51 protein-coding genes and 1 pseudogene are annotated in these 56346 nt (G+C 72.3%); 22 read left to right on the top strand and 30 right to left on the bottom strand.

All coding sequences use genetic code 11. The features are described 5' to 3' along the window. Nucleotides 1–909 precede the first annotated feature (909 nt). Nucleotides 910–3837 carry a SpoIIE family protein phosphatase gene (locus ACFYX0_RS21565; RefSeq protein WP_388972312.1) on the top strand — a complete coding sequence of 976 codons (2928 nt, stop codon included), beginning with the start codon at nucleotides 910–912 and terminating at the stop codon, nucleotides 3835–3837. Between the two features lie 453 nt (nucleotides 3838–4290). Here the strand turns inward: ACFYX0_RS21565 and ACFYX0_RS21560 are convergent, their stop codons facing one another. Next, complete coding sequence (locus ACFYX0_RS21560; protein ID WP_388972309.1) at nucleotides 4291–4698, bottom strand: CoA-binding protein; 408 nt, start codon at nucleotides 4696–4698, stop codon at nucleotides 4291–4293. Between the two features lie 185 nt (nucleotides 4699–4883). Here ACFYX0_RS21560 and ACFYX0_RS21555 point away from each other — a divergent pair, with 185 nt between their 5' ends. Continuing rightward, a complete protein-coding gene (locus tag ACFYX0_RS21555) occupies nucleotides 4884–5567 on the top strand; it encodes a hypothetical protein (RefSeq protein ID WP_388972306.1) in 684 nt (227 codons plus the stop codon). Further along, nucleotides 5564–6106: a SixA phosphatase family protein gene (locus tag ACFYX0_RS21550; RefSeq protein WP_388972303.1), complete on the top strand. Its 543-nt coding sequence runs from the start codon at nucleotides 5564–5566 to the stop codon at nucleotides 6104–6106. The genes ACFYX0_RS21555 and ACFYX0_RS21550 overlap by 4 nt, the downstream gene beginning before the upstream one ends. A gap of 32 nt (nucleotides 6107–6138) precedes the next feature. Here ACFYX0_RS21550 and ACFYX0_RS21545 read toward each other — a convergent pair whose 3' ends face one another. Next, nucleotides 6139–8130 carry an amino acid transporter gene (locus ACFYX0_RS21545; protein ID WP_388972300.1) on the bottom strand — a complete coding sequence of 664 codons (1992 nt, stop codon included), beginning with the start codon at nucleotides 8128–8130 and terminating at the stop codon, nucleotides 6139–6141. 251 nt (nucleotides 8131–8381) lie between these two features. Here ACFYX0_RS21545 and ACFYX0_RS21540 point away from each other — a divergent pair, with 251 nt between their 5' ends. Beyond that, nucleotides 8382–9020: a YigZ family protein gene (locus tag ACFYX0_RS21540; protein WP_388972297.1), complete on the top strand. Its 639-nt coding sequence runs from the start codon at nucleotides 8382–8384 to the stop codon at nucleotides 9018–9020. Nucleotides 9021–9043: 23 nt separating this feature from the next. Here ACFYX0_RS21540 and ACFYX0_RS21535 read toward each other — a convergent pair whose 3' ends face one another. Then, complete coding sequence (locus ACFYX0_RS21535; protein ID WP_388972292.1) at nucleotides 9044–9304, bottom strand: hypothetical protein; 261 nt, start codon at nucleotides 9302–9304, stop codon at nucleotides 9044–9046. Here ACFYX0_RS21535 and ACFYX0_RS21530 point away from each other — a divergent pair. The 6 genes from ACFYX0_RS21530 to ACFYX0_RS21505 all read left to right on the top strand — a co-directional run bounded on the left by ACFYX0_RS21530 (nucleotide 9297) and on the right by ACFYX0_RS21505 (nucleotide 15709). Continuing rightward, the gene (locus tag ACFYX0_RS21530) at nucleotides 9297–10367 is read left to right on the top strand and encodes an Ldh family oxidoreductase (RefSeq protein ID WP_388972289.1); all 1071 of its coding nucleotides are present in this window, start codon (nucleotides 9297–9299) and stop codon (nucleotides 10365–10367) included. The two genes, ACFYX0_RS21535 and ACFYX0_RS21530, sit on opposite strands and share 8 nt — an antisense overlap. Further along, the gene (locus ACFYX0_RS21525) at nucleotides 10367–10789 is read left to right on the top strand and encodes a DUF6917 domain-containing protein (RefSeq protein WP_388972288.1); all 423 of its coding nucleotides are present in this window, start codon (nucleotides 10367–10369) and stop codon (nucleotides 10787–10789) included. Before ACFYX0_RS21530 ends, ACFYX0_RS21525 begins: the two co-directional genes overlap by 1 nt. Beyond that, a complete protein-coding gene (locus tag ACFYX0_RS21520) occupies nucleotides 10786–10986 on the top strand; it encodes a hypothetical protein (RefSeq protein WP_388972286.1) in 201 nt (66 codons plus the stop codon). The genes ACFYX0_RS21525 and ACFYX0_RS21520 overlap by 4 nt, the downstream gene beginning before the upstream one ends. Continuing rightward, entirely contained in the window at nucleotides 10958–11254 is a 297-nt protein-coding gene (locus ACFYX0_RS21515) for a carboxymuconolactone decarboxylase family protein (RefSeq protein WP_388972283.1), read from the top strand. The genes ACFYX0_RS21520 and ACFYX0_RS21515 overlap by 29 nt, the downstream gene beginning before the upstream one ends. A gap of 275 nt (nucleotides 11255–11529) precedes the next feature. Further along, nucleotides 11530–12687 carry an exonuclease SbcCD subunit D gene (locus tag ACFYX0_RS21510; RefSeq protein ID WP_388972280.1) on the top strand — a complete coding sequence of 386 codons (1158 nt, stop codon included), beginning with the start codon at nucleotides 11530–11532 and terminating at the stop codon, nucleotides 12685–12687. A 28-nt stretch (nucleotides 12688–12715) separates the two neighbouring features. Continuing rightward, the gene (locus ACFYX0_RS21505; protein WP_388972276.1) at nucleotides 12716–15709 is read left to right on the top strand and encodes an AAA family ATPase; all 2994 of its coding nucleotides are present in this window, start codon (nucleotides 12716–12718) and stop codon (nucleotides 15707–15709) included. 21 nt (nucleotides 15710–15730) lie between these two features. Here the strand turns inward: ACFYX0_RS21505 and ACFYX0_RS21500 are convergent, their stop codons facing one another. Next, nucleotides 15731–16177 carry an Lrp/AsnC family transcriptional regulator gene (locus tag ACFYX0_RS21500; RefSeq protein ID WP_355908245.1) on the bottom strand — a complete coding sequence of 149 codons (447 nt, stop codon included), beginning with the start codon at nucleotides 16175–16177 and terminating at the stop codon, nucleotides 15731–15733. 124 nt (nucleotides 16178–16301) lie between these two features. On the opposite strand from ACFYX0_RS21500, the gene ACFYX0_RS21495 reads away from it, so the two are divergent. Then, the gene (locus ACFYX0_RS21495) at nucleotides 16302–16763 is read left to right on the top strand and encodes a rhodanese-like domain-containing protein (protein WP_388972273.1); all 462 of its coding nucleotides are present in this window, start codon (nucleotides 16302–16304) and stop codon (nucleotides 16761–16763) included. A gap of 52 nt (nucleotides 16764–16815) precedes the next feature. Here the strand turns inward: ACFYX0_RS21495 and ACFYX0_RS21490 are convergent, their stop codons facing one another. Continuing rightward, on the bottom strand, nucleotides 16816–18510 hold the full coding sequence (locus ACFYX0_RS21490) for a DUF885 domain-containing protein (RefSeq protein ID WP_388972269.1): 1695 nt from the start codon (nucleotides 18508–18510) through the stop codon (nucleotides 16816–16818). Nucleotides 18511–18564: 54 nt separating this feature from the next. Continuing rightward, entirely contained in the window at nucleotides 18565–19068 is a 504-nt protein-coding gene (locus ACFYX0_RS21485; RefSeq protein ID WP_311691339.1) for an Lrp/AsnC family transcriptional regulator, read from the bottom strand. Between the two features lie 61 nt (nucleotides 19069–19129). Here ACFYX0_RS21485 and ACFYX0_RS21480 point away from each other — a divergent pair, with 61 nt between their 5' ends. Next, nucleotides 19130–20347, top strand: a complete 1218-nt coding sequence (locus ACFYX0_RS21480) for a trans-sulfuration enzyme family protein (RefSeq protein ID WP_388972266.1) — start codon at nucleotides 19130–19132, stop codon at nucleotides 20345–20347. 93 nt (nucleotides 20348–20440) lie between these two features. Here ACFYX0_RS21480 and ACFYX0_RS21475 read toward each other — a convergent pair whose 3' ends face one another. From ACFYX0_RS21475 to ACFYX0_RS21465, 3 genes are all read right to left on the bottom strand, one after another. Next, nucleotides 20441–21862 (bottom strand): GNAT family N-acetyltransferase, encoded by a 1422-nt coding sequence (locus tag ACFYX0_RS21475; protein WP_388972261.1) that lies wholly within the window; start codon nucleotides 21860–21862, stop codon nucleotides 20441–20443. Nucleotides 21863–22146: 284 nt separating this feature from the next. After that, the gene (locus ACFYX0_RS21470; RefSeq protein ID WP_388972258.1) at nucleotides 22147–23733 is read right to left on the bottom strand and encodes an alkaline phosphatase D family protein; all 1587 of its coding nucleotides are present in this window, start codon (nucleotides 23731–23733) and stop codon (nucleotides 22147–22149) included. Between the two features lie 135 nt (nucleotides 23734–23868). After that, a complete protein-coding gene (locus ACFYX0_RS21465) occupies nucleotides 23869–24699 on the bottom strand; it encodes an alpha/beta fold hydrolase (RefSeq protein WP_388972255.1) in 831 nt (276 codons plus the stop codon). A 342-nt stretch (nucleotides 24700–25041) separates the two neighbouring features. On the opposite strand from ACFYX0_RS21465, the gene ACFYX0_RS21460 reads away from it, so the two are divergent. Beyond that, entirely contained in the window at nucleotides 25042–25803 is a 762-nt protein-coding gene (locus tag ACFYX0_RS21460; protein ID WP_355908226.1) for a GntR family transcriptional regulator, read from the top strand. A 139-nt stretch (nucleotides 25804–25942) separates the two neighbouring features. Here the strand turns inward: ACFYX0_RS21460 and ACFYX0_RS21455 are convergent, their stop codons facing one another. Both ACFYX0_RS21455 and ACFYX0_RS21450 read right to left on the bottom strand, forming a co-directional pair. Beyond that, nucleotides 25943–27100: an ROK family transcriptional regulator gene (locus ACFYX0_RS21455; RefSeq protein WP_355908218.1), complete on the bottom strand. Its 1158-nt coding sequence runs from the start codon at nucleotides 27098–27100 to the stop codon at nucleotides 25943–25945. Between the two features lie 109 nt (nucleotides 27101–27209). Next, on the bottom strand, nucleotides 27210–27824 hold the full coding sequence (locus tag ACFYX0_RS21450) for a TetR/AcrR family transcriptional regulator C-terminal ligand-binding domain-containing protein (protein ID WP_388972252.1): 615 nt from the start codon (nucleotides 27822–27824) through the stop codon (nucleotides 27210–27212). Nucleotides 27825–27947: 123 nt separating this feature from the next. Here ACFYX0_RS21450 and ACFYX0_RS21445 point away from each other — a divergent pair, with 123 nt between their 5' ends. Together ACFYX0_RS21445 and ACFYX0_RS21440 are read left to right on the top strand one after the other, a co-directional pair. Beyond that, entirely contained in the window at nucleotides 27948–28682 is a 735-nt protein-coding gene (locus ACFYX0_RS21445) for an SDR family oxidoreductase (RefSeq protein ID WP_388972248.1), read from the top strand. Between the two features lie 82 nt (nucleotides 28683–28764). Continuing rightward, nucleotides 28765–29208 (top strand): hypothetical protein, encoded by a 444-nt coding sequence (locus ACFYX0_RS21440; protein WP_388972247.1) that lies wholly within the window; start codon nucleotides 28765–28767, stop codon nucleotides 29206–29208. Here the strand turns inward: ACFYX0_RS21440 and mug are convergent. From mug to ACFYX0_RS21385, 11 genes and pseudogenes are all read right to left on the bottom strand, one after another. Further along, complete coding sequence (gene mug, locus ACFYX0_RS21435; protein ID WP_388972458.1) at nucleotides 29186–29767, bottom strand: G/U mismatch-specific DNA glycosylase; 582 nt, start codon at nucleotides 29765–29767, stop codon at nucleotides 29186–29188. The genes ACFYX0_RS21440 and mug overlap by 23 nt on opposite strands. Then, a complete protein-coding gene (gene purB / locus ACFYX0_RS21430) occupies nucleotides 29764–31206 on the bottom strand; it encodes an adenylosuccinate lyase (RefSeq protein ID WP_388972245.1) in 1443 nt (480 codons plus the stop codon). The genes mug and purB overlap by 4 nt, the downstream gene beginning before the upstream one ends. Nucleotides 31207–31350: 144 nt before the next feature. Further along, nucleotides 31351–31689, bottom strand: a complete 339-nt coding sequence (locus ACFYX0_RS21425; RefSeq protein WP_388972243.1) for a DUF4326 domain-containing protein — start codon at nucleotides 31687–31689, stop codon at nucleotides 31351–31353. A 1067-nt stretch (nucleotides 31690–32756) separates the two neighbouring features. Next, complete coding sequence (locus tag ACFYX0_RS21420; protein WP_388972241.1) at nucleotides 32757–34871, bottom strand: hypothetical protein; 2115 nt, start codon at nucleotides 34869–34871, stop codon at nucleotides 32757–32759. Beyond that, complete coding sequence (locus ACFYX0_RS21415) at nucleotides 34868–36610, bottom strand: DEAD/DEAH box helicase (RefSeq protein ID WP_388972239.1); 1743 nt, start codon at nucleotides 36608–36610, stop codon at nucleotides 34868–34870. The genes ACFYX0_RS21420 and ACFYX0_RS21415 overlap by 4 nt, the downstream gene beginning before the upstream one ends. A 412-nt stretch (nucleotides 36611–37022) precedes the next feature. Beyond that, a complete protein-coding gene (locus tag ACFYX0_RS21410; RefSeq protein WP_388972237.1) occupies nucleotides 37023–37862 on the bottom strand; it encodes an SGNH/GDSL hydrolase family protein in 840 nt (279 codons plus the stop codon). Between the two features lie 95 nt (nucleotides 37863–37957). Further along, nucleotides 37958–38971, bottom strand: a complete 1014-nt coding sequence (locus ACFYX0_RS21405; RefSeq protein ID WP_388972235.1) for a hemolysin family protein — start codon at nucleotides 38969–38971, stop codon at nucleotides 37958–37960. Beyond that, nucleotides 38968–40293: a hemolysin family protein gene (locus ACFYX0_RS21400; RefSeq protein ID WP_388972233.1), complete on the bottom strand. Its 1326-nt coding sequence runs from the start codon at nucleotides 40291–40293 to the stop codon at nucleotides 38968–38970. The genes ACFYX0_RS21405 and ACFYX0_RS21400 overlap by 4 nt, the downstream gene beginning before the upstream one ends. Before the next feature lie 168 nt (nucleotides 40294–40461). Further along, nucleotides 40462–40884: pseudogene (locus ACFYX0_RS21395) on the bottom strand (GNAT family N-acetyltransferase); the annotation flags it as partial. A gap of 162 nt (nucleotides 40885–41046) precedes the next feature. Beyond that, entirely contained in the window at nucleotides 41047–43617 is a 2571-nt protein-coding gene (locus ACFYX0_RS21390; RefSeq protein WP_388972231.1) for an ABC transporter permease, read from the bottom strand. Between the two features lie 7 nt (nucleotides 43618–43624). Continuing rightward, nucleotides 43625–44464 carry an ABC transporter ATP-binding protein gene (locus tag ACFYX0_RS21385; protein WP_388972229.1) on the bottom strand — a complete coding sequence of 280 codons (840 nt, stop codon included), beginning with the start codon at nucleotides 44462–44464 and terminating at the stop codon, nucleotides 43625–43627. Between the two features lie 238 nt (nucleotides 44465–44702). Between ACFYX0_RS21385 and ACFYX0_RS21380 the strand changes: the two genes are divergently transcribed. Together ACFYX0_RS21380 and ACFYX0_RS21375 are read left to right on the top strand one after the other, a co-directional pair. Next, on the top strand, nucleotides 44703–44975 hold the full coding sequence (locus ACFYX0_RS21380; RefSeq protein ID WP_388972227.1) for a toxin-antitoxin system HicB family antitoxin: 273 nt from the start codon (nucleotides 44703–44705) through the stop codon (nucleotides 44973–44975). Further along, complete coding sequence (locus tag ACFYX0_RS21375; protein ID WP_355908183.1) at nucleotides 44972–45346, top strand: fic family toxin-antitoxin system, toxin component; 375 nt, start codon at nucleotides 44972–44974, stop codon at nucleotides 45344–45346. The genes ACFYX0_RS21380 and ACFYX0_RS21375 overlap by 4 nt, the downstream gene beginning before the upstream one ends. A gap of 5 nt (nucleotides 45347–45351) precedes the next feature. Here ACFYX0_RS21375 and ACFYX0_RS21370 read toward each other — a convergent pair whose 3' ends face one another. After that, entirely contained in the window at nucleotides 45352–46038 is a 687-nt protein-coding gene (locus ACFYX0_RS21370; protein WP_388972225.1) for a class I SAM-dependent methyltransferase, read from the bottom strand. 384 nt (nucleotides 46039–46422) lie between these two features. Between ACFYX0_RS21370 and ACFYX0_RS21365 the strand changes: the two genes are divergently transcribed. Together ACFYX0_RS21365 and ACFYX0_RS21360 are read left to right on the top strand one after the other, a co-directional pair. Next, nucleotides 46423–46797 (top strand): RNA polymerase sigma factor, encoded by a 375-nt coding sequence (locus ACFYX0_RS21365; protein WP_388972221.1) that lies wholly within the window; start codon nucleotides 46423–46425, stop codon nucleotides 46795–46797. A 90-nt stretch (nucleotides 46798–46887) separates the two neighbouring features. After that, on the top strand, nucleotides 46888–47289 hold the full coding sequence (locus ACFYX0_RS21360) for a L,D-transpeptidase family protein (protein ID WP_388972456.1): 402 nt from the start codon (nucleotides 46888–46890) through the stop codon (nucleotides 47287–47289). Between the two features lie 85 nt (nucleotides 47290–47374). Here the strand turns inward: ACFYX0_RS21360 and bioD are convergent, their stop codons facing one another. The 3 genes from bioD to bioB are packed head-to-tail and all read right to left on the bottom strand — an operon-like array spanning nucleotide 47375 to nucleotide 50577. Further along, a complete protein-coding gene (gene bioD / locus ACFYX0_RS21355; protein WP_388972217.1) occupies nucleotides 47375–48091 on the bottom strand; it encodes a dethiobiotin synthase in 717 nt (238 codons plus the stop codon). A gap of 1 nt (nucleotide 48092) precedes the next feature. Further along, nucleotides 48093–49373, bottom strand: coding sequence for an adenosylmethionine--8-amino-7-oxononanoate transaminase (locus ACFYX0_RS21350; RefSeq protein ID WP_355908171.1), 1281 nt, complete (start codon nucleotides 49371–49373; stop codon nucleotides 48093–48095). Continuing rightward, nucleotides 49366–50577, bottom strand: a complete 1212-nt coding sequence (gene bioB, locus ACFYX0_RS21345) for a biotin synthase BioB (RefSeq protein WP_388972214.1) — start codon at nucleotides 50575–50577, stop codon at nucleotides 49366–49368. Before bioB ends, ACFYX0_RS21350 begins: the two co-directional genes overlap by 8 nt. Before the next feature lie 147 nt (nucleotides 50578–50724). Here bioB and ACFYX0_RS21340 point away from each other — a divergent pair, with 147 nt between their 5' ends. Continuing rightward, nucleotides 50725–51852, top strand: a complete 1128-nt coding sequence (locus tag ACFYX0_RS21340) for an 8-amino-7-oxononanoate synthase (protein WP_388972212.1) — start codon at nucleotides 50725–50727, stop codon at nucleotides 51850–51852. A gap of 160 nt (nucleotides 51853–52012) precedes the next feature. Here ACFYX0_RS21340 and ACFYX0_RS21335 read toward each other — a convergent pair whose 3' ends face one another. Further along, nucleotides 52013–52237: a DUF397 domain-containing protein gene (locus ACFYX0_RS21335; RefSeq protein WP_355908162.1), complete on the bottom strand. Its 225-nt coding sequence runs from the start codon at nucleotides 52235–52237 to the stop codon at nucleotides 52013–52015. Between the two features lie 9 nt (nucleotides 52238–52246). Further along, on the bottom strand, nucleotides 52247–53107 hold the full coding sequence (locus ACFYX0_RS21330; protein WP_355908159.1) for a helix-turn-helix transcriptional regulator: 861 nt from the start codon (nucleotides 53105–53107) through the stop codon (nucleotides 52247–52249). 259 nt (nucleotides 53108–53366) lie between these two features. On the opposite strand from ACFYX0_RS21330, the gene ACFYX0_RS21325 reads away from it, so the two are divergent. Continuing rightward, nucleotides 53367–53825, top strand: coding sequence for an ATP-binding protein (locus ACFYX0_RS21325; protein ID WP_311691386.1), 459 nt, complete (start codon nucleotides 53367–53369; stop codon nucleotides 53823–53825). A gap of 176 nt (nucleotides 53826–54001) precedes the next feature. Here the strand turns inward: ACFYX0_RS21325 and ACFYX0_RS21320 are convergent, their stop codons facing one another. Next, the gene (locus ACFYX0_RS21320) at nucleotides 54002–54958 is read right to left on the bottom strand and encodes a LysR family transcriptional regulator (protein WP_388972454.1); all 957 of its coding nucleotides are present in this window, start codon (nucleotides 54956–54958) and stop codon (nucleotides 54002–54004) included. Nucleotides 54959–55023: 65 nt separating this feature from the next. Here ACFYX0_RS21320 and ACFYX0_RS21315 point away from each other — a divergent pair, with 65 nt between their 5' ends. Beyond that, the gene (locus ACFYX0_RS21315) at nucleotides 55024–55683 is read left to right on the top strand and encodes a LysE family translocator (RefSeq protein ID WP_388972209.1); all 660 of its coding nucleotides are present in this window, start codon (nucleotides 55024–55026) and stop codon (nucleotides 55681–55683) included. Here the strand turns inward: ACFYX0_RS21315 and ACFYX0_RS21310 are convergent. After that, nucleotides 55622–56158 (bottom strand): DUF6328 family protein, encoded by a 537-nt coding sequence (locus tag ACFYX0_RS21310; RefSeq protein ID WP_388972205.1) that lies wholly within the window; start codon nucleotides 56156–56158, stop codon nucleotides 55622–55624. The genes ACFYX0_RS21315 and ACFYX0_RS21310 overlap by 62 nt on opposite strands. Nucleotides 56159–56346: the final 188 nt, after the last annotated feature.

Here is a 56346-nt window from a genome sequence, read left to right as displayed (position 1 = left end):
CTCCCGGACGGTCCCGGCCGCTGCCTGAGGGGAGACTTCGCCGGGGTGCGAGGACCTCCACGAAGGCAGGCGGACACCTGTCATCACACAGCGCCCGCCGGCTGCGCACCTCGGCCGCGTGGTACCAGGAGGGGAAGGCGGATCCGCTCGGGGGGAAGCCTTCCGCTGTCTGGTCGGCACGATGTGGCGCCCGTGTGTCGAGGGGCTCGACGCCACTGCCGTGTTGTGCTGCTCCGCGAGTTCGGCGGGGACGGCGTCATCGAGTCCGGCGAGTTCGGTGCCTGGTGCGGCTCCGTCTCGTCGACGTCGGCGGTGGCGGGGGAGTCTCCTCGTCGCCGCCTGACCAGTTACTTGTCGGTATCAACCGTATCCGCGAGGCACGCTCGAACACGGCTGACTCGCGCATGCGTTCACCCGTTGGGTCTCCTGCGGGCCGTCCATGGAACGGATCTCCCGATCCGCGGGGCGGATGCCGCCCTGTCGCGGGGGAGCGCCCCTGTGACCGTCGTCGCCCGGATGCCGTAGGAGTCGAGGAGTCGTCGTTCGGTTACGAACGGTTCGCCCACAGGGAGCTCCCGTGAACCACGGGTGACGCCGCCGTGCTGATCCGGCGGACAAGGCCTCAGCGGCAACGGTGAGTGAGCTGACGCACCATAGGGTCAATCGGAATGCAAGAGGGTTCCCGGCAGAGCTGAAATCGCCGAAATCATTCGGATTAGGATGGATTCGACGGATGTAGATCGTTGCAGGTCCACATCCGATCGTATGTGGCTCAGCGGGTACCCGAGCGGTGAGCGGAGGCGACAGTCGGCCGTGGTGAATGCCAGAAGCGATGCGAACAACACCGGCCCGTCCGTCCTGCCTGCCCATCCGCTGCACCAGCGTCAGGGCCTGCGTACGATACCGACCGTGCGGCCTTCGGAGCGACACCTGCGGATGCGGCTGCTCGACGCCGTGGACGAGGACCGGCGAGATGTCGACGTACTGCTGACCGCGCTTCAGCAGGCGGTGACCGAGGTGCACGGCCTGGGTGGCATGGTGCATCTCCCCGGCGCCGGCATGAGCGGCATCCTCTACCTGGTCGCCGACAGCGGCCTGCCGGAGTCGATGACCCGGCCCTGGCTGATCATCCCGGTACGGGGCACGGCGCCCCCCGGCAAGGCCGCCCGCGACAACACCGTCATCTGGCAACCCGACCTGGCCCCGCCCGACCCGTTGCCGGGCCGTGGCCCCGCCGCCCCCTGGCCTTCCCAGCTCTCCGCCGGCGTCGGGCATCTGGCCGTACCCATTCCGAGCGGTGGCCGGCGACGCGGCGCGCTCTCCGTCCTCTTCGCCCCGGGCGCCGAGCCCGGCGCCGCGGAGCGCGAGTTCCTGAACGAGGTGGCGGCGTGGATGTCCGATAGGCTCAGGTCGTCCGGAATCCTCGATCCGTCCCCCACCCTGCTGCGCGCCCTCGAGAACGGACCGGGACCGCGGGGGAGCGCCGCCCCGCGGGACGCGGAACGGGTGCCCTCCTTCACGTACACGTGGGACCTGTACACGGGCGAGCTGACCTCCGACCTGCCCGTCGAGGAGGTGCTGGCCGGCATCGATCCGGAGGTGATGCGCGGCGGCATCGAGGCGTGGGCGGAGCTGATCCACCCGGATGACCTGCCAGGGGCGGTAGCCGGCTTCGACACGGGCATCCAGATGCGCGGCGGCTTCCAGGGCGAGTACCGGATCCGGCGCCAGGACGGCACCTACCTCTGGATCGAGGCCCGTGCCCGGACGATAACCGACGAACAAGGGACGCCGGTGAAGGTCATCGGCACCATCCGGGACAGCAGTGAGACACACGCCGCCGCCGAGTCGGTGGGGCGGGCGCTGCGGCACATGAGCGACGGCTTCGTCTCCCTGGACACGGACTGGCGCATCGGATTCCTGAATCACGCCGCCGAGCGGCTTCTCGGCGGCGCGGGAGACGTGGTCGGAGCCCTGCTCTGGGACATTCCCGCGGTACGTGCCGTGCCGGAGCTGGAGCAGCGGTGCCGGGCCACGGCGGCCGAGGGCCGGCCGGCCGGATTCGACGTACCGGGGCCGGACGGGAGGTCCTGGTACCACCTGCGGCTGGTGCCGGTGCCGGAAGGCCTCACGCTCTACATCACCGACACCACCGAGCGGCATCTGCGGGAGGTCGAGCGGGTCGCCGCGGAGCGGGCCGCCGCGGAGCGGGCGGCCCTGGTGCAGCGGATCACACGGGAGCTGGCCGAGGCCGTCACGGTCCAGGACGTGATGGCGGCGGTGGCCGACGGCGTGATGGCACCCCTGGGGGCCACCGGGTTCATCATGCTCGGCGTGGCCGGCGACCGGCTGACCGTGGTCGGCTCCCGCGGATATCCGGAGCGCTTCACCCGGCTGCTGGACGGGCGGTGGACGGTGCGGGGCACCACCAACCCGGCGGGTGACGCCCTGAGCACCCGCACCCTCCTCTACATATCCTCCCCGGAGGAGTTCCTGAAGCATTACCCGGAGACCGAGATCCTGATCCGGAACAGCGGCAAGCAGGCGTGGGCCTTTCTGCCGCTGGCGGTGTCGGGGCGCGGGATCGGCGCGGCGGTGATCAGCTTCGGCCGACCGCGGGTGCTGGACGATGACGAACGAACGCTGCTGACCGCGCTCAGCGGACTGATCGCGCAGGCCCTGGAGCGGGCCGGGCTCTACGACGAGGCGACGACCCGCGCCCGCACCCTCCAGCGCAGCCTGCTGCCGCAGGCCCTCCCCGAGCTGCCCCAGGTGACCGCTGCGGCGCGCTACCAGCCGGCCAAGCAGGGAGCCGACGTCGGCGGCGACTGGTACGACGTGATCCCGCTCTCCGCGGCCCGGGTGGCGCTCGTGATCGGGGACGTCATGGGCCACGGCATGGCCGAGGCCGCCACCATGGGCGCGCTCCGCACGGCCGTCCGCACCCTCTCGGAGCTGGAACTGCCGCCCGACGAGATCCTCAGCCGCCTCAACGACATCGTCGGCGAGCTGGGCACCGATGCCTTCGCGACCTGCCTGTACGGCATCTACGACCCGGTGACCCGGCGCCTGTCGTACGCCAGCGCCGGTCAGCCGCCCCCGGCGGTGGCCCACCCCGACGGCACCGTCACCTTCCTGGCCATGGCGCCGGACCCGCCCCTGGGGGTGGCCGCTCCGCCCTTCGAGACCCTCGAGACCCTGCTGCCAGCCGACAGTCTGCTCGCCCTCTACAGCGACGGCCTGGTCGAGAGCAAGGACAGGGATGTCACCAGCGGCATGAGCCGCCTCGCCGAGCTTCTCACTCAGTCGGTGAACGCCCTGCCGGCCGCACCGGCGGACGCGTCCGACCTGGACGCCCTCTGCGCCACCCTCACCTCCGCCCTACTCCCCGCCCATGGCGCGCTGGTGGACGACGCCGCCCTGCTGCTGGCCCGCACCCACCCGCTGGACGCGGATGACGTGGCCGAGTGGCCGTTGCCGGAGGACCCGGTGGCGGCGGGCCAGGCCCGCGACCTGGTCCGCGCCCAGCTCGCTCACTGGGGCATAGCCGACGAGGACCTGATCATGACCACCGAGCTCCTGGTCAGCGAGCTGGTCGGGAACGTCATCCGGCACGCCTGCGGACCCATCCGGCTGCGCATGCTCCGCAGCCGCGCACTGATCTGCGAGGTCTCCGACGCCAGCCTGACCACGCCGCACATCCGCCACACCTCCGCCACCGACGAGGGCGGCCGCGGCCTGCAGCTCATCTCCGCACTCTGCCAGCGCTGGGGCACCCGCCACACCCGCACCGGCAAGTCCATCTGGACCGAACAGCCCCTGCCCACCACGCCCTAGTACTGCAACCGCACTCATGGAATCAGCGCAGGTCAGTTTAGGCGTCTGGACACTTCGAAGCTGACGGGCCATCAGATATAGAGAGCCGTTGACCTGCCAGTTCGCGATCGGCCCGGCGCGGCGACTATCACCGTGCGCCGTCGGATCGCCACCGCCCAAAAACCGCCGCACTGCGCCTGACCTGCGGTGACGCGACAGGTGCGGTTGCAGTACTAGGGCCTGTCGTCAAACTGCCGTCGGCCGCCCGGAGGGCGGGCTCTGCGGCGTCAGGTCTGTGCTCTGGGGGTACCCCCTGCTCGAAGAGCTTGGGGGAGTGCCGGGCGGAAGCCCTCGTACTGGATGTACGTGGGATTTCGCCCGGTGCGGCGGTGGGGGCACCGCCCGCGCGAGCGAAGTCGAACGTGGGGGAGCGTGCATGGCGTAGCGGGGCAGGCGGGAGTTTGACGACAGGGCCTAGTCCAGCAGCGGGATCTCGATGGCCGGGCAGTGGTCCATCACCATGTCCAGACCGGCCGCGCGCGTGCGTTCGTACGCGCCCTCGTCGATCACGTCCAGCTGGAACCAGACGGCCTTGGCACCGATCGCGGCGGCCTCGTCGGCGACCGGGCCCGCCAGGCCGCTGTTGACGAACACGTCGACGACGTCGACCGGGAACGGGATCGCGTCCAGCGACGGGTATCCCTGCTCGCCGTGGACCGTCTCCGCCTTGGGGTGGACCGGCACGATCCGCTTGCCGAAGCTCTGGAGTACCGCGGCGACCCGGTAGGCGGCACGGCGCTGGTTCCCGGACAGGCCCACGATCGCCCAGGTGTCGCCCGTCGCGGTGAGGATCTTGCGGATCGTTGCTGAGTCGCCGTACACGGCCGGTCTCCTTCGACGTCCCGCGACGCGGCGGACCCGCGCCGTCTGCTGTGGGGCAACCGCGGGCGGCACAGAGGGATTCCCCGCGCGGCGACGCCCACCGACGACCGTACGGTGGACCGCCCCTTGCCCGGAACGGGCCCCTCCTCCCTGCGCCGGAGCCCTTGTGCGCCTACGCTCGCTCCGTGCTCCGTATCATCGACGCTCGCAACGGCGAGCCCACCGGCGTCCTCCCCGGCCTGGTCCGTGTTCACGCCCATGTCACCGGGGCCGACACCGCTGCGTTGAGGGTGCTGCTGATGGCCGATGTACTGGCCCGGGCCCTGGAACTCGGCGGAACGCCCGTGGTCACGGTCGCAGCCCCGTCCGATGCCCTCCGGGAACGCGCCGACGCCCTCGGCATCCGCCCGGGGGAGCCGGACGCCCCGGGTCTCGGCCGCGCCCTGCACGTGGTCGGGGCGGAGCACACCGCACCCGACGGGGTGTGCGTCGAGGTCGCTCCGGCCACCGGACCCGCCGACACCGCCGCCTCGCCGTCGGCCGTACGCTTCGCCCTGCTCGCCCGCCCCCGCCGGGACCCCGTCGACCTGGACGCGGCCGCCCTGACCGCGGCGCACGACACGCTCGGGCGCTGGCGCGGGGCGGTCGCCGACTGGGCGGTCCACCCCTCGCGGCCCATCCCGGAGCAGGTGCGGCAGGATCTGCGCGCCGCCTGGGAGAACGATCTCGACGTCCCGGCGGTCCTGGAGGTGCTGGAGCGTGTGGAGGGCGACGAAGACCTGCCGGCGGGCGCACGCTTCGAGACCTACGCCTACGCCGACCGCCTGCTCGGCCTGGACCTGGCCCGCGAGATCGGGGCCCGGGCATGACCACCCGCGCCGGGGACGGCCCGCTGCGTCGGCTCGTGGTCCTGCGGCACGCCAAGTCCGCCTGGCCCGACGGCGTCGCCGACCACGAACGGCCTCTCGCGCCCCGCGGCCGCCGGGACGCCCCGGCCGCCGGACGTGCCCTCGCCGAGGCCGACTGCCTGCCCGACCTCGCGCTGTGCTCCACCGCCGTGCGCGCCCGCCAGACCTGGCAGCTGGCCTCGGCCCAGTGGGGCACCCCGCCGCCCGTACGGTTCGACCCGCGGCTGTACGCCGCCGACGTGTCCGATCTGCTGACGGCAGTACACGAGACGCCCCCCGAGGTGGAGACCCTGCTGCTGATCGGGCACAACCCGGAGCTCACGGACCTGGTGCTCGCCCTCGCCGGGCAGGGCCTCGACGACACGCTGGAGCGCGTCCGCACCAAGTTCCCCACCGCGGCGATCGCCGTCCTCGCCGCCCACGGCCCCAGCTGGGCGGCCCTCGCCCCCGGCAGGGCCCTCCTGACGGAGATGACCGTGCCGAGGGGCGAGAAGGAGTAGCCACGGGACGAGCCGCCCACGGGACGGAGCGGCTATCCGACGTGGATGCGGGGGCGGCGCGCCGGGTCCGGCTCGGCGCGGCGCAGCACTTCGCGGGTGACCGGTGCGACCTCGCCGTCGCCGAACACCAGGAAGCGCAGCAGATGGCTGAACGGGGCGCCCTCGGTCCAGTTGAAGTAGGCGTGCGGCACCTGGCCGGTGCGGTCGCGCAGCTCCATCAGGACGGCCGCGATGGTGTTGGGGACGGTCGCCCCGGACACCCGCAGCCTGCGCACCCCGTACTTCTCGTCGCCGTGCACCGTCAGATCGGCGCTGAAGTCCGAGGAGTCGGTGACGAAGACCTCCAGGAACAGCACCGGCCGCCCGTCCGGGATATGGGTCTGCTCGCGCTGGCTGTACTCCTTGGCGCGGTACTCCCGCCTGCTGTGCTCCTGGGGCTCGTTGGCGATCAGCCGCAGCGGCCCGTGCGCGGCCGCCTCCTCGACGAACCTCGTCGCCGGCTCGTCGAAGGTGACGGTCGCGGCGCGCAGTTCGAAGGCGCGGTGCACCCGGGAGGCGAACGACGTGATGAGGATCGCGAGGATGAAGATCAGCGCGATCTTGAGGCCGTCGGGTCGCTCGATCACATTCGTGACCAGGGTGTAGATCAAGACGGCGGTGATCGCTCCGAAGCCGAGCGCGGCGACCCGGTGACCGCGCCGGTGCGCGGCGACCGTCGAGGCGAACGCCGCGGAGAGCATCAGCACGAGCACGCCCGTGGCGTACGCGCCGCTCTGGGCGTCGACATCGGCATGGAACCACAGCGTGATGATGACCGCGGCCACCATGAAGACCAGGACCAGGGGCCGCACGGCACGGGTCCACTCTGGCGCCATACCGTAGCGCGGCAGATAGCGCGGCACCAGGTTGAGCAGGCCGGCCATCGCGGAGGCGCCCGCGAACCAGAGGATCGCGATGGTGGCGACGTCGTAGACTGTGCCGAACGCCCCGCCCAGCTGCTCGTGCGCGAGATAGGCCAGCGCGCGTCCGTTGGCGGGGCCGCCGCTCTTGAAGGCGTCCTGCGGAATCAGGATCGTCGTCGCGAGGCTGGACAGCAGCAGGAGAAAGCTCATGATCACGGCAGCCGTGGTGAGCAGCTTGCGCGTGTCCCGCACTCGTCCGGCCGGACGGTCGTAGGTGTCCGACGGATCACCCTTGATCTGAGGCATCACCGTCACGCCCGTCTCGAAGCCGGACATGCCGAGCGCCAGCTTCGGGAAGACGAGCAGCGCCACACCGATCATCGCGAGCGGCGAGGAGTGCTCGGTGGCCATCGCGTCCGTCCAGTCGCCGATCTTCACCGGGTGGCTCAGCACCTCGAAGACGGCGACCGCGAGCACGATCACGTTGAGGCTCAGATAGGTCGCGACCAGGGCCACCGCGATGCCGATGGCCTCCTTGAACCCCTTCAGGAAGACGGCGCCGAGCGCGGCGAGCAGAAACAGGGTGATCCAGGCATTGGCGCCGTGCGCCCAGTGCGGGGCGTACGGGTTCTCCACGACGTGCGCGGCGGCGTCCGCGGCCGACAGAGTCATCGTGATCATGAAGTCGGTGGCCGCGAAGCCCAGCAGCACCAGGACGAGGATCTTCCCCGCCCACCACGGCAACAGCCGCTCCAGCATGGCGATCGAGCCCTCGCCGTGCGGACTCTCCCGGGCCACGCGGCGGTACACCGGCAGGGCGCCGAAGAGGGTCAGCGCGATCAGCACGAGTGTCGCGAGCGGCGACAGCAGACCGGCCGCGAGGGCGGCGATACCGGGCTGGTAGCCGAGGGTGGAGAAATAGTCCACACCCGTCAGGCACATGACGCGCCACCAGGGATGCCCCTCGTGCGCGGCGTCCGGAGTGGCGTGCGGGCCCGGATGCCGGGCCGCCCGCTCGCTCAGGCCTTCCAACAGCCAGGCCCGCCAGCGGGCCTTGGCGGGGGCGGGCGGCAAGTGGCCGGGTTCGTCGGTGTCCGGACTCTCCACCTGGGTGCCGGTCATGCTGTCGCTCTCTCCTGTGCTCGCTCGGGCGGCCTCGCGGGGCCGCGGCTGCGGCCCGGGCCTTGGACGCCCCGGAACCCGGCAACGACGAGCGAGTATCCATCACGGGGCAGTGTGCCCGGGCGTTCGGGGGCGGACGCGCCGGGGGAAGACCAACCGGTGAGATGTGGGGCACACCTGGTGGGAGGCACCGGGCGGGCGCGGAGTCGCCCTCGTGCCGTGGTTCCGGGAGCGCCGCATAGGCTGGCGTGATGCAGGACGAGTACCGCACAGTCGCCCGCGCGGGCGTGCACGAGACCGAGATCAACCGCTCCCGCTTCCTGTGCGCCCTCGCCCCGGCCGCCACCGAACAGGAGGCGCAGGACTTCATCGCCGAGGTCCGCAAGGAGCACGCCGACGCCACCCACAACTGCTACGCGTACGTCATCGGCGCCGACGCCGCGATCCAGAAGGCGAGCGACGACGGCGAACCGGGCGGCACCGCGGGCGTCCCCATGCTCCAGATGCTGCTGCGCCGCGACATGCGGTACGTCGTCGCCGTCGTCACCCGCTACTACGGCGGGGTGAAGCTCGGCGCGGGCGGGCTCATCAGGGCCTACGGCGGTGCCGTCGGCGAGGCTCTGGACACGCTCGGCACCCTGACCCGCCGCCGGTTCCGGCTCGCCACGGTGACGGTGGACCACCAGCGCGCGGGCAAGGTGCAGAACGATCTGCGGGCGACCGGCCGCGAGGTGCGCGACGTGCGCTACGGCGAGGCCGTCACCATCGAGATCGGGCTGCCCGACGCCGACGTCGAGGCCTTCCGGGCCTGGCTCGCGGACGCCACCGCGGGCACCGCCGCGTTCGAACTGGGCGGGGAGGCCTACGGGGACGCGGACTCGGGACGGTGAGGGATCCGGGGCACGCGCCCCCCTCATCCCCCGTCGGCCATGAGGACGCGGTCAGCGGCGATCCCGGCCGAGCGGATCGCGGCCTCGCTGTTGGGCCGGAGCATCACCCAGTCACCGGCGTAGTCGACCCGGCGCACAGGCCGCTCCAGGAACGCCTGCCGCAAACGCAGCGCGGCCGGTGTCGCCTCCGGCAGGCCCAGCGGCCAGCGGACCACGAAGGCCGTACGCGTCGCCTCGGTCAGCCCCGGAAGGTACCTCTCGGCCTGCGCGCCGACCGTGGACACGATCTCGTCGTCGGACCGCTCCAGCAGGTTCGGGGACGCGTACGGCGAGGCGAAGGCGATCGGGCAGAAGCAGCCGGCCGGAACGGGTGGCGACGCCGAGGTCCCCGGTGGCGAACCAGCCGCCGGTCGACTTGGCCCGCAGCCGCTCCGGTTCGCCGACGTAGTCGGCGCACATCGCCCTGGTACGGGCCATGACCAGGCCGGGCCGACCGCGCCGGACCGGCTGGAGGGTCCCTGGCAGGCGAGCGAGGCCATGGACCTGGCGATCGAGCGGGCGGCCCGGTTCGGGGTCGGCCTGGTCTCGGTGCGCAGGGGCACGCACTTCGGCTGTGCCGGCTACCACGCCAGGCGCGCCGCCGAGCGCGGCATGGTCGGCCTGGTGTCGTCCAACTGCGGCCGGCAGCGCATTGCGCGCCCTCCGGGCGGCCGGGTGGCGCTGCTCGGCACCAACCCGCTGAGCGTGGCCGCCCCGGCCGGCGCGCACCCGCCGTTCGTACTCGACATGAGCACCACCGCGGTGCCGACCGGGCGGGTGCGGGCGGCGGCCCGTATCGGGCAGCAGATCCCGCCCGGGTGGCTCGCCGACGAGAGCGGCCGGGACGTGACCGATCCGGCGGCCTTCGACCGGGGCGAGGCACACCTGCTCTGGCTGGGCGCGGCGAACAGCGCGTTCAAAGGATTCGGACTCGGGCTGATGGTGGAGGTCCTCTCCGCCCTGGTCGCCGGGTCCGGATTCGGCCCTGCGGACGAGGCGCTGCCCGCCGACGGCCGCCCGTCCGGCCGTGACGACGACATCGGCATGCTGATGGTGGCGATCGCGCCCGCACTGCTGCGCGGGCCGGAGGCCGTCGCCCGTGACGCCGAGCAGCTGTTCGGCACCGTGCTGGCCTGTCCGCCCGCCGACGGCGACCACCCGGTGCGCTATCCCGGCTGGCCGGAGGCGGAGCGGGCCCTTCGCCGCCGTGAGCACGGCGTACTGCTGGAGGCGCCGGTCCACAGCGAGCTGGCCGGACTCGCCGACGCGCTCGGCCTGCCCTCCCCGGCGGGCACGGGAGAGCGGTGATGCGGGCGCGGCGGATCGCGGTCGTCGGACTCGGCGCCATCTCCCGGTTCTACCTGCGCGACGGCGAGGTCCACGAGCTGGTGACCACCGACCGGCGCGAGACCGCGCCCGGAACCCGGGTGGACCGGGTCGGCTTCCTCGGCTTCGCGGAGATCGGCTGCGCCGGCGTCCTCGACCGGGGCGACCAGGTCTGGATCGGCGACCGGCTGGTCGGCACCCTCCTCGGTTTCGACTCCTGTCACTTCCCCAATCACTACAACATCCTGATTTCCGCTCCCGAACCGGTGACCGGCATCGACCTCGCCCTGCGCCCGGAGGCAGAGGTGCGGTTCGTCCCCGCCGGCGTGATCGCGCAGTCCGGGCCACGCGAGCCGGGTGGCGCCGCTCCCCTCCACGCCCACGACCTCAAGGAGACCCGATGACCCCTGCTCTCACCGACACCCCGGCAGTCGACCGGGTCGACGCGGTGGCCACCGCACCGGACGTCTTCCACGCCATGGCATCCTTCCAGCAGGCGGCCGCGGCGCACCTCGACGCTCGCCGACCTGGTCCGGGTCCGGGTGTCACAGATCAACGGCTGCGCGTACTGCGTGGACCTGCACGCCCGCGCGGCGCGTGAGGCCGGTGAGACCGAACGGCGACTGTACGCGCTGCCCACCTGGCGAGAGTCGGCGCTGTTCACCCGGGCCGAGCGGGCCGCGCTCGTGCTCTGCGAGGCCCTGACCCTGCTGCCCGAGGCAGGCGTATCCGATGCCGTCTACGCGGAGGCGGCAGCATGGTTCGACGACACCGCCCTCACCCACCTTCTGTGGACCGCCGCGGCGACCAACGTCTGGAACCGGATGGCCGTCGCCACGGGCATGGGCAGGCGAACGGCATCCTCCTGACGCGGTATCGGCCCGGCGGGAGACCCGGGCTGTCGGTGCCCTCCGCCACGGCATCACACGCTGAGCGGCCGTCTGCTGAGCAGACGGCCCTCGGTGCGGCCGGAAAATCATGGACATTTCCGACGATTTAGGGATGAATAAGGGTGAGTAGTCGGGGTCGTGGTGGCTCAGGGGGCGGCAGGCGTTAGCGTGGTGGGTGCTGACCGTGAGCCCATGCTGGTCGGTGCTGGTTCTTGAGGCTTTCCAGGGGGAGACGTGCGGGTCGGAGCGGTTTCTTGAGATTGCTGCACACGTCCGACTGGCATCTGGGCCGGGCCTTCCACCGCGTGAACATGCTCGACGCCCAAGCCGCGTTCATCGACCACCTCGTCGCGACCGTGCGCGAGCGCGGCGTGGACGCCGTGGTCGTGTCGGGGGACGTGTACGACCGGGCGGTGCCGCCCCTGGCCGCGGTCGAGCTGTTCGACGGGGCCCTGCACCGGCTCGCCGACCTGGGCGTGCCCACGGTGATGATCTCCGGGAACCACGACTCGGCGCGCCGCCTCGGCGTCGGCGCCGGTCTCCTCGGCCGCGCGGGCGTCCATCTGCGCACCGAGCCCGCCGCCTGCGGCACCCCCGTCATGCTCGCCGACACCTACGGGGCCGTCGCCTTCTACGGCCTGCCGTATTTGGAACCTGCCCTGGTCAAGGACGAGTTCAGCACCAAGGCGGGCCACGAGGCGGTGCTCGCGGCCGCCATGAACCGGGTCCGCGCCGACCTCGCCATGCGTCCGCCCGGCACCCGCTCCGTCGTCCTCGCGCACGCCTTCGTCACCGGCGGCGAGCCCAGCGACAGCGAGCGGGACATCACGGTCGGCGGGGTCGCCGCGGTGCCCGCGGGCGTCTTCGCCGGGGTGGACTACGCGGCCCTGGGCCATCTGCACGGCAGCCAGACCATCACCGAGCGCGTGCGCTACTCCGGCTCCCCGCTGCCGTACTCCTTCTCGGAGGCAGGCCACCGCAAGAGCATGTGGCTCGTCGACCTCGGAGCCGACGGCTCCCTCACGGCGGACCGTGTCGACTGCCCGGTGCCGCGCCCCCTCGCCCGGATCCGGGGGAGACTCGAGGACCTCCTCGTGGATCCGGAGCTGGAGCGCCACGAGGAGGCCTGGCTGGAGGCCACGCTCACCGACCCGGTACGGCCCGCCGAGCCGATGGCCCGGCTGGCCGGGCGCTTCCCGCACACGCTCAGCCTCGTCTTCGACCCCGAGCGCCCCCCCGAGGACCCCGCCGCGTCATACGCGCGGCGGCTGGCGGGCCGCTCCGACCAGCAGATCGCGGAGGACTTCGTGGCCCATGTGCGCGGAGCGCGACCCGACGCACACGAACGGGCCGTGCTCCAGGACGCGTTCGACGCGGTCCGCGCCGACGACACCGTCCGGGAGATCGCGTGACGCACGCCCGGGACACGGAGGGCGCCCTGTGAGGCTGCACCGGCTCGACATCACCGCGTTCGGCCCCTTCGGCGGCACCCAGCGTGTCGACTTCGACGCGCTGTCCGCCGCCGGGCTGTTCCTCCTTCACGGACCCACGGGCGCGGGCAAGACCTCGGTCCTGGACGCCGTGTGCTACGCGCTGTACGGGGCCGTGCCCGGCGCCCGGCAGAGCGGCCAGGGCCTCACGCTGCGCAGCGACCACGCGGCGCCGGGCACCCGCACGGAGGTCCGGCTCGAACTCACCGTCGCCGGACGCCGGTTGGAGATCACCCGGCAGCCCCCGTGGGAGCGCCCCAAGAAGCGCGGCACCGGCACGACGACCGACAAGGCACAGACCTGGCTGCGCGAGTACGACGCCACCCATGGCGCCTGGAAGGACCTCAGCCGCTCCCACCAGGAGATCGGCGAGGAGATCACCCAGCTGCTCGGCATGAGCCGTGAACAGTTCTGCCAGGTCGTGCTGTTGCCGCAGGGCGACTTCGCCCGTTTTCTGCGCGCCGACGCCGAGGCCCGCGGCAAACTGCTGGGCCGCCTCTTCGACACCCGCCGCTTCGCCGAGGTCGAAAAACGCCTCGCCGAGCGGCGCCGGGCCACCGAGGCCGAGGTGCGCGAGGGGGACGCGGCACTGCTCGCCGACGCGCACCGGATGCAGCAGGCCGCGGGCGACCCCCTGCCCCTGCCGGACCTGCAACCGGGCGACCCGGGACTCGCCACCGCCGTCCTCGGCTGGGCCGCCGTCGCGCGGAGCACCGCCCGGGAGCGGCTCACGATCGCGCAGAGCACGCGGACGGCCGCGGAGTCGGCGCGTTCCGCCACCGAGCGCGTTCTCGACGACGTACGCGAACGGGCGCGGCTCCAGCGCCGGTTCGCCGAGGCCCGGGAGCGCGCGGCCCTGCTCGAACAGCGGGCCGACGCCCACCGGGAGGCGCAGGGACGCATGGAGCGCTCCCGGAAGGCCGAGGCCGTCGGGCCCGCCCTCGATCTGCGGGAGTCCGCCGAGACCGAGCACCGCGGGGCCGCCGCCGAGGAGGCACGCACGCGTGCCGTGCTCCCGGAGACGTTCGCGGACGCCGGAGCGGCCGGTCTCGCCGCCGCCGCCCGCCGTGCCGCCGAGGAGCTGGGCGGCCTGGAGTCGGCCCGCCGTGCCGAGCGGCGGCTGGCCGCCATCACCGCGGAGCGGGCGGATCTGGACCGCGAGGAGCGAGCCGACGAGGCCGTCCTCCAGGACGCCGGGGACTGGCTCGCCGAATGGGAGGAGACCCGCACGGGCTTGCAGGCCCGGATCGACTCCGCCCAGGAGGACGCGGCCCGGGCCGAGCAGCTCGCCGTGCAGCGCGAGCCCGCGCGCAAGCGGCTGGCGGCGGCTCGCGAGCGGGACCGGCTGACCCGGGACGCCGACGCCGCCCAGGCCCGTGCCCTGGCTGCCCGGGAACGCGCGCTCACGGCCCATGAGCACTGGCTCGACCTCAAGGAGCAGCGCCTCAAGGGCATCGCCGCCGAACTCGCCGCCGGACTCCTGGACGGCGAACCCTGCGCCGTGTGCGGAGCGACCGACCACCCCGCGCCCGCGCGGAAGGTCGCCGGACACGTCGACCGGGAGGCGGAGGAGCAAGCCCTCGCCGCGCATCGCCACGCCGAGGAGCAGCGCGCCGAGGACGAGCGGCGGCTCGGCGCCGTACGCGAGGCGCTGGCCGCCGCCACCGCCGAGGCCGGTGAGGAGCCGACCGCCGAACTGGCCGCCCGGGCGCAGGACGTGGAGCGGCTCTACGGCATGGCCCGCGACGGCGCCACCCGGCTGCATGCGGCGCAGGAGGACCTGCGCCGGGCCGAGCACGAGCGGGAGCGACGGACCGCGGCCCGCCAGGAAGCCGATGTGCGCGGGGCGGCCCGGACATCCCGCAGGGAGGCTCTGGAGAGGGAACGCCTCGCGCTGGAGGAGGAGTTGGCCCAGGCTCGGGGCGACGCCGTGAGTGTGGCCGCGCGTTCGGCGCAGCTGGAACGCCGGGCCGCCCTGCTCACCGACGCGGCCGACGCCGCCCGCGCCGCTCAGGACGCCGCACAACGGCTCAAGGAGGCCGACGCGCGCCTGGCCGACGCGGCCTTCCGCGCCGGGTTCGACACCCCGCAGGCCGCGGCCGCCGCACTCCTGGACGACACGGCCCACCGCGATCTGCAGCGACGGCTGGACGCCTGGCAGCAGGAACAGGCCGCCGTGCGCGCGGTGCTGGCCGAGGCCGACACCACGGCCGCCGCGCAGCAGCCGCCCGCCGATCTCGCCGCCGCCGAACGGGCCGGCGATGCCGCGGCCCGGCGCCTCCAGGAGGCGGTCTCCGCACTGGACGCGGCGATGAGCCGCTGCGCCGAACTCGACCGGCTGTCGACGCGCGCCACCGCGTCCGTACGGCGGCTCGCGCCGCTGCGCGAGGAGTACGACCGGGTGGCCCGGCTGGCGTCCCTGACGGCCGGCACCTCCGCCGACAACGAACGCAGGATGCGGCTGGAGTCGTATGTGCTCGCCGCCCGTCTCGAACAGGTGGCGGCCGCCGCGACCGCGCGGTTGCAGCGCATGTCCTCCGGCCGCTACACCCTCGTCCACTCCGACGACCGCTCCGGACGCGGCCGCAGCGGTCTCGGACTGCATGTCGTCGACGCGTGGACGGGGCGGGAGCGGGACACCGCGACGCTCTCCGGCGGGGAGACGTTCTTCGCCTCCCTCGCCCTCGCCCTGGGCCTCGCGGACGTCGTCACCGACGAGGCCGGCGGGGTCCGGCTCGACACCCTCTTCATCGACGAGGGCTTCGGCAGTCTCGACGACCAGACCCTCGACGAGGTCCTCGACGTGCTGGACTCCCTGCGGGAGCGGGACCGCAGCGTGGGCATCGTGAGCCATGTCGGGGATCTGCGGCGGCGCATCCACGCGCAGCTGGAGATAGTCAAGGGCAGAACGGGCTCGGCCGTACGGCAGCGGGGAGCCGGCTGAGGCGGGTTCGGAGGGAGCCGGTCAGTTGCCGAGGGGACGCTGGGGGAGAGGTGAGGAGTAGACGACACTCGTCGTCACCGAACCCAGCGCGCCGATCCGGCCCGACACCTCCTCGAGGTGGCGCATCGAGCGTGCCGCGACCTTGATGACGAAACAGTCGTCCCCGGTGACGTGGTGCGCCTCCAGGATCTCCGGGGTCGTGGCCACGAGATCGTGGAACGGACGGTAGTTGCCGTTCGGGTAGCGCAGGCGGACGAACGCGAGGATCGACAGGCCCAGGCGCTCGGGGTCGACCACCGCCGCATACCCCTTGATGACGCCCGCCTCCTCAAGCCGGCGCACCCGTTCGGTGACCGCGCTCGCGGACATGGAGACGGCACGGGCCAGTTCGGCATAGCTGGCCCGGCCCTCGCGCTGCAGGACGTCGAGGATGCGCCAGTCGGTGGCGTCCGGGGAATACGCGGTCATCACGGAGAGATAGCAGGGGAATCCCCGGCAGATCAAGGGGTGTGCCGGGGATCGCTCCTTCAGACCGCCGGTCGACGGCCATAGATTCATGACGCGCCGAGATCCGCGAGAGAAGGGCACACCCATGACCACCAGCCCCGCAGCCGTCAACCCCGTCCTGGGCGTCGCCCCGGCCGACCCGGCCACCGCCGCCGCCCACTTCCGGGCGAGTCTCGCCTTCCACACCGATGTGGCCGACGTCGCCGCTGCGCTGTCTGCGGGCGGCGACCCCGGTTTCGTCGTCCTCGACTCGCGCTCGACGCAGGCGTGGGACCAGGGCCATGTCCCCGGCGCGGTCCATCTGCCGACCGCGCTCGTCCCCGAGCGGGCCGGGCAGCTGCTGGACAGGTCCGTGCCGGTCGTCACGTACTGCTGGGGCCCGAGCTGCAACGGCGCGGCACGGGCGGCCCTCGCCCTCGCCGAACTGGGCTTCCAGGTCAAGGAGATGCTCGGCGGGTTCGAGTACTGGGTGCGCGAGGGTCTCGCCTACGACACCGGTCAGGGAGCAGCCGGACCCGCGGCCGCCGCGGACGACTGCGGCTGCTGACCCGACCGCCGGGCCCCCGCCGGTGGCGTGGGCCCGGCCGCGCGCGAGTGGGTCAGAGCCGGGACAGCTCGTCCACCAGATCGTCCAGGCCCAGGGAGCCCTGCGAGAGCGCCGCCATGTGCCAGGCCTTGGCGTCGAACGCCTCGCCGTGGCGCTTCCTGGCGTTCTCGCGGCCCAGCAGCCAGGCGCGCTCGCCGAGCTTGTAGCCGGTCGCCTGGCCGGGCATGCAGAGGTAGCGGATCAGCTCGCTCTCCACGAAGTCGGCCGGCCGGCTGCTGTGCGCGCCGAAGAACTCCTGCGCCAGCTCCGGCGTCCAGCGCTCGCCCGGATGGAACGGCGAATCCGCCGGGATCTCCAGCTCCAGATGCATGCCGATGTCGATGATCACGCGGACCGCCCGCATCATCTGCGCGTCCAGATACCCGAGCCGCTGCTCCGGATCCGTGAGGAAGCCCAGCTCGTCCATGAGGCGCTCGGCGTACAGGGCCCAGCCCTCCATGTTGGCGCTCACCCCGCCCACCGTCGCCTGGTAGCGGGAGAGGTCCTCCGCCACGTGCGCCCACTGGGCGAGCTGGAGGTGGTGGCCGGGCACGCCCTCGTGGTACCAGGTCGAGACCAGGTCGTACACCGGGAACCGGGTCTGCCCCATCGTCGGCAGCCAGGTCCGGCCCGGGCGGGAGAAGTCGGCGGACGGCGCCGTGTAGTACGGCGCCGCGGCGCTGCCGGGCGGCGCGATGCACGACTCCACCTTCCGCACCCGCTCCGCGAGTTCGAAGTGCGTGCCGTCCAGCGCCTCGATCGCCTCGTCCATCAGACCCTGGAGCCAGGTGCGGGTCTCGTCGACACCATCGACATGGGCGCCGTGCTCGTCGAGGTGGGCGAGCGCCACCCACGGCGTCTCGGCGCCGGGCAGGATCTTCTCGGCCTCCTTCTTCATCTCGCCGAGAATGCGGTGGTACTCGGACCAGCCGTACGCGTAGGCCTCGTCGAGGTCCAGGTCGGTGCCGTTGAAGTAGCGGGACCAGCGGGCGTAGCGCTCACGGCCGACCGTCTCCGGGGCGCCCTCGACCGCGGGCGCGTACACATCGCGCATCCAGTCCCGCAGTTCGACGACGGCCGCGCCGGCCGCGCGCGCGGCCTCGTCCAGCTCCGTACGCAGCGAGGCCGGCCCGGACGAGGCGAAGTCCTCGAACCAGCCGTGGCCCTCGCCGTCCACGTCCGACCACTGGGTGAGCTGCTCGACGAACGTGGCGGTCGCGCGCGGGCCGGCGTGCAGCTTGCGCTCCAGACCGAGGGCGAGGGACTCGCGGTAGCCGCGCAGGGCGGCCGGTACGGCCCGCAGCCGCTCGGTCACCGCGGCCCAGTCCTCCTCGGTCGCGGTGGGGGTGATCGTGAAGACATCACGCACGGAGTGCACCGGGGTGTGCAGATTGCCCACCGTCCTGAGGCCCTCGTCCGCCTCGTGAACCGCGAGCTCCGCGGTCAGCCGCTCGCGCAGCAGCCGCGCACACCGGCGCTCGATGTCACTGTCCGCGCCGGGTAGGCGCTCCGCCTCGTCGAGCCGGGCGAGGGTCGCCCGTGCCAGCCCGGCGAGCGCTTCCTGTCCCGCGGGCGAGGTGTCGGGCAGCCTGCTCGCGCTTTCCTTCACACCGAGGTAGGTGCCGGTGACCGGGTCGAGGGCGACGAGGTCGTCGACATAGGCGTCGGCGACCTCCCGGGGCAGAAGTCTCCTGGTGGTGTCTGACATGCGGACCATCCTCTACGGTGACGTGGTCCACGTCACGGGGTTTCCGCGCTCGGCTTACGCCTGCTCAGCGGGTTTCGGCGCGGTCTGGCCGGGTGGCAGCAGCGGACCGCAGTCCCACTGCTGGAAGATCAGCCGGGTCTCCACCCGCGCCACTTCGCGCCGGGCCGTGAACTCGTCCAGAACCAGGCGCTGGAGATCGGCCATGTCCGCCACCGCGACATGCACCAGATAGTCGTCGGGTCCGGTGAGATGGAAGACCGTACGGGACTCGGGCAACGCCCGGATCCGCTCCACGAAGGGTCCCACCAGTTCCCGTCGGTGCGGTCTGACCTGCACCGACAACAGCGCTTCGAGTCCGCGGCCCAGCTTCGCCGGGTCCAGCCGCAGCTGATGGCCGAGAATCACACCCGAACGGCGTAGCCGGGTCACCCGGTCCAGACAGGTCGAGGGAGCCACGCCCACCTGGGCCGCCAGATCGCGGTAGGTCGTCCGGGCGTCGTTCTGCAACAGGCGCAGAAGGTGGAGATCCACCGGGTCCAGTACGACAGATTCGGCCATGTGCCGAACGTAACACGGGTTTCGCCGCCACGACCCCGTGCGGTGTTCAGGCTGCGGGCCCATGGATGCCCGTTCTCAGGACACGCAGAATCGATTCCCCGTCGGCGACCTGCCAGGCCTCCGGGCACTGGCCACCGAGGCCGTGCACGCCGGGCGCGAGGACCTCGTCGGTCAGGGGCTGCACGCCGCGCCCATCGACCTCTCCACCACCTACCCCTCCTACGACAGCCGTGGGGAGGCGGCCCGGATCGACGCCTTCGCGGCCGACGGCGGGGAGCTGACCGGCCCGCCCGTCTACGCGCGGCTCGGCAACCCGACCGTCGCCCGCTTCGAGACCGCGCTCGCCCGGCTGGAGGGCACCGAGAGCGCGGTCGCGTTCGCCAGCGGGATGGCCGCGCTGAGCGCCGTGCTGCTGGCGCGGAACGCCCTCGGGCTGCGCCATGTGGTGGCCGTACGACCGCTGTACGGATGCAGCGACCATCTGCTGAACGCCGGACTGCTGGGCTCGGAGGTGACCTGGACCGACCCGGCGGGCATCGCGGCGGCGTTGCGCCCCGACACCGGTCTCGTCATGGTCGAGTCGCCGGCCAACCCGACGCTCGCCGAGGTCGACCTGCGCGCGATCGCCCACGCCTGCGGCTCGGTCCCGCTGCTGGTGGACAACACCTTCGCGACGCCCGTGCTGCAGCGCCCCGCCGAGCACGGCGCCCGGCTGGTGCTGCACAGCGCCACCAAGTACCTCGGCGGCCACGGCGATGTGATGGGCGGCGTGGTGGCCTGCGACGAGGAACTGGCGCGCCGGCTGCGCCAGGTGCGCTTCGCGACGGGCGCGGTGCTGCATCCGCTCGCCGGCTATCTGCTGCTGCGGGGTCTGTCGACGCTGCCGATACGGGTCCGGGCCGCGTCCGCCACCGCCGCCGAACTCGCCGGCCGGCTCGCCGCCGATCCCCGCGTCGCCCGAGTGCACTACCCGCGCATCGGCGGCGCGATGATCGCCTTCGAGGTGCACGGCGATCCGCACGCGGTGATCGGCGGGGTCCGGCTGATCACCCCCGCGGTGAGCCTCGGCAGCGTCGACACCCTCATCCAGCACCCGGCGTCGATCAGCCACCGCGTCGTCGACGAGCCCGACCGCCAGGGCGCCGGGGTGAGCGACCGGCTGCTGCGGCTGTCGGTGGGCCTGGAGGACGTCGAGGACCTGTGGACCGATCTCGACGGGGCGCTCGGGGCCGTGTCGACCGCCGGCGAGCGGCGGACGGAAGAGGTCGCGGGGCGGTAGCGGGCCCGCCCTTCGCCCGGGGTCCCGGGGAAGCCGAACGGCCCGGCGGACTGCGCCGGGCCGTTCCCTGTGCCGTACGCCGTGCGCGCGACCTCAGTCCTGGGCGCCCTTCGCGCCGTGCTGCTCGTAGGCGTGGTCGTAGGGCAGCCTCGACGCCACCGGAGTCGCCTCCAGGCGGGCCGTGATGACGAGGACGCCCTCCTCGATCCGGTAGTCGAGGGGCAGCCCGAGGCCGCGCATAGCGGCGACCATGCCCGTGTTCGACGCCTGCGTGACCGCGTAGACGCTCTCGCAGCCCGCCTCCACCGCCATCGTCACCAGACGGCCGAGGAGTTCGCTGCCGATGCCGCGCCGCTGCCACTCGTCCTCGACGAGCAGGGCCACCTCCGTCTCGTCGCCGTCCCACAGCAGATGCCCGAGGCCGACGATGCGCCCAGCCGGCGTCTGCACCGCGAGCGTGCGGCCGAAGCGGGGGCTGAGCAGGTGGTTGAGATAGCGGTCCGCGTCGCTGACGGGGCCGTGATACCGCATGCTCAGGGTGCGCGGCGAGCAACGGTCGTGCATGTCCTTCGCCGCTTCGACGTCGGAGGTGTCGGCCCGCCGCACGGTGATCGCGCTGCCCTTCGGCAGGGTCAGTACGTCCTGGCTGCGGGGGATGCGCGGACCGAGCCGGGCATCCAGCTCGACCAGCGCCCGCGCCCGCGCGAACTCCGTCGGCGTGAACGGCAGATAAGGCCGCTCCACCATGATCACCCCGCCCTCCGGCGCCCGCAGCCGCATCACCGTGTCCTCCAGGGCCCCCTCGACGGGAGCGTCCGCCTCCGGACGCCCTGAGCCGGGGGAGCGGGCGGGCAGCGAGCGGATGGTGCAGCGGCCGAGCAACTTCCGGAGCGCTAGCGGGAGTTCGGCCGCGTCCAGCGCGGTGCGCGTGGCCAGGCTCAGTACCCGGGTGGGAGCGTCCACGAGGTCGTGCGCGTCGGCCCGCTCGATCCAGGTCTCGAAGCCTCCGGAGAGCGACACGGCCCGTGTGATCTCGCTCGCCTCCAGCTCGGCCGGGGCCCGCACCAGGAACTCGTCCACCGTGCCCTCGGCCAGGGGATGCGTCTGCAGGCTCAGGATGTCGATCCGTTGCCCGGCCAGCGCCGTGCACAGCGCGGCCAGGGTGCCCGGCTCGTCCTTCACCGTGGTCCGCATCCGCCACAGCGCGGTCGTCCCGGCGGCCGCGTCGCGCTCGGACGGCCCGGCCTGCCGCTCGTCGCCGGGCGGCCGGGCGCCGGTATCACTCGTCGGGGGTGCGTGACCGTGGCGGCGTGACCACCAGATGTGGAAACCGGCCGTCGCGACCAGGGCCACGGCCGAGAGTCCCAGCAGGGCGGGGCCGTCGGGGCCGTGCCCGATCAGATCGGCGGTCACGTCCGCGACCGCCACCGCCGTGAACAGGGCGGCCAGCTCGATCAGGTCCCGTCGCCAGTGGTGGACCGGGCGACCGTGCTTAGCACGCGTCACATCAGACATGTCAGGAGTCATGCAACCACTGTGGAGGAAGGGTGTTGCGTGATCACAAACGCTTTGTGTCTGACGGGTAAAGTGTGCTTCTGTCCTTTTTGTTGTTTTTTGACGAAGCTTTTGCGTGCCACCGGCACCTGCCGCCGCGCACCGGGGGATGACTCCGGTGCGCGGCACAGTGATCGAGGGTACGCGAGCCGGCCGCCTGCGGAGGACCACGCGAGCCCTCCGCGCGGCTCTCAACCGCTCGGCGGAGCAGGTGAGTTCAGCAGAGACAGGGGAGCGCCGCCGGACTACTGCCCGACCCGCCCCGGCTGCAGCACCCGTGTGAACAGCACGGTCCCGTCCTGCTCCCGCAGCCGGACCGTCAACTCCCCGCTGCCACCGTCGATGTCGACCTCGCCGAAGAACTGGTAGCCGCCCGCGGGGGAGACGTTCGAGCCGGTCGGCGCCTTCACGAAAACCCGATCCGGGCCGAACGTGTTGTCGAGTGCGCTGGCCGGGAACGCACCGGCGTTGAGCGGTCCGGAGACGAACTCCCAGAACGGCTCGAAGTCGGTGAACGCGGCGCGCGAGGGGTGGTAGTGCTGCGCCGAGGTGTGGTGCACATCGGCCGTCAGCCACAGCGTGCCCGTGATCCGCCGGTGCTTGATGAACCGCAGCAGCTCGGCGATCTGCAGCTCCCGCCCGAGCGGCACGCCCGGGTCGCCCTGTGCGACCGCCTCGAAGTTGGGCAGGTTCTCCATGGGGTCCGGCACGACCAGGCCGAGCGGCATGTCCGCGGCGATGACCTTCCACACCGCGCGCGAGCGGGCGAGCTCCCGCTTGAGCCACTCCAGCTGCTCGGCGCCGAGGATGCCCTGCGGGTCCACGGTCTGGTCGTCTGCCGAGTTGGCGTTGCGGTAGGTGCGCATGTCGAGGACGAAGACGTCCAGCAGTGGACCGTGCCGCATGACCCGGTACACCCGGCCGTCGCGGTCGCCCGGCTCCAGCGTCGAGACCGGGAAGTACTCGCTGAACGCACGCCGGGCGCGGGCGGCGAGCACGTCGATGCTCTTCTCGGTGTAGCGGGTGTCGGAGGAGGCGATCACCTCGCCGGGGTACCAGTTGTTGCGGACCTCGTGGTCGTCCCACTGGATGATCGACGGGACCTGGGCGTTGAACCGCCTGAGGTTCTCGTCCAGCAGGTTGTAGCGGAAGTTGCCGCGGTACTCGGCCAGCGTCTCGGCCACCTTGGACTTCTCCTCGGTGGTGATGTTGCGCCAGGTGCTGCCGTCGGGCAGGGCCTGGGTCGCCGAGATCGGCCCGTCGGCGTAGATGTTGTCGCCGCTGCACAGGAAGAAGTCCGGGTCGAGCTTCGCCATCGCGTCGTAGATCCGGTAGCCGCCGCGGTCCGGGTTGATGCCCCAGCCCTGGCCCGCCAGGTCGCCCGACCACAGGAAGCGGACCCCGCGGCGTCGGCCGAGCGGGGTCGTGCGGAAGGTGCCCGTGACGGGTTCGCCGGTGCGCCGCGGGTCGTGCGGGTCGGCCAGCAGCACGCGGTAGTGGATCTGTTCGCCGGCCGGCAGCCCGTGCAGCCGTGTGGTGCCGGTGAAGTCCGTGTCCGCGCCGAGCAGCGGGCCCTGCCATCTGTGCGGATTGCGGAACGACTCGGTCGCCGAGGTCTCGACGATCATCCGGGCGGGGCGGTCGGAACGCACCCAGACGAGACCGGAGTGGGCGGTCACGTCTCCGGCCTGGACTCCCCACCCCGCCTTCGGACGCTCCGACAGGGAGAACGCGGGTGCCGCGCCGAGCGTGGGGGGCAGGGCGAGGGCCGCCGACGCGGCCAGCGAGCCGCGCAGCACGCTGCGGCGGCCGGGGAAGGGACGGTGTGACATGAAGGCGCCTCCGGTGGACGGTTCCTGCCAATGGGCACTGTCACACCTACTGGTGCGCCGCAGCGCACACGGAAACCGGAAGTGAACAACCGGCCGGGGTGACACAGGCGCCACGAGCCCCGTGTCACCACACGCTCAGCGGCTGCCGTCCAGGATGACCCGCGCGACCAGCGCCGGATCGTCGTTCATCGGCACATGTCCGCAGCCGGGCAGTCGCACCAGGCGGGCCTTGGGGATGATCTGCTTGGCCCGGACGCCCTGACGGCGCATCAGGATCCGGTCCCGGGTGCCCCATGCCACGGTGACGGGCAGCCCGGGCAGGTCCTCCGCGAACTGCACGGAGGAGCCCCCTCGGAGGGTGTCGGCGAACCCCTCGGCGCGGGCCAGCGCGAGCGTCTCGGCGACGACGGCCTCGGGTGAACGGCGGCCGGGGCGGGCGTAGATGGTGCTCGTCAGCACCGTGCGCCCGGCCGCCGTGCGCGACAGCCGCTCCACCACCGGCACCGGTATGTTCCGCGCGGCCCGGCGCATCGCGAGGAGGACCGTGAACGCGTACCGCCGCTCGGCCGGGGACCAGAACCCGGCGGGCGAGAGTGCGGTGACGGACCGTACGAGGTTCGTGCGGCCCAGTTCCAGGGCCAGCAGACCGCCCAAGGAGTTGCCCGCCACATGCGGACGGCCGAGCTCCAGCGCCGTGCACAGCGCGCCGAGCGCGGGCACCACGGTCGACAGGTCGTAGGCGAGTCCGTCCGGCAGGGCCGGGGACGCGCCGAAACCGGGGAGGTCCACCGCGATCACGTCGCGCTCGGTGGCCAGAATGTCCACGACCGGGTCCCAGGCCTGGCGGTGATGGCCGATGCCGTGGAGCAGCAGAAGCGGTTCGCCGGTGCCCACGCGCGCGTACGAGAGGGTGACGGTCCGCGGGCCGTGCGGGGAGGGGAGGCTGAAGGAGACCGTGGCGGCCATGCTGCTGCTCCTCGTCTGGGGACACGCTGATGATCGCTGTTCGTAGACAGCTTGTCAGCAAGTGCTACCGGTCGGTAGCCCGTGGTCGCATCCGGCCCGGAACGCAAAGTTTCCGCACATGAACATTCGTGGACGAAAGGGTTCGCCCTCATGTCGTCCGTGTCGCGCACCGCGAACGCCGCGTGAACGCCCCGCGGCATCGCGTTCCTGTGCCGCGTAAGGGATCGAGGATTGGTATTGACCAAGGGTGGGGGCCGCCCTATGGTCGCAGAGAAGTGCAACAACCTTTAATAAACAAGGGCGCTAAAACGCCGTCGCACCACGGCGATTGCGGAGGACAGGGTGGGGACCACGCAGCTGGAATCGGTGCCGGAACCTAAGTACCGGCATCTCAAGACCGTGCTCACCGAGGCACTCGACTCCGAGTTCTCGGTGGGCGAGATCCTGCCCAACGAACGCGATCTCGCGGCCCGCTTCGGCGTCGCTCGTGCCACGCTCCGGCAGGCACTCGAACAGCTCGAACTGGAAGGGCGCCTCCAGCGCCGCCGCGGAGTCGGTACGACCGTCGCCCCGCCGCGCGTGGGGGTCGCGGTCGGCGCCGAGCGGCACCAGTGGCCGGGCGCCGCCGGGGACGCCTGGCAGCCCGTCGACTGCGCGAGCGCGGCCCCGCCCGCCGCCGTGGCCGAACTTCTGGAGACCGACCGGGACGAGCAGGTGCACACCGTGCGGCGCTCCCGGATGACCCACGGCCAGCCTGTCGCCGCCGAGCTGCTCTACATCCCGGACTCCTCGGTGCCGGACCTCTCCGCGATCGACTCGCCCTCCGGTGCGGCACGCGCGCGTGCCGTGCTGCGCGAGCTGCAGCACCTCGGGCTGGAGGACCAGGACCAGTCCGTCGAGCTGGGCTCGGCCAGTGCCGAGGACGCCAAGGAGCTGGACCGGCTGCCCGGCGCGCCCGTCCTCGTCGTCACCACCCGCTACTACGCCGGCGGCCGCACGGCGGCGGTTTCGCTCGCCACATACCGCGCCGACACCTGCCGGCTGACCTTCGGCGCCTCGGGCCATGTCGAGATCCACCACGATCCGGAGCGCCGCGCCTCCTGATCACCCAGAGCCCTGTCCGTCGCGCCCCGGGAATCCGGGGCGCGACGCTTTGTGCGCGCCTGGGGTGCGTACGCCGACGGGCCGGGCCCGCGTCCGGCGCGTACCGTGCGCCTACGCCGTCGGACCCGCCCCGTCCGGTTCAGCGTCGCGCCGTGACGGTGCCCTCCACGGCGAACAGTTGCTCCTCCACATGGTCCAGGGCCAGCCGCAGCGCCCCCGTCGCCACCGCGGCCTCGCCGAGCCGTGACAGGGTCACCTTCGGCGGGCGCAGACAGTAGCGGTCCAGCTCCCGGCGCAGCGGATCCAGTACACCGTCCAGGCCCGCCGCCCAGCCGCCGATGACGACGAGTTCGGGATCGAGGGCCAGGGCGAGGGCGGCCACATCGTGCACCAGCCGCTGGATGAACCGGTCCACGGCGGCGCGGGCCCGCTGGTCGCCCTCCCGGGCGAGCGCGAAGACGTCGGCGACCTGCTGTTCGTCCAGCGGTTGCAGCGGTTCGTCGGTGGTCGACAACAGCTTCTCCGGAGCCGCCTCGCGGCCCAGCAGATGCAGGGCGCCGATCTCCCCCGCAGCCCCGCCGTAGCCACGATGCAGCCGTCCGCCGATCAGCGCGCCGGCGCCGGGACTCAGCCCCGCCAGCACGAAGACGACGTCGTCCGACTCGGTGGCCGCCCCTTTCCAGTGCTCGGCCACGGCCGCCGCGTTGGCGTCGTTCTCGACGAGGACCGGGCACTTGAAGGAGCGGCCGAGCCGTTCGCCCAGCCTCAGCCCCGTCCACTCCGGCAGGGCTGTGCCCAGCCGCACGGTGCCGTCCGCCTCCACGATTCCGGGGCTGGCGACGCCCACCGCGCGCAGGGAGTCGCGTGCCACGCCCGCGCGGCGCAGCAGTTCGGCGACCGTGCCCCGCAGCCGGTCCAGACGTTCGTCCGCCGGCGCCGACTCGGAGATCTCCTTGGACAGCGAGCCCAGCTCCCGCCCGTCGAGATCGGCGAGGAGGGCGGTCACCCGGTGGGCGCCGACGTCCAGGCCCAGCAGATGGCCCGCCTCCGCCCGGAACCTGAACCTCCGCGCGGGCCGCCCCTGTCGGCGGGTCGCACCCTCCTCGGCGGCCTGCTCCACCACGAGTCCGGCCTCGATCAGTCCCTCGACCACACCCTCGACGGTCGGCCGGGACAGCCCGGTCACCGTGGTGATCTCGGTGAGCGTCGCGCAGTCCGTGGCGCGCAGCGCGTGCAGCACCACCGCGGAGTTGATCCTTCTGAGCAGAGAGGGGTCCCCGCCGGTCAGCCGCCCCAACGTCCGTCCTCCCAGCTCGTGCGCGTGTTGGGCGGATCGTACTCGGCACCGCACTCACCCGCGAGGGCCGGGCGGCAACAGAGCGGAACGGGAACCACCGGCCGGCGGTTCAGCCCCTGACGCCGTGCATGAGGTTCGCGACCAGGCTCACCGCGAACTCCTCGGTGAGGGGCAGGTTGGGCATCAGCAGACGGTGGTAGCAGGCACCCCAGAGCTGGTCGACCAGCACCTCGGGGTCGACGTCGGCGCGCAGTTGGCCGCGCGACCGGGCCCGTAGCATCGTCTCCACGGCCAACTCCCGCCGTGGGCCGGAGTAGCGCTTCAGCAGGGCGGCGGCCAGATCGGGGTCGGTCTGCGCCTGGCCGATGAGTTCGGCGATCACCCGCCCGGCAGGGGTCCGGGTGACGACATGGACGAACGCACGGAGTTGCGCGGTGAGATCGGCCTCGATGTCGCCGCTGTCGGGGAAGGTCAGCGCGGACTCGACGGCGTGGAAATAGCCGTCGAGGGCGAGCGCCCCCTTGGACGGCCACCACTTGTAGATCGTCGTCTTGCTGACACCGGCCTTGTCCGCGACCGCCTCGATGGTGAACGGGCCCATGCCCCCCTCCAGCAGCAGGGCACCCGCCGCCTCCAGGGCGTCGGCGCGCACCTCGGCCGCGGGCCGCCGCCCCCGGCCGCGCCGCACCCGTGAGGCCCCCTCCTGCTCCGATGACTCCGGCATCCTCTGTCCTCCCGTGTGTGTGACCGGATTCCTACCCTCACATATGGACGGCACGTTCACAACATGCTTTTATGAACGTGGCGTCCATAAACGGGGCGTCGACCAAGAGAGAGGGGCAGCACCATGTCCGACACCACACGGGTCGCACTCGTCACCGGGGCCTCCGGGGACATCGGCCGCGCGGTCGCCCAGCGGCTCGCCGCCGACGGCATGGCGGTCGCCGTCCACTACGCGGGCAACAAGGCCGCCGCCGACGAGACCGTCGCCGCCATCGAGGAGGCGCACGGCCGGGCGATCGCGGTGACCGGCGACGTCGCCGACGAAGCCGCCATGGCCGAGGCGTTCGACGTGGTCGAGCGGGCCTTCGGCGGGATCGACGTCGTGGTCCACACCGCGGGCGTGATGCTCCTCGGTCCGGTCGTCGAGTTCGACCTGGACGCGCTGGACCGGATGCACCGCACCAACATCCGCGGCACGTTCGTGGTGGCCCAGCAGGCAGCCCGCCGCGTCCGCGGCGGCGGCGCCGTCGTCACCTTCTCCACCTCGGTGACGCGGCTCGCGTTCCCCGGCTATGCCGCCTACGCCGCCGGCAAGGGTGCCGTCGAGGCCATGACGCTGGTGCTGGCCCGCGAGCTGCGCGGTCGCGACATCACCGTGAACGCCGTCGCGCCCGGTCCCACGGCCACCCCGCTCTTCCTCGAGGGCAAGGACCAGGAGGCCGTGGACCGGCTCGCCGCGCAGTCCCCGCTGGAGCGTCTGGGCACGCCGGACGACATCGCCGAGGCCGTCGCGTTCCTCGCCGGACCGGGACGGTGGGTCAACGGCCAGGTCGTCTTCGCCAACGGCGGCATCGCCTGACGGACGGCACGGAGACCGAACGTCTCCCGCCCGGTGCCTGACGCCGTGCCAATTGTCAGTGGCGGCCGCTTTACTGGACCGCATGGACATCGCGAGGTACCTGTCCGTCATAGACCTGCTGTGCGCCCGGGAGTTCCCCGCGTCGCGCGGCAGGACGGAGCACGGTGAGAGCGGGCCCGGATATCACACGGCCGCCTTACAGACGAGCGGCGAGTTCTGGGACGACGGCGGCTGTGAGCGGGAGGAGACAGAGGAGCAGTACGAGGCCGACCGGGACGGCCTCGGCGAGCGGCTGACCGAGCGCTGGGGGCCGCCCCAGATCTTCAGCCTCTCCAGCGTTCTCGACCGGACCCTGGAGGGCGAGAACATAGAGCAGCCCTGGGCCGCCCTCAGCGGGCACATACCGGACGTCCAGCTGTGGAAGTCGGCCGAGACGGGCCGGTGGGTCGCCCTCGGGGTCTCCCAGTGGGACAAGGAGCTGCCGTTCCAGCTCCTCGCGGTCGTCACGGAGACGGATCCCCCGTGACCCTGTCGGCCGGCGTCTCCTCCGCGGCCGTCCGCAACCGGGCGAACTCCTCCGCCATGGTGACCGCCGTCCAATGCGCGTTCAGACCACTGGGGTTGGGCAGCACCCACACCCGGGTCGAGCCGATCGTCCGCTGCTGCGGGCCCACCGCGGCCCCTCGGTCCGCGAAGGCCGCGCGATACGCGGTCACCCCGACCACCGCCAGCCACGCAGGCCGCAGCCGCTCCACCTTGGCGGCGAGAACCCGCCCGCCCTCGCGGTACTCCTCGGCGCTCAGCTCGTCGGCCCGCGCGGTCGCCCGCGCCACCACATTGGTGATGCCGAGCCCGTGGGCGAGCAACTGCCCCTGCTCCGACGGCTTCATCAGCCTCGGTGTGAAGCCGGACAGATGCAGCACCGGCCAGAAGCGGTTGCCGGGGCGGGCGAAGTGATGGCCCGTCGCCGCCGTCATCAGACCGGGATTGATGCCGCAGAAAAGCACCTTGAGGCCGTCCGCGACCACGTCCGGCACCAGACGGTCGCGGGCGGCCTCCAGCTCCGCCGGGGTGAACCGGGTCAGAGGATCGCCCCCGGGGTGTAGCCGGCGGCCTCGGGGTGCTGCTTCACGATCTCCTCGACGCGGCCCACGACCGCGGCGACCTGGTCGGCCGCGGCGCCCGTGAAGGACAGCTTGTCCGCCATCAGCGCGTCGAGCTGCGCGCGGTCCAGCGGGATGCGCTCGTCGGCGGCCAGCCGGTCCAGCAGCTCGTTGCGCTCGGCGCCCTGCTCGCGCATCGCGAGCGCGCAGGACACGGCGTTCTCCTTGATGGCCTCGTGGGCGACCTCGCGGCCGACGCCCGCGCGCACCGACGCCATCAGCACCTTGGTCGTGGCGAGGAACGGCAGATAGCGGTCCAGCTCACGCGCGACGACGGCGGGGAAGGCGCCGAACTCGTCGAGCACCGTCAGGAACGTCTCCAGCAGACCGTCCAGCGCGAAGAACGCGTCCGGCAGCGCGACCCTGCGCACCACCGAGCAGGACACATCGCCCTCGTTCCACTGGTCGCCCGCCAGCTCGCCGGTCATCGAGGCGTAGCCGCGCAGGATCACCATCAGGCCGTTGACGCGCTCGCAGGAGCGGGTGTTCATCTTGTGCGGCATCGCGGACGAGCCGACCTGGCCGGGCTTGAAGCCCTCGGTCACCAGCTCGTGCCCGGCCATCAGCCGGATCGTCTTGGCCAGCGACGACGGCGCCGCCGCCAGCTGCACCAGGGCGGTGACCACCTCGTAGTCGAGTGAGCGCGGGTAGACCTGGCCGACCGAGGTGAAGGCCTGCGAGAAGCCCAGGTGACCGGCGATGCGCTGCTCCAGGTCCGCGAGCTTCGCCGCGTCCCCGCCGAGCAGGTCGAGCATGTCCTGCGCCGTGCCGACGGGGCCCTTGATGCCGCGCAGCGGGTAGCGGCCGAGCAGCTCCTCGACCCGGCCGTAGGCGACGAGCAGCTCGTCGGCGGCGGTCGCGAAGCGCTTGCCCAGGGTGGTGGCCTGCGCGGCCACGTTGTGGGAGCGGCCGGCCATGACCAGCTCGCCGTACTCGGCCGCGAGCTTGCCGAGGCGGGCCAGCACGGCCACCGTGCGGCCGCGCACCAGCTCCAGGGAGAGCCGGATCTGCAGCTGCTCGACGTTCTCCGTCAGATCGCGGGAGGTCATGCCCTTGTGCACGTGCTCATGTCCGGCGAGGGCGTTGAACTCCTCGATCCGGGCCTTCACATCGTGCCGGGTGACCTTCTCGCGCTCGGCGATCGAGGCGAGATCGACCTGATCGAGCACGCGCTCGTAATCGGTGATCGCGGCGTCCGGGACGTCGACCCCCAGGTCCTTCTGGGCCCGCAGCACGGCGAGCCAGAGCTGCCGCTCCAGCCTCACCTTCTGCTCGGGGGACCAGAGCGTGGCAAGCTCGGCGGAGGCATAGCGTCCGGCGAGGACGTTCGGGATTCGGGGCTTTGCGGGCGCAGCTGTCACGTGTACGGATTCTACTGGCGATTCCTGCAGGCCAGCGCCATCGGGTGATTCGGCGGAACCTACGAGACCGCCGTCACGCGGTCCCGGGGCCCGCGCGATCCGGTGCGCGACCGAACGTCGCTGCTGGGGCCGGTGCCCCGAGTACTACGGCTGGTCCGCGACCTCCGCCAGGATGTCCCCGTGGCACAGCTCGGGCGCGCACCAGCAGGCGAGCGTTTTGCCGCGCAGCTCGGGCACCTGGGCCAGCAGATCGGGGTGTGCCATCAGATGCTCCCGGTACCTGGCCATCACCTCGGCCCGGGTCCCGTCGCGCCTCTTCTTCCCGTTGTCGATCTGGAACGGGTTGAACGGCGGGTGCTGCGGCAGGTTCCAGCCGCCCCTGACCAGGCGGCGGCCGATGTAGACGAGGTCGCTGGGGGCGTACTCCAGCCGGGGACCGAAGTCCTGGACACGGCCCTTGAGGTTGATCACCCTGGTGGTCACGCGCGGTTCCCTCCGGAGCGTTCACTACTCCTGGACGGCCGGGTCCTGGTACGCCAGCAGGTCCGGCCGCTTGGCCGGGCGGCCGTCGCCGGACCGCAGCGCGTCTAATAAGTGGCGCTTGAGGTGCACTCGCACATCGCTGTCGTAGCGCTTGAGCGCTTTAGGGTCGTGGTGCCTCTCTGCACATCACTTGATCGGGTGCGTGGACGGACGGCTGGCCTGCTCATGTAATGGGGCGGGCAGGGCTTCCCCGCGTGGCATGATGGCGACGTGACTCTGATCCGAAAGGGCGATGCCGCGTAGGCCGCCCGGCGCGGTGCGCGCCCAGAAGCGGTCGAGCCGGGGTGGTTCCCGACGGTTCAGTCAGGTTTCGGGGCTTGGGCGTAGTGCTCAGGGTGCTGTCCGGCGGCTGGAGGCCGACAGGTTCCATCCGGGATACCTGCGTGATGGCCTCGACCAGTTCGAGCAGTTCCTTCGAAACCCAGGGCGTTTGCTCTACGTACCTTTGGCGGACTGTCCGTGCCACGATCCGGTTTATGGTCGAGACACCGTCGAGGCGATGCTGAGCGCTTTGTCTTTGCGTGCTCGGCGTGAGCTGAGAGAGATCGTCGCGCGGTTGGATGACGAATTCGAGCGGCGGACCCTGCCCGATCCGACCGCGCCGGTGGAGCTCGGGGCCGGCTGGTGGCATCGGCGTCTGACGGGACGGTAGTGCCAGGCGATGGGGAACAACACGCTGGACCGGCGAGGGGCATACGTGAGTCCATACCCGACTCAACGATCACGAACGCCTCAGGTTCCACAAACAGAATCACAAGACACTAGGGCCCCACCTGTCGCCAGTCCGTCACAGGGCCGGGATTCGTGTGGTCCGCAGGGGTGACCCAGAAGGCTCTGCCCAGCGCCGAGTACCGAGGAGCACCACCCACGATGGCCGTCAAGCTTCTCATAGACCTCTACCTGCGCAAGAGCAAGAACTTGCGGGAGGACGACCACCGCCGAGAGCGGTTCCGGTCTTGCCGTGGTCGAGGAGGGTGGAGCGACTCGCCCGCCTGTGCGGCGCGCAGCTACCAGGGCTGGTCTTCGGTCAGTTTCAGCAGGCGCTGCAGGAGCGCACCGGCCTTGCGCAGCTCGGCCTCGGGGACCTGCCACAGCCGTGCCGCGTCGCTGTAGCCGCCCCCGCCGGTGCCGCTCCAGTAGCAGGCGGATCGCTCGGTGGCGGCAGCGAGGACCGCAGCCGGGTAGCGCTCCAGCAGCAACTGAGGGTCGGCCACCCGCCACCAGGAGGCCAGGGTGCGGGCGGCCAGGTGTGTCCCGTGCCGGGCCGGGATGTGCTGCCACAGCAGGCGGGCGACCGGGTCCAGAGTGGCACCGGTGCGCGGGAGGCGGGTGACCGGCTCGGTACCGCCTGTGCGGTAGCGGGCCATCATGGTGCTGGCGTTCATCGCGTACGGAGTCCGGTGCGGCAGGACCTCGACGATCAGTCGGTCGGGCCCGGGGGACCAGCGCAGCAGGTAGTCATGACTTCCCCGGTCGGTGCAGACCTCGCCTCCGGCACTGTCCCAGGCACGTCGCCCCTCGGCGGGGAAGACCGTGGCGCTGCAGGACTCCACCCGCTCCCGGAGGCCGACGCCGATCCCGTACAGCGGCCCGGTCGCGCCGTACAGCCGCAGCAGGGTGGCGGCGGGTGAGTCGGGCGCGCACATCCGCTCCAGCTTTCGGCGGTCGCCGCCTGCGGCGTGCTCCCAGAAGGCGAAGGCGCGCTTGTGCAGGGTCTTGGGATCGGAAGACCGGCGCTGCTGCGCGGACGGGGCACGACCGGGTGCGGCGGGCCGGGAGCCAGGGCGAGGAGAGGGGGCCCGCGCTGCGGGCGCCTCGGCGGTTCGCCCGGCCTTCGCTCCGCCCGTGCTCCGCTTCCCCGTGGCGCCGCTTGCGGCGCCGGCGTTCCGTGCGGGCGGCGGCCCCTCGTCAGCGGTGGCGCCCGCAGGCACCGCCGCCACCGTACCTCCCGTGGATGCGGCAGTGTCTTCGGCGGCGCCACCGCGAGGCGGCGGCACGCTCCCTGCGGCCGGAGGCGTGGCCGGACGCTTGGGGGCCAGGCATCGGGCGCAGCCCAGGTGGCTCTTGGCTGCGACCAGCGGGGCACCGGCCTGGCCGCAGGCCGGGCAGCGCAACGGGGCGAACTCCCCGGCGGGCAGCAGCCAGTCCAGGTCCAGCGGGTAGCGCCGCTCTCCGCGCCGTACGTCCAGCGCCAGGCGTAGCACCGGGACTCTCAGCAGGTGCAGCCGGTAGGGGGTGAGGCTGTGGTGGGCGCGATACTTCTCGGCGATCTCGGCCAGGCGGCGGGCGCGCTCCTCGCGGGTGCTCTCGACGCGGGCGCGCAGCAGTGCCGCGCGGTCCTCGGGCGCGTCGGCGGCACGGCGCTGGAGGGAGTCCACGGCGGCGGCGTAGTACTCCTCGGCGCGGGCACGCTCCTTGGCGTACGCATCGCCGACTTGCGCTGCCAGCCGGTCGCGGCGCAGCACGGCAGCGGCCTCCAGCATCCGGTGGGCCTCGACGAGGGCGGCGGCCAGGTCCGGCCGGCTGGTGGAAGCGTGGTGCACGGCAGCGCCGAGCCCCTCCGGCAGTGCGGTCTCGGCGCGGGGATCGCGGTCGGTGCGGGCAAGGCGTTCGCTGACCCGGGCCGGCACCCGCAGGCGGCTGGGTATGTCGACGTATTCCTCGACCTGTTCCTGGAAGTGGTCCTCCGCGGAGAGCTCGTAGCCCACCAGGGCGCCCACGCGCAGCACCGGCCGCAGGGCCCGCTCGAGCGGGGCGTCGGAACGCGGATCCAGGCGGCCGTGGTCGACGGGGAGGTGATCGCGGGCCTTGGACAGCAACGTGGCGGCGTCGGGCGGCACGGAGCGCGGAGTGGTCAGGGTGAGGGTACCGGTGTCGCCCGCGGCCAGGACGCTCTCGGCGGCCTTGACGACCAGCGGGTGTCCGGTCACCAGGAGCAGGGCGCCGTCCTCGCGGGAGGCATCGGGGTCGGCGGTGACCGCCGTCTCCTCAGGCAGTTCCAGCTCGCTCGCCAGAGCGGCGGGCAGGAGTGCCAGGGCGGTGTCGCCGGCGTCCTCCCACAGCCCGCCGCGGTGGGCGACCCAGTCCAGCCAGAAGGCCAGCCCCGGCTCCTTGCGGATCACCGGCCCGCCTCCTGCTCGTCATCGCCGCCGACCAGTGCGTCGACCGCGCCGCGACTGTCCAGGTAGTCCGTGCGGGCGCTGACCAGCCGCTCGCCCAGCCGCTCCATGCGTTCTTCGAACTCCGCGTCGTCCCCCGAGGTGGCGAAGGCGTCGAAGACGCAGGCCTCGAAGTCGAAGTCCTCGTCCACCCGGCCCAGGATCATGTCGAGCTCACCGACGACCAGCTCGAACAGATTGATTTTGGATTCGAGGGCGTGCAGGATCCGTTGCTCGATGGTGCCCTGGGCGACCAGATTGGTCAGCACCACGTCGTGCTCCTGCCCCACCCGGTGCAACCGGCCCAGGCGCTGCTCGATCTGCATAGGGTTCCACGGCAGGTCCACATTGGCCATCACATGGCAGAACTGCAGATTGCGGCCCTCCCCGGCGGACTCGGTGGAGAGCAGCACCGGCGCCTGATCGCGGAAGGCCGCCACCGCCGCTTCTTTGGCCCGGCGCGAGAGACTGCCGTGGTAGACGGCCGCCGGGACGCCTTCGCGCTCCAACCGGGCGGCGAGCGTGTCCAGCGTCTGCCGGAAGGCGGTGAACACCAGCACCTTCTCTCCGTGTTCGTGGTGCTGGCGCAGCCGCTCCAGAAGTAGCTCCGCCTTCGTGGATCCCTCGATTCCCCTGGCCAGGGCCGCCAGGTCCGGCCAGCCCGCCTTGGCCAGGGCCGGGGCGGCGGCCTGCGGGCTCGACCCGGCCAGCCGGGTCAGCCCGCGCAGGGTCAGCAGCCGCGCCGAGGACGCGTCCTTGGCCTCCGCCCGGATCCGGGCGGCGACCCCCGCATACAGCTCCGCCTCCTCCTCGGAGGGCGCCACCAGCACCGTCTCGGCCAGCCGCTGCGGCAGCAGCACCTCGACCTCGCTGCGCCGGTGACGAACCATCACCTCACGGGTACGGGCCCGCAGCTCGTCCAGGTTGCGCGGCGCCGAAGGATCCGTCCCGGCTCCGGCGTGCCGCTGGCGGAACTGCGCCGGGGTGCCCAGCAACCCGGGCGCGACCAGGCTCACCAGCTCGTACAGGTCCTGCAACCGGTTCTCCACCGGAGTCGCGGTGAGCAGCAGCAGATAGCGGGCACGCAGGGCCCGGGCGAGTTTCCCCGAGGCGCTGCGCGGATTACGCAACCGGTGCGCCTCGTCCGCCACCACCACATCCCACTGCCCCTCGGTCAGCAGGGACTTCAGCGGCTCCCGGCGCGCGGCGGCGATCGAGGCGAGCACCACCGGCCGCTCGGCGTCCGTCTCCTCCCAGCCCTGGCCCCGGGCGATCACCGTCGGCAGGCCGAACTTGCGCTCCAGCTCCTCGCGCCACTGCTCCACCAACCCGGCCGGGGTGACAACGAGCGTCCGATCCGCCAGCCCCCGCATCCGCAGCTCGGACAGGACCAGACCCGCCTCGATCGTCTTGCCCAGTCCCACCTCGTCCGCGAGGATCGCCCGGCCGCGCATCCGCCGCAACACCGTCTGAGCGGTCTGCACCTGGTATCCGAACGGTGTGAAGGACAGCTGCGGCAGCGACAGGAAGGAGTCGAAACCCGGCCTGCGCCACACCTCCACCGCCGCGTCGACCAGCGCCGAGGTGACCGGATCCACCGCAGACGCGCCCAGTCGTCCCAAGAGCACCGTGAACGCGTCGGGAAGTCCTTCGGGCCGCTGAGCCAAGCCGTCAGCGATGGTGAGCGTGTCGGCGGTACTCAAGTTTCCTCACTCAGGGAGCAGCAGAACGAATGCTGGCGGGCACTCTCTGTCACCCGCGCGGGCCAGCCTACCGAACACATAGGACGCGAGCCCGCATGATCTTGGCATCATGACCTTGTGACTCCTCCCCCGGCTGAAGCCGGAGATCGGGGTAGCGCTGCCAGCTCGGGTACAGGGGGCGGCAGGGCGGTTCTCCCGCTGAACGGACTCCGAGTCCACAGGCATGTGCCGCTGGAGCGAGTTCAGGGCGGTCACGAGGATCGGGACGACCGTGGTCATGTGGTCAGATCAGAGGCGGCCTTCGCCGCCCCCGCCGCGCGGCGTGACGTCGGTCCGGCGGCTGCAGGTGTCGTGCGGGTGAGGGTGAGGTCCCGCGTTTAATCGGTGCATGGCAGCCGGGCGGGGCTCCGGGTCAGGGCCCCACCTGGCGCCAGTCCGTCACGGGGCCGGGGTTTGTGTGGTCCGCTGGGGTGACCCAGAAGGCTTTGCCCAGCTCAGCGCTAAAGTGGGCGCCTGTCCGGCCGTCGCCCGACGAGCGGCCCGTCAGCCGCCGCCCTATCCACGGCAGCAGATGCTGCCGGGTGAAGCGGACGTCCGCGGTCCGGCGTGCGAGCCAGCCGGGCGAAGCGCTCGGCGGCATCGGCGTACGCCACTCCGCATCCTCCGCCTCGTACCCGAGGGTCTGCCATACGGCCTCCGCCACCCGGCGATGTCCCTCGGTCGTCAGATGCAGCCGGTCCACGTCCCACATGCGCGGATCGGACAGCGAGGGCGCGCCGTAGAGGTCGACCACGAGTGCGCCGTGCCGCTCGGCGAGCTCGTCGACGCAGGCGAACAGCTCTTCCATACGAGGCCGGAAGCGTTCGAGGACCGGGCCCTGGCGGCCCGGGCTGCGCATCAGGACGAGCTGCTTGCACGAGGGGGCCAGCCGCTCCACGGCCTCGGTCAGCAGCCCCCGTACGCGGTCCATGTCGCACTTCGGCCGCAGCGTGTCGTTCAGACCACCGACCAGGGTGATCACATCGGGCCGCATCGCGGCGGCGAGGTCGACCTGCTCGTCGACGATCTGCTTGATGAGCTTGCCGCGCACGGCCAGTTTGGCATACCGGAATCCGGGTGTCCGGGCGGCCATCCGGCCCGCGAGGACATCGGCCCAGCCGCGGTACGAGCCGTCCGGAAGCAGGTCCGACATGCCCTCGGTGAAGGAGTCGCCGACCGCGACCAGGCTGGTGTGGGTGGGGTTCGTCTGCATGGCGCCGACGATCGTATCCCGAGTCCATACCCGCCGGTCGGTCGGCCTGTCCCGTCCGGTGCGGGGCCACCGGCCGCCGGCTCCCGCACCGGCGGTCAGGACCGCCGGCCGAACAGCTCCCGCAGGACGTCCTCCATCGTGACCAGGCCCGCCAGACGGCCGTCCGCGCCCTGGACCGCCGCCAGATGCGTACGGCTGCCGCGCATCGCCGTCAGCACGTCGTCCAGCGGTGTGCTCTCCCGTACCCGGGCGATGGACCGCATGTCGCGCAGCCTGAACGGCTCGTCCCGCGGGGAGGCGTCCAAGGCGTCCTTGACGTGCAGATAGCCGCTGATCCGCCGCCCCTCGTCCACCACCGGGAACCGCGAGAACCCGGACTCGGCGGACAGCCGCTCCAGCTCCTCCGGAGTGATGCCCACGCGTGTGTACACCACGCGCTCCAGCGGTACCACCACGTCACGCACGGGCCGCCGGCCCAGTTCCAGGGCGTCGTGCAGCCGCTCCTGGGCGCGGTCGTCGATCAGCCCGGCCTCGGTGGAGTCCGTGACGAGCCGGGCCAGTTCGTCGTCCGAGAAGGTGGCCGTGACCTCGCTCTTCGTCTCCACCCGCAACAGCGTGAGCAGCCCGTTCGCGAACGCGTTCACGGTGAAGATCACCGGCCGCAGGGCCCGGGCCAGAGCGACCAGCGGCGGGCCGAGCAGCAGCGCCAGCCGCACCGGCTCCGCGAGCGCGACGTTCTTCGGCACCATCTCGCCCAGCAGCATGTGCAGATAGGTCGCCAGGGCCAGCGCGATCACGAACGACACCACCCGGCCCGCGCCCGGAGGGACGCCGACCGCGTGGAACACCGGCTCCAGCAGATGCTCGATCGCGGGCTCGGCGACGACACCGAGGACCAGGGTGCACAGGGTGATGCCGAGCTGTGCGGCCGCGAGCAGCGCCGACACGTGCTCCAGGCCCCACAGCACCCTGCGGGCCCGTCGGTCGCCCGCCTCGGCGTGCGGCTCGATCTGGCTGCGGCGGACGGAGATGAACGCGAACTCGGCGCCCACGAAGAAGGCGTTCGCGACGAGCGTCAGCAGACCGATCAGCAGTTGGACGAGGGTCACCGCTCCTCCTCCTGCTCGGCGGCCGGCGCGTGCAGAAGCATCCGGGCGGCCCGGCGCCCCGTCGCGTCCATGACCTCGACGCACCACCCGGCCACCTCGACGCTGTCCCCCTTGGCCGGTATCCGCCCGAGCTCCGTGGCGATCAGCCCGGCGAGGGTCTCGTAGGGACCCTCGGGCACCCGCAGCCCGACGCGCGCGAGCTGGTCCATCCGGGCCGAGCCGTCGGCCGAGTACAGCGCGCGGCCCGCGGTGTCCGTGCCGGCCGGGGCCAGATCGGGTGTCTCGTGCGGGTCGTGCTCGTCGCGCACCTCGCCGACGACCTCCTCGACGATGTCCTCCAGGGTGGCGACCCCGGCGGTGCCGCCGTACTCGTCGATGACGACGGCCATGGTGTTCTTGCCGGAGAGCCGGTCCAGCAGCCGGTCGACGGTGAGGGACTCGGGGACGAAGAGCGGTTCGCGCATCATGACCGCGACCGAACGGTGGGGCCGCGCGTCCGCGGGCACGGCCACGACGTCCTTGATGTGCGCGATACCGACGACCGAGTCCAGGCCGCCGCGGTAGACGGGGAAGCGGGACAGCCCCGTCGCGCGCGTCGCGTTCGCCACGTCCTCGCAGGTCGCCTGGGCGTCGAGGGCGATCACCTGGACGCGCGGGGTCATCACGTTCTCCGCGGTCAGGTCGGCGAGGTTGAGGGTGCGTACGAACAGTTCCGCCGTGTCCGCCTCCAGCGCGCCTTCCTTGGCGGAGTGCCGTGCGAGCGCCACCAGTTCCTGGGGGCTGCGCGCGGAGGCCAGCTCCTCGGCGGGTTCGAGGCCGAAGCGGCGGACCATGTGGTTGGCCGTGTTGTTCAGATGCGTGATGAACGGGCGGAACGCGGAGCTGAACCAGCGCAGGGGCGTGCCCACCCGTTTGGCCACCGCGAGCGGCGAGGAGATCGCCCAGTTCTTGGGCACCAGTTCGCCGACCACCATCAGGAAGACGGTCGACAGGCCCGTGCCGATGACGAGGGCCACGGAGGTGGACGTGGCGCGCGACAGGCCCAGCGCGCCGAGCGGGCCCGCGATCAGCTTGGCGATCGACGGTTCGGAGAGCATGCCGACCACCAGGTTGGTGACCGTGATGCCGAGCTGGGCGGCCGAGAGCTGGAACGTCAGATTCCGTACGGCCTTGAGCGCGCCCGCGGCGCCGCGCTCACCTCGTCGTACGGCGAGGTCCAGCTCGCTGCGCTCGACCGTGGTGAGAGAGAACTCAGCCGCGACGAATCCACCGCAGGCGAGCGAGAGCAGGATCGCCACCACCAGAAGGAGCACTTCGGTCATCGGGTCACCTCCGTCCGGGGATCGGCCGGGGACGCGGCGACCGCGCGAGGTCGGGCTCTGGGAGGCTCGCTCTTCGGCTGATGCTCACACATCTCCATGGTGGGACGGGTTGACCCCGTGGGAGGACCGTTCATCCTCTCCATGGTAAAAGATCGGCAAAATCGCACTGTTCGCCAAGGGCTTCACCCAGCGGCGCCACTGCTCCTCGGGCGCGTAGCCGGCGGCCCGCCACGCATGCTGGGCCCTCTCGTTGGGTTGCAGCACCATGGCATCCCCACGGCGCCCCCCGAGCCGTACGAAGCGCTCCTCCGCGGCGGCCAGGAGCGCCGAGCCGATACCGCGCCGCCGCCGCTCCGGGTGCACCGCGAGCCGGTACAGATGGCAGCGCCAGCCGTCGAAACCGGCGATCACCGTGCCGGCCAGTGCGCCGTCCTCCTCGGCGAGAAGCAGCGCCTCCGGGTCGCGGGCGAGCAGCCGTGTCACGCCGTCGCGGTCGTCGCTGATGCTCGTGCCCTCGGCGGCCGCCCTCCAGAAGGACAGCACAATGTCGAGGTCCGCGGGCCCGGCGGCCCGTATCCGCAGTTCGCTCATACGTTGATCAGATCATGCCGGGTCGGGCGGTACGGCAGGATCGGCGCGACCGGGCCGGAGCGCTCGCTCGGACGACCGCCGGACCGGACCGCCCGCGCTCCGAACTCCTCCCGTCGCCGCACGACTTCGCCAGGACATCGCCAGGACTTCCCCAGGGCGCGATCACTCGTGCGCGATGGCCGCCAGCACATTCATCCGCGAGGCGCGCAGCGCGGGCAGCAGCGCGGCCACCACGCCCACGACCGCCGAGCCCACCACGACGGCCACGATGGTGCTCCAGGGGATCGCCAGCGCCTTCATGCCCTGCAACGCCAGCACCCGGTGGATGCACAGCCCCCACACCAGCCCGAGCGCCAGCCCGAGGACGGCCCCGAACACGGCGATCACCACGGACTCCAGCCGGATCATCCGGCGCAGCTGCCGCCGGGCGAGCCCGATCGCGCGCAGCAGCCCGATCTCCCGGGTGCGCTCCACGACCGACAGGGCCAGGGTGTTGACCACGCCGAGCACCGCGATGATGATCGCCAGGCCGAGCAGCGCGTAGACGAGATAGAGCAGCACCGCGATCTGGTCGTGCACCAGCTTCTTGTAGTCGGCCTGGTCCCGGACCTGCACCTGGGGGTACGGATCGAGTGTCTGCTCCAGACGGGACCGCAGCCGGTCCTTGGGCGTGCCGGGGGCGGCGTTCACATACAGCGCGGAGTCCTGTGCGTCCGGCACGTACCTCTGCAACGTGGCCATCCCGAGGAAGAGCCCGCCCTCGGTGCCGAAGCCGTCCGAGGTGCCCTGGTCGGTGAGCGCGCCGACCCTGAGGCCGGCGCTGCGCCCGTCCGGGAACCGGACGGGAAGGGTGCTGCCGACATGGACGCCGTGGTCCTTCGCGAAGGTCACGTCCATGGCGAGGGCGCCGTCCGCGAGCGCGGTGGTGGTGTCGCCCTGGACGTAGTTGATGTGCGCCACGGCGTCCAGCGGCGGGTCGTAGCCCCCGGCGGTCGTCTCGACGTGTCTGCCGTCCGGCAGCCGGAGTGCCACGGGGGTGAACCGCTGGCGGACGACGAGCCCCGCGCCGCCCGTGGCCCTGACCCGGTCGGTGATCTCCTTCGAGAACGGCTGGAAGTTGGCGTTCTGCACCACGAAGTCGGCGCCCAGCGTCTTGTCGATCTGCTGGTCGAACGACTTGGACATCGAGGTGCTCGCCACCGACATCCCGGCGACCAGGGCGATCCCGACCATCAGCGCGGAGGCGGTGGCGCCGGTGCGGCGCGGATTGCGCAGCGCGTTGCGCTGGCTCATCCGCCCGACGGTGCCGAACAGCGCGGGAAAGGCACCACCGAGCACCCGGATCACGGGCCGCACCAGCAGCGGGCCCGCGATCACCGTGGCGACGAGCGTGAGGACCACGCCGACCCCGAGCAGGGAGGCGGCCGGCGCGGTCTGGTCCGCCCGTACGCAGCCGGCCAGGGCGGCCACGCCCAGCGCGCCGATGATCGCCCCTGCCACCGCGCGGATCGTCAGGGGCCGTCCCACGCCGGCGACCTCGGCGTCCGCCAGGGCGGCCATGGGGGAGACGGCGGCCGCGCGCCGGGCCGGGAGATACGCGGCGACGAAGGTGACGCCGACCCCCACGACGTACGCGGCGACGGGGGTGCCCCAGCCGATCACCATCTCGGTGGACCTGAGGTTCATGCCGAACGCGCTCATCAGGCGGATCAGTCCGGCCGCGAGCCCGATCCCCGCGGCGAGTCCGAGCGTCGCGGAGACCAGGCCGAGCAGCAGGGCCTCCGTCAGCACGGACCGGCGCACCTGCCGCCGGTCGGCGCCCAGGGCGCGCAGCAGGCCCAGTTCACGGGTGCGCTGGGCGATGAGCATCGAGAACGTGTTGACGATGAGGAACACACCGACGAGTACGGCGATGCCGGCGAAGCCCAGCATCACGTACTTGATCACGTCGAGGAACGCGCCGAGCTGGTCGGTGCTGGACTTGGCCTGCTCGCCCGCGGTCTTCAGGTCGTAGCCGCCGGACGAGGGGAGCGCCGCCGCGATCCGCTCCTTGAGCCGTGCGTCGGTCAGGCCCGGGGCCGCGTCGACCGAGATGGCTGTGGCCGTGCCGGGCCGGCCGAGCAGCCGGGTCTGGGCGGTCGGGGTGTCCAGGAAGACCAGGGCGGCGCCCGGGTTGGTGGTCGTGAAGGTGGCGATCCCGACCACCCGCACCGTGAACGAGCCGGGCTGGGCGAGCACCCTCAGCGTGTCGCCGATCCGCACCTGCTTGTGCCGGGCCGTGTCCGCGTCGAGCAGCGCCTCCCCGGGGCCGTGCGGAGCGTGCCCCGAGGTCAGCTTCACCGGGCTGCGGTCGGTGACGTACCAGTTCTTCGCGATGGTGGGCGCGCCCGTGGTCGGGCCCACGGGTTCGTTCCTGTGGTCGACGACCGTGATGTTCCGGACGGCGACGTCCACATGGGCCGCCGCCACCCCGTCCACCCGGGCGATCCGCCCGGCGAGCGAGGCGGGCAGGGTCGCGGTCACCCCGCTCGGGAGCGGCGAGGTCAGGTCCTCCTTGGGGCTGACCGTCACATCGGCCGCGGTGGAGGCGAACAACCGGTCGAAGGTACGGGTGACCGTGTCCGAGAAGATCAGGCTGCCCGCGACGAACGCCACCGACAGCACGATCGCCAGGGCCGAGAGGGCGAGCCGTCCCTTGTGTGCCAGGAAGCTGCGCAGTGTCGCCTTCAGCACGGTCGCCTCAGTCCTCGCGGCGGACCGCGTCGTCCCTGCCCGCCGGGACCGTGCCGGAGGCGGGAGCCTGCTGATGACCCCCGGCGAACAGACGCATGCGTTCCAGCACCGCGGGTGCCGTGGGGCGCGTCATCTCGTCCACGATCCGCCCGTCGGCCAGGAACAGCACCAGGTCGGAGTGGGCCGCCGCGCCCGGGTCGTGCGTGACCATGACGACGGTCTGCCCCAGCGCGTCGACCGCCTCGCGCAGAAAACCCAGCACCTCCAGCCCGGACCGGGAGTCGAGGTTGCCCGTCGGCTCGTCCGCGAAGATCAGCTCGGGGCGGGAGACGAGCGCGCGGGCGCATGCGACGCGCTGCTGCTGCCCGCCGGACAGCTGCGCGGGCCGGTGTGTCAGCCGGTCGCGCAGCCCGAGGGTGTCGATCACCTGGTCGAGCCACTTCCGGTCGGGCCGGCGGCCCGCGATGTCCATGGGCAGGGTGATGTTCTCGGCCGCGTTCAGCGTGGGGACGAGATTGAACGACTGGAACATGAAGCCGATCCGGTCCCGGCGCAGCCTCGTCAGCTCGCGGTCCTTCAGGCCGGTGATCTCGGTGTTGCCCAGCCACACCTGCCCGGCCGATACGGTGTCGAGCCCCGCCAGGCAGTGCATGAGGGTCGACTTCCCGGAGCCCGAGGGGCCCATGACCGCGGTGAAACGGCCGCGTGCGATGTCCACGTCGACCGCGTCGAGGGCGAGCACCGTCGTCTCCCCCGAGCCGTATGCCTTCGTCAGCCCCCGGGCGCGGGCGGCGACACCGTCCGCCTCCCCGCGGCCGGGGGAGTGCTCCGCAGCAGCAGTGGACAAGGCCGCCTCCTCGGTCGTGGACGTTCCGGCCTCTTCGCTCGTCCTGTCCCGCACGAGCGTAATGTGATGCGCGGCACACCCGGTATCCCCCTGAGCCCAGGGCATACCTCCCTCAGGGGTCGTATCCAGGTCACCGGCCGGTCCGCCGGGCCGGCGGCGCGCGGGGGCGCTCGCCCCGCGGGGCGCCGGCCCCTATGCCCCCTTGCCGGTGCTAGCACCCCAGCGCTAGCGTCGAAGCATGGCGAAGACCCAGCTGAACGTGAGGGTGGACGAGGACACCGCCCGAGCCGCCCGCGAACGTGCCCTGGAGCGCGGTATGAGCGTCAATCGCTACATCGAGGAACTGGTCCGGCAGGACACGGGCGAGGTCGGCCACACGTTCGTCGAGGCCGCCGCCGACTTCATGAAGCAGTACGAGTCCGTGTTCGCTGAGGAGTTCGGGTCCGCCCCCGAGGGCCGGGCCGAAAGCTCGGGGGCGCGCCGGGGCGAGGGCACGTCACTGAGCCGTTGAGCCCTCTCAGAATCGACCTCGCCTGGCTGCTGATGGTCGCCGAACAGAAGACGCCCGGGGATCCCCAGGTCACCGACTGGGGAGCGCTGGTCGCGGCGGTGAGCCGGCACGAGGCGGAGATATTCGGCGTCCCGGTCTACGACACCCCGCACACTCGCGCCGCCGCCCTGCTGCAACTCCTGCTGCACATACCGGCGCTGGAGCGCTCCAACGCGCTGTTCGCCTCCGCGGTCGCCTACGCCTATCTCGTCGCCAGCGGCGTCAAGGTCGTCACCTCACCGGAGCAGGTGCGTGATCTGGCCCGGCTGGTCAAGAGCGGCGCGGCCTCGGTGGACGACATCGCCCGGGAGCTGCGGCAGTGGAGCCTGTGACGTGACTACTCCCCGCGCTCGGGCCGCCAGGCGGTGCCCAGCACGCAGTACGACATCGGCAGCCGCGGCCCCTGCTCCGGCATGAACGCCGCTCGGTAGGGGCCCAGTTCGAAGCCCGCGGCGCGCAGGGCCCCGACCGGGTCCCGGGAGAGATGGCAGCCCCCCATGAGGGGCGGCCACACCGTGCGGTCCAGGGCCCGCTGGACGTACCGCATCGCGGGTCCTCCGCCCGCTCCGTGCTCGAAGAACCTCAGGGTCCCGCCGGGCCGCAGCACCCGCCGCACCTCGGCCAGCGCCCGGGCCACGTCCCGCACGCTGCACAGCACCAGCGAGAGGACCGCCGCGTCGAAGGCCTCGCTTTTGACCGGCAGCGCCTCCGCCGCACCCGGGGCCACGTCCACGGGCACGTCGGCGCGCAGGGCCTCCTCGACCGCCCGCCGGCGCAGTCGCCGCTCCGGTTCGATGGCGACGACCTCCGAGACCGTCCGCGGATAGTGGGCGAAGTTCAGCCCGTTGCCCGCCCCGATCTCGATCACCCGGCCGGACAGCCCGGCCAGCAGCCGGTCCCGTATCGGCCCCACACCGCCGCGGGTCTCGGCGGCCACACTGATCCGTTCGTAGGCGCGGGCGAAGAGCGGATGGTGCACGGTGTCGCGCGACTGCGCACGGGGACGGGCGGACGGTGGCGCCATGAGCACCTCCGGGGGAGGAGACGGACCTTATGGGGAGTTTCCCCCGCGCCCGCCGTCGCATCCCCATTGCCCGCAAGGTCCTGCTCTCCCGAGTGACGTGAACCACATCTCCATGATTTTCGGCTCGGGATGTAGGAAGCGTGCCGCTGCGCTCATTGCTCGGTGAGAGAGCCGAGATGGGGGGACGGCGCGTGACCCATGCCCAACGCTTCCGGGACGTCTACGAGGAGTGCCATCCGCGTGTCCTCGCCTACGCCACCAGCCTGGTGGGACGGCAGGCAGGGGAGGACATCACCAGCGAGACGTTCACCGTCGCCCGGCGGCGGGTGCGGGACATTCCTCATCCGGCGCTGCCGTGGCTCCTGGGCGTGGCCCGCAACCTTGGTGCGCGAGCTGCGCCGCCGGGACGCCCATCAGTACGCCCTCGCCGCCGAGGAGGCGCGGCGCATCAGCGGTGGCGCCCGGACCGAGGCCGGTGACGTCGCGGTGGAGGTCACCGATCGGCACAGCGCGTTGCAGGCCCTCGCGAGCCTGCCGGAGGCCGACCGGGAACTGCTGACGCTGATCGCCTGGCACGGCCTGAGCGCCAAGGTGGCCGCACGGGTCCTGGACTGCACCACCGCGACGCTGACCGTCCGGCTGTACGGGGCCCGCCGCCGTCTGGAGAAGGCCCTGAAAGCGGCACCCGTGGCACAGGCGGCGTCCGCACCTGCCGTAGAGGCCCCGTACCCCACCCGTCACGAAGGAGCACCCGCGTGAAGAACACCCAGAAGCGGTCCGGGCGGCCCGACGTCATGCAGGTCCTCGCGGGCGCACGGCCCGACGGACTGGACCCGTCCCGGCCGGCCGATCCCGCGCGGCAGCGGGAGGACCTCGCACGCATCGTCGCCGGGGCGACGGACGACCGCGCGGCACACGAACTCGCACCGCGGCGACGCGGAAGCGGCTACCACCGGTCCGGCGCCTTCACCGTCGGCGGGCCCGGTCTCGAGGGCGAATCACTGGCCGGTTCCTTCGACTACGTCATCGCCATCAACTACAACCGGCAGCCCGGCACGTCACCGACGGACGGCACCCAGCCGATGGGCCGGAACCGCGGCGGGGGGCATATGGATCCACGTCGACCACGGCGGCCCCACACACGCCTGCGTCAGCCTCTCCAGGACGCACATGAAGCAGTTGCTGCGGGCCCTCGACCCCGCTGACCACCCGGTCGTCGTCATGGGCGACGCGGACTCCCTCGCCCGATGACCGCGACCGCGGCCGGCCCGCGGGGGCGAACCCGAGCGGGCCGGAGCACGGCTGTCCAAGCCGCCGCGGCAGGGGAACGGATCGCCTACGACGCGTGCGACGAGGCGAACGCCTCCGGGTCCCATGTCCCGCCGAGCCGCGGTGCCAGCCAACCCGGCGCTCCGGCGCGGAAGTCGGCGGGCGCGTAGGACCCGGCGCCCGCGGGCAGCGCTCCGAGCAGCGGCGCCCGTGTCACCGCCGGAAGGTCCGCGAGGTTGCACCGCGACGCGAGATCCGGGGCCGCGGGCCAGCTGCCGATCACCATGCCCGCCAGGTCGAGCCCCCGGCGCCGCACCTCCAGGGCCGTCAGCTCGGAGACGTTGAGGGTGCCGAGGCCGGCCGTCGCCACCACGAGCACCGGTGCCGCCAGCAGCCGGGCCACGTCCGCCAGGGTGCCGTCCTCGTCGTCGAACCGGACGAGCAGCCCGCCCGCGCCCTCGACGAGCACGAGGTCGTGCTCGACCGCCAGTTTCGCGGCCGCCTCGGCCACCTCCTGCGGCCGCACCGGCGGCAGTCCGGCCCGCCGGGCAGCCGTCGCGGGCGCCAACGGATCGGGGTAGCGGCCGAGTTCACACACCGTCAGGGCGCCCGCGAGCCGGGCCACCTCGTCGGCGTCCCCGCGTTCGTCCGGTCCCACGCCCGTCTGCGCGGGCTTGAGCACGGCCACCGACCGGCCCGCGGCCACCGCCACCGCCGCGACGGCGGCGGTCGTGACCGTCTTCCCGACCTCGGTGCCGGTTCCCGTGACCACCAGTACCGACATCTCAGCCCTCCTGTGCCGCCGCGCACACCGCGCGCCCGATCAGTGCCACGTCCGCGTCCCCGGTCACATACGGCGGCATCGTGTAGACGAGGTCGCGGAACGGACGCAGCCACACTCCCTCGCGCACGGCGGCCCGGGTCGCCGCCGCCATGTCCACCTCGTGGTCGAGCTGCACGACGCCGATGGCGCCGAGCACCCGCACCTCGCGCACCCCGGGCAGCTCCCGCGCGGGGGCGAGGCCCTCCTTCAGGCCCGCCTCGATCCGCTTGACCTCCGCCTGCCAGTCCTGGCCGAGCAGCAGGTCGAGCGACGCGCAGGCGACAGCCGCCGCCAGCGGGTTGCCCATGAAGGTGGGACCGTGCGCGAGCACGGGCACCTCGCCCCGGGAGATCCCCTCGGCCACCCGCGGGGTGCACAGCGTTGCCGCCATGGTCAGATAACCCCCGGTCAGCGACTTGCCGACACACATCACATCGGGGGTCACCGCCGCGTGGTCGGCCGCGAACAGCGCGCCCGTGCGACCGAACCCGGTGGCGATCTCGTCGAACACGAGCAGCACGTCATGCGCGTCGCAGGCCTCGCGCAGCACCCGCAGATACGAGGGGGAGTGGAACCGCATCCCGCCCGCGCCCTGCACCACCGGCTCGATGATCACCGCGGCCAGTTCGTCCGCCTGCCGTGCGATCGTCTCGCGCAACAGGTCGGCGTACGACTCCTCGTAGGCGGCCGGCGGCGCCTCGGTGAACAGCTGCCGGGGCAGGACGCCGCGCCACAGCTCATGCATGCCGCCCTCGGGGTCGCACACGGACATCGGGTGCCAGGTGTCGCCGTGATAGCCGCCGCGCCAGGTCAGCAGCCGCTGCTTGGCGGGGCGGCCGAGCGAGCGCCAGTACTGCAGGCACATCTTGACCGCGACCTCGACCGAGACCGAGCCCGAGTCGGCGAGGAACACATGCTCCAGACCGTCCGGTGACATGTCGACAAGGCGCTTCGCCAGCCGCACGGCGGGCTCATGGGTGAGCCCGCCGAACATCACATGGCTCATCCGCCCGAGCTGCTCGCGCACCGCCTCGTTGAGCACCGGGTGGTTGTAGCCGTGGATCGCCGCCCACCAGGACGACATGCCGTCGACGAGTTCGCCGGAGCCGTCGGCGAGCCGCAGCCGCACTCCGCTCGCCGACTCCACGACGAGCGGCTCCTGCCGGCCCGGCATGGGGCCGTACGGATGCCAGACGTGCTGCCGGTCGAGCGCCAGCAGCTCGTCCACGGACCACTCAGGCATTGGGCGCGACATCCGTTCCGGCGCCCCGGCGGCGCACCGCGACCAGATCCGTGCGGGGCTCGCCGACCGGCGGCACCGAAGCGGAGCCGCAGACATCGCCCCCCTCGTGCGACCCGCATCCGGCACCTTCGTGCGACCCGCACCCGGCGCCCTCATGGGAGCCGCACCCGGCGTCCCCCTGCGACCCGCAGCCGCCCGCCCCCCGGTGCTCGGGGAGCGTCACCTGGTCGGTGCCCTCCACCTCGAACCCGGCGTCGGCGATCATCTCCAGGTCGGCCTTGCCCGCCTGGCCCTCGCTGGTCAGGTAGTCCCCGAGGAAGATGGAGTTGGCCAGATGCAGGGCCAGCGGCTGCATCGAACGGAGGTGGACCTCGCGTCCGCCCGCGATCCGCACCTCGACGTCCGGGCAGACGAACCGGACCATGGCGAGGATCCGCAGACACCGCTGCGGCGTCAGGTTCCACTCCTTCGCGAGCGGAGTGCCCTCGAACGGGATCAGGAAGTTCACCGGAACGGAGTCAGGGTCCAGCTCCCGCAGGGAGAAGACGACGTCCACCAGGTCCTCGTCGCTCTCGCCCATGCCCGCGATCAGCCCGGAGCAGGCCGACAGACCGGCGGCGTGCGCCTTGTGGACCGTGTCCACCCGGTCGGCGTAGGTGTGGGTGGTGGTGATGTCCCCGTAGGTCGCCTCGGAGGTGTTGAGGTTGTGGTTGTAGGCGTCGGCGCCCGCCGTGCGCAGGCGCTCCGCCTGGCCGTCGGCGAGCAGACCGAGGCAGGCGCACACCTCGACGCCCTCGTTCTGCTCCTTGATGGTCCTGATGGTGTCGGAGACCCGGTCCACGTCCCGGTCGGTGGGCCCGCGGCCGCTCGCCACCAGGCAGACCCGCTTGGCGCCGCCCGCGACCCCGGCCGCGGCGGCCTTCGAGGCCTCGTCGGCCTTGAGCCAGGTGTACTTGAGGATGTCGGCCTTCGAGCCGAGCCGCTGGGAGCAGTAGGAACAGTCCTCCGGGCACAGGCCCGACTTCAGGTTGACGAGATAGTTGAGTTTCACCCGTCGGCCGAACCAGTGGCGGCGCACCTTGCCGGCCGCGGCCACCACATCGAGCACGTCGTCGTCGGAAGTGGCGAGGACGGCCAGCGCCTCCTCGCGGGTCGGCACCTCGCGCCGCAACCCCTTGTCCACCAGCGTGTTCAGCAGGTCCATGAGAGCCGATCCTGTCCTACGGGACCGTCCCGGGCCAAGGAGAGTTTGCACAACAGACACCGTTCGACGTGTGGGTATTGCCACACCCTGGGCTGCTGGTCGTGCCGCTAGGGTCTGTGCACTGCCTACAAATGCCCCGGAGGAACCATGGCGTTCGGCTGGATCGACGAACAGGCGCGGGCGCGCCGCCGGGCCGGACTCGTCCGGACGCTGCGTCCCCGGTCCGCCGACGCCCCGCTGCTCGATCTGGCCGGCAACGACTACCTGGGTCTGTCCCGCCATCCGGAGGTCACCGAGGGCGCCGCGGAGGCGGCCCGGCGGTGGGGCGGCGGCTCGACCGGCTCCCGGCTCGTCACCGGAACGACGGAACTCCACGGCGAACTGGAGCGCGAGCTCGCCGACTTCTGCGGCTTCGAGGCGGCGCTCGTCTTCTCCTCCGGCTACGCGGCCAATCTCGCGGCCGTCACCGCGCTCGCGCCGCACGGCTCCCTCATCGTCTCCGACGCGGGCAACCACGCCTCGCTCATCGACGGCTGCCGGCTCGCCCGCGGCAACACCGAGGTCGTCGCGCACGCCGACCCCCGGGCGGTCCGCAAGGCGCTCGGCACCCACCGCGGGCCCGCCGTCGTGGTCTCCGACACGGTGTTCTCGGTGGACGGCGACGCGGCACCGCTGGCCGGACTGGCGGAGGCGGCACGGGAGTTCGACGCCGGGCTGATCGTCGACGACGCCCACGGGCTCGGCCTGCTCGGGGCCGGCGGCCGGGGCGCCCCGTACGCGGCCGGTCTCGCGGGCGCGCCGGACGTGGTGGCGACTGTGACGCTGTCGAAGTCGCTCGGCAGCCAGGGCGGGGCGGTCCTCGGTCCGGCGCCGGTGATCGACCATCTGGTCAACGCGGCGCGGACGTTCATCTTCGACACCGGGCTCGCCCCGGCGGCGGTCGGCGCGGCGCTGGCGGCGCTGCGTCTGCTGCGCCGCGAGCCGGAGCGTGCCGAGCGGGCCCGCACGGTGGCGGCGACCCTGCGCGCCCGCCTCACGGCCGAGGGCCATGAGGCGGTGCGCCCGGACGCCGCCGTGGTCTCCGTGCGGGCTCCTTCTCCCGAACTGGCGGTGCGCTGGGCGGCGGACTGCCGGGCGGCGGGGGTCGCCGTCGGCTGCTTCCGTCCGCCGTCGGTGCCCGACGGCATCTCACGGCTTCGGCTGACGGCCCGTGCGGATCTCACCGACGGGCAGATCGAGCACGCCGTGCGCGTGATCGGCGAGACGCGACCGTGAGTCGGCGGGACGGCCGTGCGTCGCTCCTCGTACGCGGATGAGCGGTACGGAGCCGGAGCCGTGAGCGGAGTACTCCGTCGGACGGGGGGGAAATCGATCGGACGTGAGGGGGTAATCGACTCGAAAATGGCTCAAAAGAGCCCGAGTCGAACGGCGACGATCAGCTCAGGCCCGTCAGGAACTCCTTCCAGGCGTCTGGGGTGAAGAGCAGGGCCGGGCCGGTCACGTTCTTGGAGTCGCGCACGGCGACCAGTCCCTGCCAGGGGCCGGTGTCCGTACGGGCGGTCTCGACGCAGTTGTTCATTCCCGTGCTGCGGCTGCTGCGTCGCCACCGTGTGCCGTGGAGTGAGGTACTGACAGGGATGTGCCGAGGCGGTGCTGACATGGTGCCTCCTTACGCATCGCCCGCCAACGCGGCGATGTAATCCAACGAGTCCTCGGGCGAAAGGGCGTGGATCCGAAGGGTGTCGAAGGCCTCGCAGTAGGCCTGGAGGTCTTCTTTCCGTTCGAGGTAGAGGCTACTCGTCAAGTGGTCGAGAACGACTACATCCAGATCAGATCTGCTCGGAAAGGAGAAGATAACGAAAGGCCCGGTGATTCCGATATGCGCCCCGGCGGCGAACGGCAGCACCTGGAGCCGCACATGGGGCAACCGGGCCGCGTCCAGCAGCCGCTTCAGCTGCCGTGTCATGGTCCTGGGCCCACCGACCTCCCGGCGCAGCACCGCCTCGTCCAGCACGGCGTTCAGCCGCAGCGGCGGATCCGCGCGCAGCACCTCCTGACGGGCGAGCCGCACCTCCACCAGGGCGTCCAGCTGGGTGTCCTCCAGAGCGCCCACGGCGGCCCGGGTGACGGCCCGGGCGTAGTCCGGCGTCTGCAGCAGGCCCGGCACCACCGAGGTCTCCAGCGTGCGCATCCCGCTCGCCTGTGACTCCAGGCTGATGAAGTCGCGGTAGGCCGGGGGCAGCATCCCGCGGTAGGCGTGCCACCAGTTCTGCCGGCCGTCGCCGTCCTCCGAGCCCGCCAGCACCAGCAGCAGTTCCCGCAGTTCGGGGTCCTCGACGCCGTACGCGTCCAGCAGCAGCCCTACGTCCCGCGGCTTGACCCCGCTGGAGCCCGTCTCGATCCGGCTCACCTTCGACTGGTGCCAGCCGACACAGGCGGCCGCCTGACCGCTCGTGAGACCCGCCCGGGCGCGCAGCTCGCGCAATTCGGCACCGAGTTTGCGGCGGCGTACCGCTGGTCCGTACTGCATGGCCGACTCCCTCCGCCCGGCGCGCGGTTCCCACTGCGACGGTAAGCGACGGTAAAGCATGACCCCGGGGGCCGCACGAATACGGTCGGTCGTCGGAGAGTTCACCGCTTCGGGCGACAGATATATGCATATCTCGGGGGATGACACCCGGGAGAGCCCTGGTGATGGCAGTCTGGCGCGCAGTACCAAGTCCGGGAGCGTTCTCGACCAGACCGCCCCGTGTCGGACTTTGGTCCCGTGGGAAAGGGACGACGTCGCCATGGCAGATCATCAGGAAGCATCCGTCACTCTGCCGAGCGATCCCGCCTCGGTCTCCGCCGCCCGAACATATGTCTCGGACATTCTCACGGAATGGGGTCTGCCGAGCGATGCCGAAGTCGCCGACTCCGTCCGCCTGATCGTGTCCGAACTGGCGACCAATGCGGTGCAGCACACCTTCGGGCAGTCACCGACGTTCACGGTCGACATCGCGCTCGCGCGGGAGGAATTACTGCGCATCGGCGTCACGGACAGCCATCCCCGCTTCCCCAAGCGGCTGCCGGCCTCCGTGCAGCAGGACAACGGCCGCGGCATGGTGATCGTCCGCTGGCTGACCGCCGAGCACGGCGGGACGCTCACGGTGCGGCCCACCCGGGAGGGCGGCAAGACGGTCGCGATCGAACTGCCGTGGACCATTCCCGTGCGGTCGGTCTCGGCGGCGGGACAACCGGATCCCTGACGGCGGCGGCAGCGGTGGCAGCGCGGAGGTCCGGCCCGCGGACGGGCGGCTCGGCCACCCGGTGCCGGGCGGGTCCCGTCCCGGTGCCGTGCCGGTGGCCGCTCAGCCGTGCCGCGTTGCTCAGCCGTGCCGGTGGCCGCTCAGCCGTGCCGCGTTGCTCAGCCGTGCCGCGTCGCTCAGATGGGCCGCGCCGCTCGGCCGAAGGCGCCGCGCAGCAGGGCGCGGAAGGCGTCGGCCGCGGGTGCCGGCTCGTCGGTGCGGTGCGCGACCGAGATCGTACGGCGCAGGGTGCCCGGCTCCAGGGGCCGTACCCCGAGCGGGGTCGCCGTGGTCCTGGCCACCATCTCCGGCACCACCGCCACCCCGAGACCGGCACTGACCAGTGCGCACACCACGGCGTATCCCGGCGTCTCGACCAGGACCGCCGGGGTGGCCCCGGCGGCGGCGAGGGCGGCCTCCACACCGCGCCGCGCCGGGTGGTGCGGCGCCATGCTGATCAGCGGCTGCCCGGCCAGCTCGGCGGGCGGCAGCCGCGACGCCTCCGCGCTAAGTGCATGGCCGGGGCTCGTGACCAGGACCAGCTCCTCCGTCAGTACGGCTTCCAGGGACACGGACGACGGCAGCGGTACGGGCTCGGCGGGCTCGTAGGTGTGGGTCAGCGCCAGATCGATGTCGCCCGCTGCCACCGCGTGCACCCCGGTCGGCGGATCGTAGTCCGCGACCGCCAGTTCCACGTCCGGATACGCCCGGTGGAACGTGCTGAGCGCCGGCGGCAGCAGATGGATGCCCGCGGTGGGAAAGGTGCCGAGCCGCAGCGTGCCGCCCCTGAGTCCGGTGAGCCGCGCCAGTTCGTGCCGGGCCCGCTCCAGCTCGTCCAGCACCCGCCGCGCACGGACCACCAGCAGTTCCCCGGCCCCCGTCAGCCGGGTTCCCCGCGGATGGCGCACGAGCAGCGCGGTGCCCGCCTCCCGTTCCAGCTTGGCCAGCTGTTGCGAGAGCGCGGGCGGCGTGTAGCCGACGCGCTCGGCGGCCCGGGTGATCGAACCGGCCTCGGCGACCGCCACCAGCGCCGCGAGCCGTGTCGGGTCGTACGCGCGTTCCCCCTGTCGGTCCGAGGTGAAGCCTAAAGAGATGCTTAAGACTCCTCCAGAATATTCGACATATCTTTTAAAGGGTCGCGGACGGCAGGGTGGTCCGCATGGACACACAGCTCATCGCCTTCACCGGTGTGGCCGCGGGCATGGTCGCCATGCCGGGCGCGGACTTCGCGGTCGTCGTACGCAACGCTCTGATCTCCCGGCGCGCCAGTGTCGTCTGCGCCCTGGGGATCGCGGGCGGGCTGCTCATCCATACGACGCTGGCGGTCGCCGGAGTCGCCACGGTGCTGGTGGCCGTGCCCGGGCTGTTCCGCACGCTGCAACTGCTCGGCGGTGGCTATGTGCTCTACCTCGGCGCACGCACCCTCTGGGGACTGCGCTGCTCGGAGACCCACGCCCCCGTCGTGGCCGGGCCGACCCCCGGCCACGACGAGCTTTCGGTGGCGCGCGACGTGCCCCGGGGGCGGCCGCTGCGGCAGGGCTTTGTGACCAACGCGCTCAACCCGAAGGCGTCCCTGACCTTCCTCAGCCTGCTGCCGCAGTTCGTGCCCGCGGGCAGCCCCGCGATGCCGAGGACCCTGGTGCTCGCCCTGATCGTGCTCGCGGTCTCGCTGGTGTGGTTCCCCGCGGTCGCGTTGCTCGTGGACCGGCTCGGCCGCCTCCTGCGCCGGCCGCGGGCCGCGCGCACCATGGAGACGATCACCGGGGGCGCTCTGACGGCTCTCGGTCTGGTGCTTCTCCTGGAGCCGCTCGTGGCCTGACGACCGCGTGCCGCACCAGCATCGGCAGGACGCGCCACAGGACCGCGCACACCAGGAGTGTTCCCGCGCCGGCCGCGATGCCCGCCGTGCGGCCCAGCGACACGTCCACCACCAGCAGCACCGAGCCGGTGAAGGCGAAGGCCAGCACCACCATCCCGGCGGCGGCGAGCCGGGAGGAGATCCGCACGATGACCGGCTTGACGTTCTGCTGGAAGAGCAGCCGGTGCAGTGCGGCCGGTGCCGTGAACAGGGCCGCGGCCACCATCGCCAGCAGCAGGGTCGTGACGTACGTGATGCGCTGGGCCGTGTCGAGGGACGGGAAGCGCTGGGTGAAGGCGAGGGTCAGCAGGAACGCGAAGAGGATCTGCACTCCGGTCTGGGTGACCCGGAGTTCCTGCAGCAGTTCGGCGAAGTTACGGTCGGCGCGCTGCAGCGGTGTCTCGTGCCGTGCCTCGAGGGGTGGTCGCTCGCCCATGGTGAACGAGTAACCGCTGAGACCCTCTTCACGCCACCGGGGCGGCCACACGGGCGTCCGGCCGCGGGGGGGGGGGGCGGGCGGCCGCCCCCCCCCCCCCCCCCCGGGCGGGCCCGCCCCCCCCCCCCCCCCCCGCGGGGGCCGGGGTAAAAAAACAACCAAACCACGCAGGGGGGGGGGGGAGGGAG

The sequence above is a fragment of the Streptomyces sp. NPDC002573 genome (assembly GCF_042889625.1).
Lineage (GTDB): Bacteria > Actinomycetota > Actinomycetes > Streptomycetales > Streptomycetaceae > Streptomyces > Streptomyces gibsoniae.
The sequence above is the reverse complement of the archived record's forward strand: the minus strand, read 5'-3'. Positions and strand labels throughout refer to the sequence as shown.

Coding starts and splice junctions, on each gene's coding strand:
- ACFYX0_RS21550 (WP_388972303.1), top strand. CDS start 5,564: ATGACCACCCGCGCCGGGGACGGCCCGCTGCGTCGGCTCGTGGTCCTG.
- ACFYX0_RS21545 (WP_388972300.1), bottom strand. CDS start 8,130: ATGACCGGCACCCAGGTGGAGAGTCCGGACACCGACGAACCCGGCCAC.
- ACFYX0_RS21540 (WP_388972297.1), top strand. CDS start 8,382: ATGCAGGACGAGTACCGCACAGTCGCCCGCGCGGGCGTGCACGAGACC.
- ACFYX0_RS21525 (WP_388972288.1), top strand. CDS start 10,367: ATGCGGGCGCGGCGGATCGCGGTCGTCGGACTCGGCGCCATCTCCCGG.
- ACFYX0_RS21520 (WP_388972286.1), top strand. CDS start 10,786: ATGACCCCTGCTCTCACCGACACCCCGGCAGTCGACCGGGTCGACGCG.
- ACFYX0_RS21500 (WP_355908245.1), bottom strand. CDS start 16,177: ATGACCGCGTATTCCCCGGACGCCACCGACTGGCGCATCCTCGACGTC.
- ACFYX0_RS21495 (WP_388972273.1), top strand. CDS start 16,302: ATGACCACCAGCCCCGCAGCCGTCAACCCCGTCCTGGGCGTCGCCCCG.
- ACFYX0_RS21490 (WP_388972269.1), bottom strand. CDS start 18,510: ATGTCAGACACCACCAGGAGACTTCTGCCCCGGGAGGTCGCCGACGCC.
- ACFYX0_RS21485 (WP_311691339.1), bottom strand. CDS start 19,068: ATGGCCGAATCTGTCGTACTGGACCCGGTGGATCTCCACCTTCTGCGC.
- ACFYX0_RS21480 (WP_388972266.1), top strand. CDS start 19,130: ATGGATGCCCGTTCTCAGGACACGCAGAATCGATTCCCCGTCGGCGAC.
- ACFYX0_RS21475 (WP_388972261.1), bottom strand. CDS start 21,862: ATGTCTGATGTGACGCGTGCTAAGCACGGTCGCCCGGTCCACCACTGG.
- ACFYX0_RS21470 (WP_388972258.1), bottom strand. CDS start 23,733: ATGTCACACCGTCCCTTCCCCGGCCGCCGCAGCGTGCTGCGCGGCTCG.
- ACFYX0_RS21465 (WP_388972255.1), bottom strand. CDS start 24,699: ATGGCCGCCACGGTCTCCTTCAGCCTCCCCTCCCCGCACGGCCCGCGG.
- ACFYX0_RS21450 (WP_388972252.1), bottom strand. CDS start 27,824: ATGCCGGAGTCATCGGAGCAGGAGGGGGCCTCACGGGTGCGGCGCGGC.
- ACFYX0_RS21445 (WP_388972248.1), top strand. CDS start 27,948: ATGTCCGACACCACACGGGTCGCACTCGTCACCGGGGCCTCCGGGGAC.
- ACFYX0_RS21440 (WP_388972247.1), top strand. CDS start 28,765: ATGGACATCGCGAGGTACCTGTCCGTCATAGACCTGCTGTGCGCCCGG.
- ACFYX0_RS21410 (WP_388972237.1), bottom strand. CDS start 37,862: ATGCAGACGAACCCCACCCACACCAGCCTGGTCGCGGTCGGCGACTCC.
- ACFYX0_RS21400 (WP_388972233.1), bottom strand. CDS start 40,293: ATGACCGAAGTGCTCCTTCTGGTGGTGGCGATCCTGCTCTCGCTCGCC.
- ACFYX0_RS21380 (WP_388972227.1), top strand. CDS start 44,703: ATGGCGAAGACCCAGCTGAACGTGAGGGTGGACGAGGACACCGCCCGA.
- ACFYX0_RS21370 (WP_388972225.1), bottom strand. CDS start 46,038: ATGGCGCCACCGTCCGCCCGTCCCCGTGCGCAGTCGCGCGACACCGTG.
- bioD (WP_388972217.1), bottom strand. CDS start 48,091: ATGTCGGTACTGGTGGTCACGGGAACCGGCACCGAGGTCGGGAAGACG.
- ACFYX0_RS21350 (WP_355908171.1), bottom strand. CDS start 49,373: ATGCCTGAGTGGTCCGTGGACGAGCTGCTGGCGCTCGACCGGCAGCAC.
- bioB (WP_388972214.1), bottom strand. CDS start 50,577: ATGGACCTGCTGAACACGCTGGTGGACAAGGGGTTGCGGCGCGAGGTG.
- ACFYX0_RS21340 (WP_388972212.1), top strand. CDS start 50,725: ATGGCGTTCGGCTGGATCGACGAACAGGCGCGGGCGCGCCGCCGGGCC.
- ACFYX0_RS21335 (WP_355908162.1), bottom strand. CDS start 52,237: ATGTCAGCACCGCCTCGGCACATCCCTGTCAGTACCTCACTCCACGGC.
- ACFYX0_RS21330 (WP_355908159.1), bottom strand. CDS start 53,107: ATGCAGTACGGACCAGCGGTACGCCGCCGCAAACTCGGTGCCGAATTG.
- ACFYX0_RS21325 (WP_311691386.1), top strand. CDS start 53,367: ATGGCAGATCATCAGGAAGCATCCGTCACTCTGCCGAGCGATCCCGCC.
- ACFYX0_RS21315 (WP_388972209.1), top strand. CDS start 55,024: ATGGACACACAGCTCATCGCCTTCACCGGTGTGGCCGCGGGCATGGTC.
- ACFYX0_RS21310 (WP_388972205.1), bottom strand. CDS start 56,158: ATGGGCGAGCGACCACCCCTCGAGGCACGGCACGAGACACCGCTGCAG.